At 63.7% G+C, this 53499-nt stretch carries 65 protein-coding genes (2 of these 65 cut by a window edge); 27 read left to right on the top strand and 38 right to left on the bottom strand.

Going from position 1 to position 53499, the window contains the following annotated elements; all coding sequences use genetic code 11:
• Positions 1 to 45 carry the beginning of a YadA-like family protein gene (locus K3179_RS06820; RefSeq protein ID WP_221563347.1) on the bottom strand. 1605 nt of this gene lie to the left of the window's left edge, so only the first 45 of its 1650 coding nucleotides appear in the window; its start codon is at positions 43 to 45; the stop codon falls past the left edge of the window.
• A gap of 269 nt (positions 46 to 314) precedes the next feature.
• Between K3179_RS06820 and K3179_RS06815 the strand changes: the two genes are divergently transcribed.
• On the top strand, positions 315 to 602 hold the full coding sequence (locus K3179_RS06815) for a MarR family winged helix-turn-helix transcriptional regulator (RefSeq protein ID WP_221563345.1): 288 nt from the start codon (positions 315 to 317) through the stop codon (positions 600 to 602).
• 62 nt (positions 603 to 664) lie between these two features.
• Here K3179_RS06815 and K3179_RS06810 read toward each other — a convergent pair whose 3' ends face one another.
• The 4 genes from K3179_RS06810 to K3179_RS06795 all read right to left on the bottom strand — a co-directional run bounded on the left by K3179_RS06810 (position 665) and on the right by K3179_RS06795 (position 4479).
• Entirely contained in the window at positions 665 to 1681 is a 1017-nt protein-coding gene (locus tag K3179_RS06810) for an NAD(P)H-dependent flavin oxidoreductase (protein ID WP_221563343.1), read from the bottom strand.
• 65 nt (positions 1682 to 1746) lie between these two features.
• Positions 1747 to 2919, bottom strand: a complete 1173-nt coding sequence (gene purT, locus K3179_RS06805) for a formate-dependent phosphoribosylglycinamide formyltransferase (RefSeq protein ID WP_221563341.1) — start codon at positions 2917 to 2919, stop codon at positions 1747 to 1749.
• Between the two features lie 7 nt (positions 2920 to 2926).
• Positions 2927 to 3115 (bottom strand): hypothetical protein, encoded by a 189-nt coding sequence (locus K3179_RS06800; protein ID WP_221563339.1) that lies wholly within the window; start codon positions 3113 to 3115, stop codon positions 2927 to 2929.
• An 83-nt stretch (positions 3116 to 3198) separates the two neighbouring features.
• Positions 3199 to 4479: an aspartate kinase gene (locus K3179_RS06795; protein ID WP_425594739.1), complete on the bottom strand. Its 1281-nt coding sequence runs from the start codon at positions 4477 to 4479 to the stop codon at positions 3199 to 3201.
• Between the two features lie 53 nt (positions 4480 to 4532).
• Here K3179_RS06795 and ubiG point away from each other — a divergent pair, with 53 nt between their 5' ends.
• Together ubiG and K3179_RS06785 are read left to right on the top strand one after the other, a co-directional pair.
• Positions 4533 to 5291 carry a bifunctional 2-polyprenyl-6-hydroxyphenol methylase/3-demethylubiquinol 3-O-methyltransferase UbiG gene (gene ubiG / locus K3179_RS06790; RefSeq protein ID WP_221563337.1) on the top strand — a complete coding sequence of 253 codons (759 nt, stop codon included), beginning with the start codon at positions 4533 to 4535 and terminating at the stop codon, positions 5289 to 5291.
• 50 nt (positions 5292 to 5341) lie between these two features.
• Positions 5342 to 5509: a hypothetical protein gene (locus K3179_RS06785; protein ID WP_160595685.1), complete on the top strand. Its 168-nt coding sequence runs from the start codon at positions 5342 to 5344 to the stop codon at positions 5507 to 5509.
• Here K3179_RS06785 and K3179_RS06780 read toward each other — a convergent pair.
• From K3179_RS06780 to K3179_RS06770, 3 genes are all read right to left on the bottom strand, one after another.
• Entirely contained in the window at positions 5503 to 5850 is a 348-nt protein-coding gene (locus K3179_RS06780) for an ArsC family reductase (protein WP_221563335.1), read from the bottom strand. The genes K3179_RS06785 and K3179_RS06780 overlap by 7 nt on opposite strands.
• Before the next feature lie 119 nt (positions 5851 to 5969).
• The gene (ruvC, locus tag K3179_RS06775) at positions 5970 to 6452 is read right to left on the bottom strand and encodes a crossover junction endodeoxyribonuclease RuvC (protein ID WP_221563333.1); all 483 of its coding nucleotides are present in this window, start codon (positions 6450 to 6452) and stop codon (positions 5970 to 5972) included.
• Positions 6453 to 6560: 108 nt separating this feature from the next.
• Positions 6561 to 7307, bottom strand: a complete 747-nt coding sequence (locus K3179_RS06770; RefSeq protein WP_090476550.1) for a YebC/PmpR family DNA-binding transcriptional regulator — start codon at positions 7305 to 7307, stop codon at positions 6561 to 6563.
• Positions 7308 to 7546: 239 nt separating this feature from the next.
• On the opposite strand from K3179_RS06770, the gene K3179_RS06765 reads away from it, so the two are divergent.
• Together K3179_RS06765 and K3179_RS06760 are read left to right on the top strand one after the other, a co-directional pair.
• Complete coding sequence (locus K3179_RS06765) at positions 7547 to 8257, top strand: DUF4136 domain-containing protein (RefSeq protein WP_247712900.1); 711 nt, start codon at positions 7547 to 7549, stop codon at positions 8255 to 8257.
• Positions 8258 to 8388: 131 nt separating this feature from the next.
• Positions 8389 to 8679 carry a hypothetical protein gene (locus tag K3179_RS06760; protein ID WP_221563331.1) on the top strand — a complete coding sequence of 97 codons (291 nt, stop codon included), beginning with the start codon at positions 8389 to 8391 and terminating at the stop codon, positions 8677 to 8679.
• Here K3179_RS06760 and dut read toward each other — a convergent pair.
• Entirely contained in the window at positions 8676 to 9137 is a 462-nt protein-coding gene (gene dut, locus K3179_RS06755; RefSeq protein WP_221563329.1) for a dUTP diphosphatase, read from the bottom strand. The genes K3179_RS06760 and dut overlap by 4 nt on opposite strands.
• A complete protein-coding gene (locus tag K3179_RS06750; protein ID WP_247712962.1) occupies positions 9130 to 10902 on the bottom strand; it encodes a bifunctional phosphopantothenoylcysteine decarboxylase/phosphopantothenate synthase in 1773 nt (590 codons plus the stop codon). The genes dut and K3179_RS06750 overlap by 8 nt, the downstream gene beginning before the upstream one ends.
• A 129-nt stretch (positions 10903 to 11031) precedes the next feature.
• Here K3179_RS06750 and K3179_RS06745 point away from each other — a divergent pair, with 129 nt between their 5' ends.
• A complete protein-coding gene (locus K3179_RS06745; RefSeq protein ID WP_221563325.1) occupies positions 11032 to 11415 on the top strand; it encodes a hypothetical protein in 384 nt (127 codons plus the stop codon).
• Position 11416: 1 nt separating this feature from the next.
• Here the strand turns inward: K3179_RS06745 and ubiB are convergent, their stop codons facing one another.
• Both ubiB and K3179_RS06735 read right to left on the bottom strand, forming a co-directional pair.
• Positions 11417 to 12979 (bottom strand): 2-polyprenylphenol 6-hydroxylase, encoded by a 1563-nt coding sequence (ubiB, locus tag K3179_RS06740; RefSeq protein WP_221563323.1) that lies wholly within the window; start codon positions 12977 to 12979, stop codon positions 11417 to 11419.
• Positions 12980 to 12981: 2 nt separating this feature from the next.
• Entirely contained in the window at positions 12982 to 13713 is a 732-nt protein-coding gene (locus K3179_RS06735) for a class I SAM-dependent methyltransferase (protein ID WP_090476558.1), read from the bottom strand.
• A 198-nt stretch (positions 13714 to 13911) separates the two neighbouring features.
• Here K3179_RS06735 and mutM point away from each other — a divergent pair, with 198 nt between their 5' ends.
• Together mutM and K3179_RS06725 are read left to right on the top strand one after the other, a co-directional pair.
• Positions 13912 to 14727 carry a bifunctional DNA-formamidopyrimidine glycosylase/DNA-(apurinic or apyrimidinic site) lyase gene (gene mutM / locus K3179_RS06730; RefSeq protein WP_221563321.1) on the top strand — a complete coding sequence of 272 codons (816 nt, stop codon included), beginning with the start codon at positions 13912 to 13914 and terminating at the stop codon, positions 14725 to 14727.
• Between the two features lie 19 nt (positions 14728 to 14746).
• Positions 14747 to 15118 carry a hypothetical protein gene (locus tag K3179_RS06725; RefSeq protein ID WP_221563319.1) on the top strand — a complete coding sequence of 124 codons (372 nt, stop codon included), beginning with the start codon at positions 14747 to 14749 and terminating at the stop codon, positions 15116 to 15118.
• Between the two features lie 15 nt (positions 15119 to 15133).
• Here the strand turns inward: K3179_RS06725 and K3179_RS06720 are convergent, their stop codons facing one another.
• The 3 genes from K3179_RS06720 to K3179_RS06710 all read right to left on the bottom strand — a co-directional run bounded on the left by K3179_RS06720 (position 15134) and on the right by K3179_RS06710 (position 16801).
• Entirely contained in the window at positions 15134 to 15805 is a 672-nt protein-coding gene (locus K3179_RS06720; RefSeq protein ID WP_090476564.1) for a glutathione S-transferase family protein, read from the bottom strand.
• Positions 15806 to 15879: 74 nt separating this feature from the next.
• Positions 15880 to 16326, bottom strand: a complete 447-nt coding sequence (locus tag K3179_RS06715) for a hypothetical protein (protein ID WP_221563317.1) — start codon at positions 16324 to 16326, stop codon at positions 15880 to 15882.
• A gap of 70 nt (positions 16327 to 16396) precedes the next feature.
• Positions 16397 to 16801, bottom strand: coding sequence for a hypothetical protein (locus tag K3179_RS06710; protein ID WP_221563315.1), 405 nt, complete (start codon positions 16799 to 16801; stop codon positions 16397 to 16399).
• A 99-nt stretch (positions 16802 to 16900) separates the two neighbouring features.
• Here K3179_RS06710 and K3179_RS06705 point away from each other — a divergent pair, with 99 nt between their 5' ends.
• The 5 genes from K3179_RS06705 to fghA all read left to right on the top strand — a co-directional run bounded on the left by K3179_RS06705 (position 16901) and on the right by fghA (position 20164).
• Entirely contained in the window at positions 16901 to 18007 is a 1107-nt protein-coding gene (locus K3179_RS06705) for an S-(hydroxymethyl)glutathione dehydrogenase/class III alcohol dehydrogenase (protein WP_221563313.1), read from the top strand.
• Positions 18007 to 18363: a cupin domain-containing protein gene (locus K3179_RS06700; RefSeq protein WP_221563311.1), complete on the top strand. Its 357-nt coding sequence runs from the start codon at positions 18007 to 18009 to the stop codon at positions 18361 to 18363. The genes K3179_RS06705 and K3179_RS06700 overlap by 1 nt, the downstream gene beginning before the upstream one ends.
• A gap of 61 nt (positions 18364 to 18424) precedes the next feature.
• Positions 18425 to 18805, top strand: a complete 381-nt coding sequence (locus K3179_RS06695; protein ID WP_090476571.1) for a VOC family protein — start codon at positions 18425 to 18427, stop codon at positions 18803 to 18805.
• A 28-nt stretch (positions 18806 to 18833) separates the two neighbouring features.
• Positions 18834 to 19319, top strand: coding sequence for a prolyl-tRNA synthetase associated domain-containing protein (locus K3179_RS06690; protein WP_247712899.1), 486 nt, complete (start codon positions 18834 to 18836; stop codon positions 19317 to 19319).
• Complete coding sequence (gene fghA, locus K3179_RS06685) at positions 19316 to 20164, top strand: S-formylglutathione hydrolase (protein ID WP_221563307.1); 849 nt, start codon at positions 19316 to 19318, stop codon at positions 20162 to 20164. The genes K3179_RS06690 and fghA overlap by 4 nt, the downstream gene beginning before the upstream one ends.
• 17 nt (positions 20165 to 20181) lie before the next feature.
• On the opposite strand, the gene K3179_RS06680 is transcribed toward fghA, so the two are convergent.
• Both K3179_RS06680 and K3179_RS06675 read right to left on the bottom strand, forming a co-directional pair.
• Positions 20182 to 20553 (bottom strand): SpoIIAA family protein, encoded by a 372-nt coding sequence (locus K3179_RS06680; RefSeq protein ID WP_221563305.1) that lies wholly within the window; start codon positions 20551 to 20553, stop codon positions 20182 to 20184.
• Between the two features lie 75 nt (positions 20554 to 20628).
• Positions 20629 to 21861: a polyhydroxyalkanoate depolymerase gene (locus K3179_RS06675; RefSeq protein ID WP_221563303.1), complete on the bottom strand. Its 1233-nt coding sequence runs from the start codon at positions 21859 to 21861 to the stop codon at positions 20629 to 20631.
• A gap of 201 nt (positions 21862 to 22062) precedes the next feature.
• Here K3179_RS06675 and K3179_RS06670 point away from each other — a divergent pair, with 201 nt between their 5' ends.
• The 5 genes from K3179_RS06670 (at position 22063) to K3179_RS06650 (ending at position 27684) form a co-directional block, all read left to right on the top strand.
• Positions 22063 to 23859 (top strand): ABC transporter transmembrane domain-containing protein, encoded by a 1797-nt coding sequence (locus tag K3179_RS06670; RefSeq protein WP_247712960.1) that lies wholly within the window; start codon positions 22063 to 22065, stop codon positions 23857 to 23859.
• A gap of 137 nt (positions 23860 to 23996) precedes the next feature.
• Positions 23997 to 26111, top strand: coding sequence for a M13 family metallopeptidase (locus K3179_RS06665; RefSeq protein WP_221563290.1), 2115 nt, complete (start codon positions 23997 to 23999; stop codon positions 26109 to 26111).
• Between the two features lie 95 nt (positions 26112 to 26206).
• Positions 26207 to 27001: an undecaprenyl-diphosphate phosphatase gene (locus K3179_RS06660; protein ID WP_221563288.1), complete on the top strand. Its 795-nt coding sequence runs from the start codon at positions 26207 to 26209 to the stop codon at positions 26999 to 27001.
• 96 nt (positions 27002 to 27097) lie between these two features.
• Positions 27098 to 27352 (top strand): GlsB/YeaQ/YmgE family stress response membrane protein, encoded by a 255-nt coding sequence (locus K3179_RS06655; RefSeq protein ID WP_221563286.1) that lies wholly within the window; start codon positions 27098 to 27100, stop codon positions 27350 to 27352.
• Positions 27353 to 27432: 80 nt separating this feature from the next.
• Positions 27433 to 27684: a hypothetical protein gene (locus K3179_RS06650; RefSeq protein ID WP_221563284.1), complete on the top strand. Its 252-nt coding sequence runs from the start codon at positions 27433 to 27435 to the stop codon at positions 27682 to 27684.
• A gap of 69 nt (positions 27685 to 27753) precedes the next feature.
• On the opposite strand, the gene phhA is transcribed toward K3179_RS06650, so the two are convergent.
• Positions 27754 to 28695: a phenylalanine 4-monooxygenase gene (gene phhA, locus K3179_RS06645; protein ID WP_221563282.1), complete on the bottom strand. Its 942-nt coding sequence runs from the start codon at positions 28693 to 28695 to the stop codon at positions 27754 to 27756.
• 56 nt (positions 28696 to 28751) lie between these two features.
• On the opposite strand from phhA, the gene ppk2 reads away from it, so the two are divergent.
• Positions 28752 to 29522 (top strand): polyphosphate kinase 2, encoded by a 771-nt coding sequence (gene ppk2 / locus K3179_RS06640; RefSeq protein WP_345722280.1) that lies wholly within the window; start codon positions 28752 to 28754, stop codon positions 29520 to 29522.
• Here the strand turns inward: ppk2 and K3179_RS06635 are convergent.
• The 6 genes from K3179_RS06635 to K3179_RS06610 form a co-directional block, all read right to left on the bottom strand.
• Complete coding sequence (locus tag K3179_RS06635) at positions 29519 to 30373, bottom strand: HTD2 family dehydratase (protein ID WP_221563280.1); 855 nt, start codon at positions 30371 to 30373, stop codon at positions 29519 to 29521. The two genes, ppk2 and K3179_RS06635, sit on opposite strands and share 4 nt — an antisense overlap.
• A complete protein-coding gene (locus K3179_RS06630; protein WP_221563278.1) occupies positions 30373 to 31605 on the bottom strand; it encodes an acetyl-CoA C-acetyltransferase in 1233 nt (410 codons plus the stop codon). Before K3179_RS06630 ends, K3179_RS06635 begins: the two co-directional genes overlap by 1 nt.
• A gap of 3 nt (positions 31606 to 31608) precedes the next feature.
• Positions 31609 to 32835, bottom strand: coding sequence for a CoA transferase (locus tag K3179_RS06625; protein WP_221563276.1), 1227 nt, complete (start codon positions 32833 to 32835; stop codon positions 31609 to 31611).
• 3 nt (positions 32836 to 32838) lie between these two features.
• On the bottom strand, positions 32839 to 34020 hold the full coding sequence (locus K3179_RS06620) for an acyl-CoA dehydrogenase family protein (protein WP_247712898.1): 1182 nt from the start codon (positions 34018 to 34020) through the stop codon (positions 32839 to 32841).
• A 3-nt stretch (positions 34021 to 34023) separates the two neighbouring features.
• On the bottom strand, positions 34024 to 34224 hold the full coding sequence (locus tag K3179_RS06615; protein ID WP_221563274.1) for a hypothetical protein: 201 nt from the start codon (positions 34222 to 34224) through the stop codon (positions 34024 to 34026).
• Positions 34225 to 34327: 103 nt separating this feature from the next.
• Positions 34328 to 34618, bottom strand: a complete 291-nt coding sequence (locus K3179_RS06610) for a hypothetical protein (protein WP_221563272.1) — start codon at positions 34616 to 34618, stop codon at positions 34328 to 34330.
• Positions 34619 to 34747: 129 nt separating this feature from the next.
• Between K3179_RS06610 and recQ the strand changes: the two genes are divergently transcribed.
• The 7 genes from recQ to asd all read left to right on the top strand — a co-directional run bounded on the left by recQ (position 34748) and on the right by asd (position 40247).
• Positions 34748 to 36532 (top strand): DNA helicase RecQ, encoded by a 1785-nt coding sequence (gene recQ / locus K3179_RS06605; protein ID WP_221563270.1) that lies wholly within the window; start codon positions 34748 to 34750, stop codon positions 36530 to 36532.
• A 92-nt stretch (positions 36533 to 36624) separates the two neighbouring features.
• A complete protein-coding gene (locus K3179_RS06600; protein ID WP_221563268.1) occupies positions 36625 to 37515 on the top strand; it encodes an SPFH domain-containing protein in 891 nt (296 codons plus the stop codon).
• A 25-nt stretch (positions 37516 to 37540) separates the two neighbouring features.
• Positions 37541 to 37744, top strand: a complete 204-nt coding sequence (locus K3179_RS06595) for a type II toxin-antitoxin system antitoxin (protein WP_221563266.1) — start codon at positions 37541 to 37543, stop codon at positions 37742 to 37744.
• Between the two features lies 1 nt (position 37745).
• The gene (locus K3179_RS06590) at positions 37746 to 38003 is read left to right on the top strand and encodes a hypothetical protein (protein WP_221563264.1); all 258 of its coding nucleotides are present in this window, start codon (positions 37746 to 37748) and stop codon (positions 38001 to 38003) included.
• Positions 38004 to 38066: 63 nt separating this feature from the next.
• Complete coding sequence (locus K3179_RS06585; RefSeq protein WP_221563262.1) at positions 38067 to 39050, top strand: right-handed parallel beta-helix repeat-containing protein; 984 nt, start codon at positions 38067 to 38069, stop codon at positions 39048 to 39050.
• 46 nt (positions 39051 to 39096) lie between these two features.
• The gene (locus K3179_RS06580) at positions 39097 to 39360 is read left to right on the top strand and encodes a DksA/TraR family C4-type zinc finger protein (RefSeq protein WP_221563260.1); all 264 of its coding nucleotides are present in this window, start codon (positions 39097 to 39099) and stop codon (positions 39358 to 39360) included.
• A 26-nt stretch (positions 39361 to 39386) separates the two neighbouring features.
• Complete coding sequence (gene asd / locus K3179_RS06575) at positions 39387 to 40247, top strand: archaetidylserine decarboxylase (protein ID WP_221563258.1); 861 nt, start codon at positions 39387 to 39389, stop codon at positions 40245 to 40247.
• On the opposite strand, the gene K3179_RS06570 is transcribed toward asd, so the two are convergent.
• The 8 genes from K3179_RS06570 to pabB form a co-directional block, all read right to left on the bottom strand.
• Positions 40226 to 40726, bottom strand: a complete 501-nt coding sequence (locus K3179_RS06570) for a GNAT family N-acetyltransferase (RefSeq protein WP_221563256.1) — start codon at positions 40724 to 40726, stop codon at positions 40226 to 40228. The two genes, asd and K3179_RS06570, sit on opposite strands and share 22 nt — an antisense overlap.
• Complete coding sequence (gene ribA, locus K3179_RS06565; RefSeq protein ID WP_221565409.1) at positions 40723 to 41832, bottom strand: GTP cyclohydrolase II; 1110 nt, start codon at positions 41830 to 41832, stop codon at positions 40723 to 40725. Before ribA ends, K3179_RS06570 begins: the two co-directional genes overlap by 4 nt.
• The gene (gene xth / locus K3179_RS06560; protein ID WP_221563254.1) at positions 41781 to 42578 is read right to left on the bottom strand and encodes an exodeoxyribonuclease III; all 798 of its coding nucleotides are present in this window, start codon (positions 42576 to 42578) and stop codon (positions 41781 to 41783) included. The genes ribA and xth overlap by 52 nt, the downstream gene beginning before the upstream one ends.
• Before the next feature lie 264 nt (positions 42579 to 42842).
• Positions 42843 to 43505 (bottom strand): LolA family protein, encoded by a 663-nt coding sequence (locus K3179_RS06555; protein ID WP_221563252.1) that lies wholly within the window; start codon positions 43503 to 43505, stop codon positions 42843 to 42845.
• A 77-nt stretch (positions 43506 to 43582) separates the two neighbouring features.
• Positions 43583 to 43750 carry a 50S ribosomal protein L33 gene (rpmG, locus tag K3179_RS06550; RefSeq protein ID WP_100259870.1) on the bottom strand — a complete coding sequence of 56 codons (168 nt, stop codon included), beginning with the start codon at positions 43748 to 43750 and terminating at the stop codon, positions 43583 to 43585.
• Between the two features lie 143 nt (positions 43751 to 43893).
• Positions 43894 to 44298: an alternative ribosome rescue aminoacyl-tRNA hydrolase ArfB gene (gene arfB, locus K3179_RS06545; RefSeq protein ID WP_221563250.1), complete on the bottom strand. Its 405-nt coding sequence runs from the start codon at positions 44296 to 44298 to the stop codon at positions 43894 to 43896.
• Complete coding sequence (locus K3179_RS06540; protein WP_221563248.1) at positions 44298 to 44960, bottom strand: RluA family pseudouridine synthase; 663 nt, start codon at positions 44958 to 44960, stop codon at positions 44298 to 44300. Before K3179_RS06540 ends, arfB begins: the two co-directional genes overlap by 1 nt.
• Positions 44961 to 46769, bottom strand: coding sequence for an aminodeoxychorismate synthase component I (pabB, locus tag K3179_RS06535; protein WP_221563246.1), 1809 nt, complete (start codon positions 46767 to 46769; stop codon positions 44961 to 44963).
• Positions 46770 to 46877: 108 nt separating this feature from the next.
• Here pabB and K3179_RS06530 point away from each other — a divergent pair, with 108 nt between their 5' ends.
• On the top strand, positions 46878 to 48404 hold the full coding sequence (locus K3179_RS06530; RefSeq protein ID WP_221563244.1) for a helicase HerA-like domain-containing protein: 1527 nt from the start codon (positions 46878 to 46880) through the stop codon (positions 48402 to 48404).
• Here the strand turns inward: K3179_RS06530 and K3179_RS06525 are convergent.
• From K3179_RS06525 to K3179_RS06500, 6 genes are all read right to left on the bottom strand, one after another.
• The gene (locus K3179_RS06525) at positions 48401 to 49801 is read right to left on the bottom strand and encodes a sensor histidine kinase (protein ID WP_221563242.1); all 1401 of its coding nucleotides are present in this window, start codon (positions 49799 to 49801) and stop codon (positions 48401 to 48403) included. The genes K3179_RS06530 and K3179_RS06525 overlap by 4 nt on opposite strands.
• Complete coding sequence (locus tag K3179_RS06520) at positions 49801 to 50535, bottom strand: response regulator (RefSeq protein WP_221563240.1); 735 nt, start codon at positions 50533 to 50535, stop codon at positions 49801 to 49803. The genes K3179_RS06525 and K3179_RS06520 overlap by 1 nt, the downstream gene beginning before the upstream one ends.
• Before the next feature lie 46 nt (positions 50536 to 50581).
• The gene (locus K3179_RS06515; protein ID WP_221563238.1) at positions 50582 to 51262 is read right to left on the bottom strand and encodes an EF-hand domain-containing protein; all 681 of its coding nucleotides are present in this window, start codon (positions 51260 to 51262) and stop codon (positions 50582 to 50584) included.
• 180 nt (positions 51263 to 51442) lie between these two features.
• Positions 51443 to 51844, bottom strand: a complete 402-nt coding sequence (locus tag K3179_RS06510; protein WP_221565398.1) for a cupin domain-containing protein — start codon at positions 51842 to 51844, stop codon at positions 51443 to 51445.
• On the bottom strand, positions 51844 to 52239 hold the full coding sequence (locus tag K3179_RS06505; protein ID WP_221563236.1) for a VOC family protein: 396 nt from the start codon (positions 52237 to 52239) through the stop codon (positions 51844 to 51846). Before K3179_RS06505 ends, K3179_RS06510 begins: the two co-directional genes overlap by 1 nt.
• Positions 52240 to 52301: 62 nt before the next feature.
• Positions 52302 to 53499, bottom strand: the 3' portion of a protein-coding gene (locus tag K3179_RS06500) for an aminopeptidase P family protein (RefSeq protein WP_221563234.1). 608 nt of this gene lie beyond the right edge of the window; only the last 1198 of its 1806 coding nucleotides appear in the window; its start codon lies beyond the right edge, outside the window; its stop codon occupies positions 52302 to 52304.

The raw sequence follows: 53499 nt of genomic DNA, 5'->3' as shown, positions 1-53499 counted from the left end.
CAGGCCGGCAACAGCTGCACGACCCGCAATATTCATAGTACGCATAAAGTAACCCCTCAAAAGGTATTTAACATTTATTAAACCAGGCGATCCGAGGACCCAGTTGACGTGGAGCTACGCGATTTGTAGGGGCATTCATATCGCTTTTGAGGTCTTATATTATATATACAAGATACACTTGTAGGCGTTTTATTCATATAATACTTGATGCAAATAATGGTTGGCATTTCGCTTTTCTGCGAATGCTTGGGGGCCATTAACAGATTTTGGTCGATGGTCGGGTGTATTTCCCGCGAATCGGAACGGGCGGGCAAGTGCAGAAACTATTAGAGAATTTTTCGAACGAGTTCGGTCGTTCGGGGGTCGAGGTGTTCACTATTGAGGGCAGGATTATTATCCATCTTCTCAACAACGGCAGTTCGCGCATCAAGGAATTGCTGCACGCCTCGGGTTCTTCTTATCGCGGCTTCTACCTCGCGATCGAACGCCTCAAGGCGAAAGGCCTAGTAACGGCGGACATCGACCCGAACGACAGGCGCGCGCGGCTCATCCGGCTGAACGAAATACCCGAACAGCTGCGGATGATGGAAACCGAATGCTGACCGCGCAGGGCCTCACCTAAGTCAGACCACCAACCGGATTGCCAGCAGGTTCGACCCAGGAGTTAGCGGCGCGAGAGCGCCTCTTCGCTCTGTGCCATGAGCTTTTCGATGATGTCCGCGACAGGCTCTTCCGCCTTGAGCATTCCGACCGACTGGCCCGCCATCAGGCTGCCGTTCTCGACATCGCCATCGATCACCGCACGGCGTAGGGCACCGGCCCAATAGTGTTCGATCTGGAGCTGCGCTTCTTCCATCGCGATTTCTTCGCGATCGAGGGTACCGGCGACTTCGCGCTGCTTGGCAGTGAATTCTTCCGTGCCCTTGTTCTTCAGTGCCCGCACCGGGATGACCGGCAGGCGCGCGTCGACCTGCACGCTTGCAACGGCGTCGCGCGCATTGGCGCGGAAGAAGGCCTTCTTGAAATCGGGATGGGCAATGCTTTCGCTGGCGCAGGCGAAGCGGGTGCCAAGTTGTACCCCTGCGGCGCCCATTTCGAGATAGCCTGCAATCGCCTGGCCGCGTCCGATGCCGCCTGCCACGAAGATGATGTGGTCCTCGGCCAGTTCGGGCAGCATTTCCTGCGCCAGCACGCTGGTCGATACCGGGCCGATATGGCCACCGGCTTCCATGCCCTCGATCACGAGTGCGTCCGCGCCCGAGCGCAGGAGCTTCTTCGCCAGGGCAAGCGTGGGGGCGAAGCAGATCACCTTGGCGGGATTGGTGCCGCCCTTGATGGCTTCCACGCTGCCCTTGGGCGGAATGCCACCGGCCAGCACAACATGGCTGACCCCTGCCTTGTCGCATACTTCGATGAGGTCGAAGAGCTGCGGATGCATGGTGATGAGGTTCACGCCGAACGGCTTGTCGGTCAGCTTTTGCGTCTCGGCAATCTCGGTTTCGAGCAATTCCGGCGTCATCGCGCCGCATGCAATAACGCCGAAGCCACCGGCGTTTGAAATGGCGGAAACGAGGTTTCGCTCCGACACCCAGCTCATCGCTCCGCACAGGATGGCGGTTTCGGATCCGAGGAAGTCGGCGCCGCGCTGCATCAGGCGGTCGGTCTTGGGATAGCTGCTCATGGCAAAAGCGCTTACGGCGCAAGCGCCCTTACGGCAAGCGGAGGTCCGCGCCTTTACGCAATGTTCTAACCGGCGGTGTCGCCGTAATGGATCCGCACCTTGGCCGCCGCATCGCGAGCCTTCCGCCGCGCTTCATCGGTATCGCCTGCCGTCGCCAGCGCCACGCCCATCCGGCGAAAGGGTCGACTGGTCGGCTTCGAGAAGATGCGCAGGTCCGTGCCGGGCTGGGAAAGGGCTTCTGCAAGGCCGCTATACGAAAGCGCATCGCTGTTCTGGCTCGCCAGAATGACCGCGCTGGCGGAGGGGCGCGCGCGCAATTGATCGGGCACCGGCAGACCAAGGATGGCGCGTGCGTGGAGGTCGAATTCGGTGAGGTTCTGGCTGACCAGCGTTACCATCCCCGTGTCATGCGGGCGGGGACTGAGTTCCGAGAAGATCACCTCCTCGCCCTTGACGAAGAACTCTACGCCGAACAGGCCGTGTCCACCCAGTTCATCGACCACGGTTCGCGCCATGTCCTGGGCTTTAGCGATCGCCACATCGCTCATAGGCGTAGGTTGCCAGCTCTCCTGGTAATCCCCGCGCTCTTGCCGGTGGCCGATCGGCGGGCAGAAGCTGACGCCACCTTTGTGCCGGATGGTCAGGAGAGTGATCTCGTAGTCGAAGTCGACGAACTGCTCGACGATCACGCGACTGCGGTCGCCGCGCATATTGGCGCAAGCGTAATCCCAGGCCGGCTCGAGCCCGTCGTCGTCGCGGACCGTGCTCTGGCCCTTGCCGGACGATGACATCACCGGCTTGATGACGCAGGGAAAGCCCGTGTGCTTTGCCGCCGCGCGCACCTCGTCGAGGTTCTTCGCATAGCGGTATTTCGAGGTCACGAGACCGAGATCGTGCGCCGCCAGGTCGCGGATCGCATCGCGGTTCATGGTCAGCTGCGCCGCCCTGGCGGAAGGCACGACGTTGAAACCCTCTTCCTCCAGTTCTGCAAGGACCGAAGTGCGAATGGCTTCGATCTCCGGAACGATGTAATCCGGCCGGTGCCTTTCGGCCGCGTCTCGCAGCTTCTCGCCATCGAGCATCGAGAAGACCTCGCGCGCATCGGCAAGCTGCATTGCGGGTGCATCGTCATAGGCATCGCAGGCCACGACATAAGCCCCGAGGCGCTTCGCGGAGATGACGAATTCGCGGCCCAGTTCGCCGGAGCCGAGAAGGAGGATCTTTGCTGTATGGCTCATTTCACGCTCACCTGTTGCGGCGCCCTCCCCCACCGGGCCAGCGCGAATTACGGCGCAGTTGGTAATGGAAGACGAGCGCAGTGACAAAGGCCGCGACGAACATGAGAATTGCGGCCACGCCGATCTCTTCCATCACCTCCCGATTGCTCGCTTCCGCATACTCCCCGCCTCGAAACCGGAGCAGGACGGCAATCACTCCCGCTCCGCAAAAGACCGCATAGGCCCGCCAAGTGCTTCGGACGATGGCACTCCACCCGTCAGCTACCTTGCGAATCCTATTCACGCAGCCTCGTCGTCCGCGTCGAGGCCATAGGCGGTATGCAGGACGCGAACGGCGAGTTCGGTCTCGTCTTCGTCGATCAGCACGCTGACCTTGATCTCCGAAGTCGTGATCGCCTGGATGTTGATCCCGCGATCCGCGAGCGCCTTGAACATGGTGCTGGCAACGCCTGCGTGGCTTTTCATGCCGACACCCACGACGCTGATCTTGGCGATCTTGCTGTCGGTGATGAGGCGATTGAACCCGATGTCGTCGCGCTTGTCTTCCAGCAGCGCCTGAGCCCTTGCAAGGTCGGCCTGCGGGACGGTGAAGGTAACGTCGGTCTCGCCCTTGTCGCGGCCCACGTTCTGGATGATCATGTCGACATTGATCGCCGCCTTTGCCAGCGGGTCGAAGATATGCGCCACGGCACCCGGCTTGTCGGGCACTCGGGTGAGGATGATCTTGGCCTCGTTCTTGTCATGCGCGATGCCGGTTACGTGCTGGCGTTCCATTTCGCCCTTCTCCACCAAGATATTCATTTCCTCTTCCGACACGATCATCGTGCCGGGGAGTTCGTCTGCCGGAATGGCGTCGTCGCCTACGAAGCTGGAGAGGACCTGCACGCGCACGCCCTCTTTCATCGCGAGGCCGACGCTGCGGGTCTGGAGGACCTTTGCCCCCACGCTCGCCAGCTCGAGCATTTCTTCATAGGTCACGGCCTTGAGCTTGCGGGCCTTGGCCACGATCCTGGGATCGGTCGTGTAGACGCCGTCGACATCGGTGTAGATATCGCACCGGTCCGCGTTCACCGCAGCGGCGATTGCGACCGCGCTGGTGTCCGACCCGCCGCGGCCCATGGTCGTGATACGGCCGTCCTCCGAAACCCCCTGGAAACCCGGGATGACGGCAATCTGTCCTGTCTCCATCGCCGAGGTGAGAGCTTCGGCATCGATGGCTTCAACCCTTGCCTTCGCATGCGCTTCGACGGTGCGGACCGGAAGCTGCCAGCCGAGCCAGCTGCGCGCGTCGCAGCCGAGCGATTGCAGGGTGAGAGCGAGTAGTCCGCTCGTCACTTGCTCGCCGCTCGCCACGACGACGTCGTATTCGGCCGGGTCGTAGAGCGGGTTCGCTTCGCGGCAGAAATTGACCAGGCGATCGGTCTCGCCTGCCATCGCACTGACCACCACGGCGACCTGGTTGCCACCGGCAGCCTGTTTGCGCACGAGGTTGGCGACGCGCCTGATGCGCTCCGTCCCCGCCATCGAGGTGCCGCCGAATTTCATCACGATACGGGCCAAGCGGATGTCTCTCCGTGCTGGAATGCGTGGGCTATGGCTGCTAGCCACCCCTTATGAGTGATGCAACAACCGACACGCCAAGCAATACTTCAGGCGGCCAAACGATCCGGCCCGAAGAGGCCGCACATTTCGGCAGACTGGCGCGGGACTGGTGGGACCCGAAGGGTTCGTCCGCCATGCTGCACAAGCTCAATCCGGTGCGCCTCCAGTTCCTGCGCGATGCGATCGACGTGCACTGGGCCGGAGATGTCCGCAATGCGCGTCCGCTAGCGGGCAAGAGCGCGCTCGACGTCGGCTGCGGCGCAGGCCTGCTGTGCGAGCCGCTGGCGCGCATGGGCGCGCAGGTTACGGGCGTAGATGCAGCGCCCGAAAACGTGGCTGCGGCCAGCGTTCATGCCGAGGGCGTTGGCCTCGATATAAGGTACATGGCGGGCGAGATCGGATCACTCGACATCGGGAAGTTCGACCTCGTCACCGCGATGGAGGTGATCGAGCATGTGGCCGACAAGGCGGCTTTCGTGCGCGAGCTGGCAGCGCGCCTTGCCGATGACGGCCTCATGGTCCTGTCGACCCCCAACCGCACGCCGCAATCGCGCCTGCTTATGATCGGCGCGGCGGAGGGCCTCGGCATGATCCCCAAGGGCACCCACCACTGGGACGACTTCATCACGCCCGAGGAGCTCGGCGACCTGCTGTCCGAGGCAGGTCTTTCCATGGGCGAGCCGCGCGGTATCGGCTATTCCCCGATGAAAGGCCTCCACCTTTCCGGCGATACGGCGCTCAATTACATCGTGACCGCGCGCAAGGCCTGAGGGTCAGCATTAACCTGATCTTTAGGATAGGCGGGTAGCCTGTCGCGACCATGATCAAGAAACTTCTCCTCGGCGGTGCGATCGTGCTTGGCCTGATTTACGGTTCGGGCAGCAACCTCGGCGCGGTCAAGCGCCAGATCACCGGCACGGCGAACGACAATGCGCGCTCTGTGACGCAGAACGACAATGGCGGCTGGAGTAATTCCAGCGGCTATTGAAGCGCTGCCGCCCAGTCTTCTTCCCTGAAGCCGACCAATATGCCGCCCGCGTGTTCGGCGACGGGCCGTTTGATCATGCTCGGGTGCTCGGCCATCAGCGCGATCGCCTTTTCGCGGTCGATATCGGCCTTCGCTTCATCGTCCAGCTTGCGAAAGGTGGTGCCGCGCTTGTTGAGCAGCACCTCCCAGCCCACCGCGTCCGACCATGAGGCGAGCTTTGCCGGGTCGGCGCCTTCCTTCTTGTAGTCGTGAAAGCTGTAATCGATCGACTGCGCGTCGAGCCACTTTCGGGCTTTCTTGACGGTGTCGCAATTGGGGATGCCGTAAAGCTGGATGGTCACGATGCCTGTCCTACAGAGTGGAACACATGGAACACGGTCCGGGCGGAAAATCCGCCGGAGGCCGCAAAGCGCCCGTTTCGGGCGGATATGAGGGGTTCAGGCACGCTCATGCCAAGGGCCTAGCGCGAGGGCGTCGTGTAGGAAAGGTGCGCATCGGCAATCGCGACCGCCAGCGCATCGGCGGCATCCGCGCCGGCCAGTTTCGCCCCCGGCAACAGCACTTTCAGCATGGCCTGGACCTGCGTCTTGTCGGCCCCGCCGGTCCCGACGACCGCCTTCTTGACCAGCCGCGCGGCATGCTCGTTCACCTCAAGCCCCGCCCCGCCGCAGGCCGCCAGCACGGCCCCGCGTGCCTGCGCGAGCTTGAGGGTCGATTGCGCATTCTTGTTCGCGAAAACTTCTTCCACAGCGGCGCGATCGGGCGCGTATTCCGCAATGACGGCTTCGACCGAGGTGTGCAGCAGCGACAGCCGCCGCACCATCGGCGCCTTGGCATCGGTCGGGATCTGGCCGTTCGCGATATGCGTGATCCGGCTGCCGTCGACGCGGATCACGCCCCAACCCGTGCAGGACAGCGAGGGGTCTAGGCCGAGGATCAGCACGCCGTCACAACCCGATCATCCAGCCGAGCCGCCAGGCAATCGCCAGCAGGAATGCGCTGCCCAATATGATCGCGAGGATCCATTCGCGCAGCTTCACCGGACGACCGATCAGGCGTCCAGCTTGGCCATGACCTCGTCGGAGATTTCGTAATTGCCCCAGACGGTCTGGACATCGTCGTCATCGTCCAGCGTATCGATCAGCTTGAGCAGGGTCGATGCACCCTTCTCGTCCATTTCGACCGTGATGTTCGGCTTCCATGCAAGCTTCACGTTTTCCGCCTCGCCCAGCGACTTCTCGAGATCGCCCGCGACCTGGTGGAGATCGTCGGCGGCGGTCCAGATGGTGTGACCGTCGGCTGTGCTTTCGATGTCTTCCGCACCCGCTTCCATCGCGGCTTCGAGGACCTTGTCCTCGTCACCCGCGCTGGCGGGATATTCGATCAGTCCGAGCCGTTCGAAGCCGTGCTGGACGCTGCCCTCGGTGCCGAGGTTGCCGCCGTTCTTGCTGAAAGCGGTGCGCACGGCGGTGGCGGTGCGGTTGCGGTTGTCGGTCAGTGCCTCGACGATGATCGCGCTGCCGCCCGGGCCATAGCCTTCGTAACGGACTTCTTCGTAGTTCTCGCCGTCGGTGGCCGATGCCTTGTCGATCGCGCGCTGGATATTGTCCTTCGGCATCGACTGGCTCTTGGCAGCGTTCACCGCCAGGCGCAGGCGCGGGTTCATGTCCGGATCGGGCATGCCCATCTTGGCGGCCACGGTGATTTCGCGGCTCAGCTTGGAAAACAGGTTGGAGCGCTTCTTGTCCTGCGCGCCCTTGCGGTGCATGATGTTCTTGAATTTGGAATGGCCAGCCATGGCTCGTCTCTGCCTTACGCAAATTGGGATTTGTCGCGGCGACCCTTAGCCGCGTTGAGGGCCGTGCGACAACCCTCCAGCGCGATGCAACATAAGTGAATCCGGCCATTCAAAGCCGGTTCATGGCGTTTGGTATAGAAGTTGCTCTATTCACTGGCAGATTGTCTTGGGGAAAGGCGGGCTGCCCCATGATTCCCGTTTGGTGTATACGATGCACCAACGCGTGAAAGGACCAAGCTATGACTACCCGTAAACAGGGATTGGGGCGTAAGCTGAAGCTGGCCTCCGTACCGATGATCTTGGCAGGCCTGGCAGCCTGCGCCGCGCCTGCCTTCAAGGCCGACGTGACCCGTTTCGAAACCAGGATGCCCGCCCCGACCGGCGAAAGCTACTTCGTGGTTGCAGACGATCCGGCCCTTGCCGGCGGCCTGGAATTCTCGATGTATGCCGACCAGGTCGAAGCGCAGATGGAGCGCCTGGGCTATGCGCAGGCAGCATCGGCTGAAGACGCGACCCTGCTGGTACGCTTCGATTACGGCGTCGACAACGGCCGCGAGCGGGTGCGCTCGACCGGCTTCCACGATCCGTTCTATTCGCCGTGGTACGGCTATCGCGGACACCTGGGCTATGTCCGTCCGCGCTATTACCGCACCCGCGACGGGCGCATCTTCCGCACGAGCTATTACGGCAGCAGCTGGGGCTACGGCTTCAACGACCCGTGGTTCGGCGGCCCGGAAGTGCGCAGCTACACGGTCTATACCAGCGGTATCGACATGAAAATCGATCGCGCGGCGACGGGTGAGCGGCTGTTCGAAGGCAAGGCGCAGGCCCTGTCGACTTCGAACCGACTGCAGTACCTCGTGCCGAACCTGGTCGAAGCCATGTTCACGGACTTCCCCGGCAATTCGGGTGAGACCGTGCGCATCTCGGTCAAGCCGGAAGACCGGTAAGTGCTAGATCGCATGGAAGCGATATATAGATGAACCGGAAAGGGCGGCTCGGCGACGGGCCGCCCTTTTTCGTGAGTTTTCAGGAATGAGCGCGGACATACTATAAAGCGCCGCGATATGAGGGAGTTGAGATGATGAGGGCACTTGCCGCACCGGCAGCGAACCGTATTCGCGCGATCTACTGGACCCTGGCCGCACTGGTCCTGGTGCTTCCCGCCATCGCGATGAACGTCACTGCCGACGTCGCCTGGGGTCCGGGCGATTTCGCGCTTATGGGCGGATTGCTGGGCATGGTCGGGATCGGTATCGAAATGGCCTTGCGGGCAAGGCTGGATGCACGGGCACGCCTGCTGGCCATTGCCGCGATGATCTCGCTTTTCCTGCTGGTCTGGGCCGAACTGGCCGTGGGTCTGTTCGACTAGGCGAGCTTCGCGTGGCCGCCGGTCGAGCCGAACCCGCCTTCGCCGCGGGTCGTTTCGTCGAGTTCGTCGACCTCTTGCCATGCAGTTTGCGTGACGGGCGCCAGCACCAGCTGGGCGATCCGGTCGCCGCGTTCGATGGCGAAGGTCTCGTCGCCGTGGTTGATCAAGAGGACCTTCAATTCGCCGCGATAATCGCTGTCGATCGTGCCCGGCGTATTCGGCACGGTGATGCCGTGCTTGAAGGCGAGGCCCGAACGCGGACGAACCTGTATTTCATAGCCATCGGGAATGGCGACGGCAAAGCCGGTTGCGACAGCATGGCGCTGGCCCGGCTTCAGGCTGACCGCTTCGGCTGAAAGGACATCCATGCCTGCGGCACCATCGGTGGCATAGCGCGGGAGATCGAGGCCGTGGCCATGGGGCAGGCGTTTCAGCCTTACACCGACCGGATCAGTCATGTTCGTCTTCATCCCGCTGTTCGACCAACGCTTCGGCAGCGCGGCGCACCAGTTCGCGGGCCACGTCGTCCTTGGGCATTTCGGGCAGGCTTTCGACCCCCTTGGGGGTGACGATATGCACCTGGTTGATGTCGCCGCCCATCACGCTTTCGCCGACGGCACCGGCAACATCATTGGCGATGATCCAGTCGGCGCCCTTGCGCTTGCGCTTGGTCTTGGCGTTTTCGACAACGTTTTCGGTCTCGGCGGCGAAGCCGATGAGGAGGTGCGGTCGCTTGCGCCCAGCCGCCACTGCGGCGAGGATGTCGGGGTTTTCGGCCAGGATGAGCGCGGGCGGCGCGCTGCCGCGCTTCTTCATCTTTTCGCCGGCAACATGCTTGCTCTTCCAGTCGGAGACCGCGGCCACCATGAATGCAGCATCGGCGGGCAGTGCGTTACGCACTTCCTCGGCCATGTCCTCTGCGGTCTCGACATCGATGCGGTCCACGCCATGCGGAGTGGGCAGGTGCACCGGCCCGGAAATCAGCGTGACGCGCGCACCGGCGGCAGCGGCCATTGCGGCAATCGCGAAGCCCTGCTTCCCGCTCGACCGGTTGGCGATATAGCGCACCGGATCGATCGGCTCGCGCGTCGGGCCGGCAGTGACCAGCACGTGCTTGCCATAGAGCGGGCGGTGTTCGGGATCGGGATCGAATTCGGGCTGCCCGGCGAGCGGCGAATCCTCGAAGGCGACTTCCTGCGTCTGCACATCTTCTTCGACCGGCTGAGGCTTGGCGCGTTCGTCCTTGCGCGCGACGGTATGGTTGAGCGCTTCGGGATCGATCGGCGGTGCGGCTGCAGCCCCGCCCTTCTTGGCAAGCAGCGGCCCTGCGGCGTCGGGATCGAACTCGGTATTTTCGACCAGCGCCTCGGCATCGAGCATGTCGGGCTCAGGGAGGTCCTCGAGCTCTTCGTACTCCTCCTCGATCTCTTCGTGCGAGCGTTTCGCAGTCGAGCGCGGGATGATCATCGACAGCAAGCCGCCAAGGCCGCCGCCGCTCTTTTCGATCTCTTCCTCGTCCTCCGGCTCGAGAGCCTCGATATCGGGCGCTTCGACCTCGGCGTCGGCCTTTTCCAACGGAGCTGCGAGCTGCGGGGCGGGCGCGGCCAGTTCGGGCAGGTCGATATCGATTTCGAGTTCTTGGGCTATCTTCGACAGGATCGCGACCGGTTCGGGCAAGCGTCCGGGGCCGAATTCGCCGCAGGCCATCGGGCCTTCGTCGGGATCCATGACCTTCACGCCTGCCTGGCGCAGCCAGTCGGCATTGCGCTGGGTCGCGGAATGCTCCCACATCTTCACATTCATCGCCGGGACCGTCAGCACCGGCTTGTCCGTGGCGAGGATCAGCGTGGTCGCCAGGTCATCCGCGATACCTGCCGCCATCTTGGCGAGGAGATCCGCCGTTGCCGGGCACACGACCACGAGGTCCGCATCGCGGCTGAGCTGGATATGCCCCATCTCGACCTCGTCCTTGAGGTCGAAGAGCGAGGTATAGACTTTCTTGCCCGACAGGGCCGCCAGCGCCATAGGCGTGACGAACTGCTGGCCGCCCTCTGTGAGGACGCAGGTCACCTCGCCCCCGGCCTTGCGGATCAGGCGCACGAGCTCGCACGATTTATAGGCAGCGATACCGCCGCCGATGACGAGCAGGATCTTCGGTCCGCTCACTTCGCGGTCCCGCTCGAATTCGTCACTGGCGCTGTCCGCGCCGATCGGCTGGTGCATTCCCATTGCGTCATCGTTGCGCTTGCTAGCGCCCCCTGTCCGTCATTGCCAGCACGCAAAACGCGCGCGATTGCCCAAATACCCTTGCCACCCTATGGTTTAAAAAAAGGAAACGGAGGGGTTTCGCATATGAATTTCGTTCTTGCCGCGCTGATTGCGCTGGGCGCCCTGCTCGATCTGGTCCTCGGAGTGAGCTTTTTCGTCGACCCTGCCTTGGCAGGGGCAGACTTTGGCCTGACCGCCAGCGGAGCGATGGGACTTTCCGCCATGCGCGGCGATTTCACCGCCTTCTTCCTGGTCGCGGCCTTCTTCATGGCCTGGGGCGCGTGGAAGCGCCGCGGCGACGTGTTGCTGCCCGCGCTGCTGCTGTTCGCGATCGCCTTTACCGGACGGCTGGTGAACCTGTTCGCGGTCGGGACCTACGAAGGCTGGTGGATGCCGATGCTGGTAGAGGCGGCGCACGTCTTCGTGCTGACCTTCGCCATGCTGCGCTGGCGCGGGCGGATCGCCTGACCTAGCCGATCCAGCCCTGGGTCGCGGCGGCCCAACCGGCAAGGCCCGCGCCTGCTGCAACAAGCAGATAGCCGAGGACGCTGCGCCTCTCCTGCTTGCGGGCACGGCGTTCCCACACGAGCTCCACTTCCGGTAGCGGCGGCGGTTCGGGCGCGCCGCCCTTGGGCGGGAAGCGGTCTTCGATCCGGCGCACGAGATCGGGGATGCGCAGCAGCGTTTCGGTATCGGTCCGGATACGGTCGGCAATTGCGGCCTCAGGCCCCAGCTCGTCGCGGATCCAGCTGCGTACATAGGGCGCGGACGTGTCCCACATGTTGATCTGCGGATTGAGCTGCGTGGCGATGCCTTCGACCATCACCATGGTCTTTTGCAGCAGCAGCAGGTGCGGCTGCGTCTGCATGTCGAAATCGCGGGTAATGGCGAAGAGCCCGTCCAGCATCTGCCCGACCGACAGCTCGCTCACCGGCTTGCCGCGCATGGGTTCGCCCACCGCCCTCAGCGCCGTCGCGAACTCGTCGACATTGTGATAGCTCGGCACATATTGCGCCTCGAAATGGATTTCGGCGACGCGTTTGTAATTGCCCGTCGTCAGACCGTAGAGGATTTCCGCCAGCCACATGCGCGCCTGCCGGTCGATCCGGCCCATGATGCCGAAATCGATGGCGGCAATGGTCCCGTCCGCTTTCACGAACAGATTTCCCTGGTGCATGTCGGCATGGAAGAAACCGGCGGCAATCGCCTGCTTCAGGAAGGCGAGGACGAGGCGGTTCGCCAGTTCCGCAGTATCGTGACCCGCCGCGCGGATAGCCTCGGTGTTGCTGATCTTGATGCCGTCGATCCAGTCGACGGTCATCACGCGGCCATTGGTGCGGTCCCAGTCGATGCCGGGCACTTCATAGCCTTCGGTCCCGACCATATGCTCGGCCAGTTCCGATGCGCTGGCCGCCTCGCGCCGCAGGTCGAGCTCGCGATTGGTCCAGCGCTTGAAATTGGCGATGACGAGCCGCGGGCGCAGGCGCGCAGCCTCGCCGCCCATCGCTTCGACATGGGCGGCGGCCCATTCGTAGGTGTCGATGTCCTTGGCGAATTGCTCGCGCACACCGGGGCGCAGGACCTTCACGGCAACCGGCCTGCCCTCGGTGGTCACCGCACGGTGGACCTGCGCGATGGACGCCGCACCCACGGGCACCGGGTCGAATTCGGAATAGAGGCTTTCGAGCGGCTGTTCGAAGCTCGCCTCGATGCTAGCCTTGATCTTCTCGAAACCGACGGGCGGCAAATCGTCCTGCAGCTTCAATAAATTGCGCGCGGCATCCTCGCCTACGAGGTCGGGCCGTGTCGCCAGCGTCTGTCCCAGCTTGATGGCCGCCGGGCCGATATCGCGGAAGGCGCCGGCATAATCGGGTTCCTTCGGCTGCACCGTCCCGAGCCGGGCGATGCGGGCCAGCCGCTTCACCGGTGGGGGCGTGTTCGGATCGCGCTCGATCCCGCGCAAAGCGCCGTGCTTCGCCAGCGTCCGGCCCCATTTGAGGAGCCGCCAGATATGCGTAGCTGGGCGTGCCACCCTTAAACCTTCCACCCCGAATGGATGTTGACCGCACCGCCGAGGATCTTTTCGACCCGCGTATTCTCGAAGCCCGCTGCGCGGATCATCGCCTCGAATTCGGGCGGCTTGGGGAAGCGGCGGATCGATTCGGCGAGGTAGCGATAGCTGTCCTCGTCATTGGCGATCGCCTTGCCGATCTTGGGCATGAGCTGGTGCGAATAGAGGTCGTAGACTTCCTTGAAGCCCGGCCAGTCGGTCTGGCTGAATTCCATGCAGTAGAAGCGACCCCCGTACTTCAGCACGCGGTGCGCCTCGCGCAGCGCCTTGTCGATAAAGGTGACGTTCCGGATGCCGAACACGATGGTGTAGGCATCGAAAGTGCGGCTGCTGAAGGCCAGCTCCTCGGCGTTCTGACGGCTCCAGACGAGGCCGTCGATGCCGCGATCCATTGCGCGTTCGATGCCGACGTCGAGCATGTCCTGGTTGATGTCCGACACGGTGACGCTGGCCCCCTTGGCGGCCATGCGGAAAGCGATGTCGCCCGTGCCGCCCGCCATGTCGAGGATCTGTTCACCCGGCTGCGGTTTGACCCGGCGCACGAAGCGGTCCTTCCACAGCCGGTGCATCCCGCCGCTCATCGCGTCGTTCATGATGTCGTACTTGGCGGCGACGCTGGAAAACACTTCGCCCACGCGGCCGGTTTTCTCGTTCGCGTCGATGTCTTCGTAGCCGAAGGAAACTGTGTCGTTCATGGCGAGGTGCCTTAGGGGTTGTTTTTGATGGCGTCTATCCGCTCCCTGCGGTCGCTGCGCCCGGCTCCGGCCCTCTCCCCCACCCGGCCACCCACGGCACGATACTGTTTGGGTGGCCGGGTGGGGGAGAGGGCTGGCACCGCATCCGGCGATCTGCCATCTGCAAACATCGATACGTCTCCAATCGCCGGAAAGAAAATGCCTGAGCTTCCCGAAGTCGAAACAACGGTGCGCGGTCTTGCGCGGTTCCTCGAGGGCGAGACGATCACGCTGGTCCAGGTCAACCGCCCGGATATGCGCCGCCCCTTCCCGCCCGATCTGGTTCAGGCATTGACGGGGGCGAGCGTGACGCATCTCTCGCGCCGGGCGAAGTACGGGCTGGTCCATACCAGCCGCGATCATGCGATGGTATTCCACCTCGGCATGAGCGGGCGCTGGCGGATCGATCCGGAGGAAGACGACAAGCACGACCATCTCGTCATCGAGACGGCGAGCCACCGCTTCGCGCTCAACGATCCGCGCCGCTTCGGTTCGGTCGATTTGATGACGAGCGGCGAACTGGTGACGTGGAAGCCCTTCGCCGCGCTCGGGCCGGAGCCGCTGGGCGACGATCTCACACCCGAGCACCTGCGCGAGGTGACGCGCGGGCGCAAACAGGCGATCAAGCTATTGCTCCTCGACCAGACCATCGTCGCGGGCCTTGGCAATATCTATGTTTGCGAGGCGCTGTGGCATGCGGGCATCCATCCGCGGAAGGCGGGCGGCAAGGTGACCATGCCGCAGCTGCGCCGCCTCGTCCCTGCGATCAAGGACGTGCTGGAGCGGTCCATCCGCGACGGCGGCAGCACATTGCGCGATTTCGCCCAGCCCGACGGAAACCTCGGCTATTTCGCCACCCGCTTCCACGTCTACGGCCGCGAGGGCGAACCCTGCCACCACGAAGACGGCGGCACGATCCGCCGCATCGTGCAGGGCGGGCGCAGCACATGGTTCTGCCCGGTGTGTCAGAGGTGAAAGCGATGGGGATGAAACAATGAGAAGAATACGCCTCACATGGTTCGCGGCGGGAGCGGCAGCGACATTGCTGGTTACCTTGATTGCCGCTCAGATTCCATCTCCCGATGAACCAAAAGCCAAGATCGCTTTCATCGAGTTGACTGAACCAGTTGTCGAAGCCGAAGAGCTCAAAGACGAGCATTCAATCGCTAATGCAACTGGCCAGATTGCTCGCGACTGCGGTGCAAAGTTCTTTCAAACGACTTTTCTGGTGAACGACCACCCGGCTACGATGGAACTTCCTATCACCGTTGAAAACTCACACGCTGCTGAGTGTGTAATGCGAGAAGCTAGTCAACGCGGGATCGCGATACGGATCGTCTTCCGGCAACTCGAAGAAATCGAGTGACCGTTCAATCAAAGCTCACAAATCTAGCGCAGCATATTCCCGCGGCGGGGGCAGGCCTTCCATCTTTTCGCTCAGCAGCGGGCGGAAGCTCGGGCGGCTTTTCATGACCATGTACCAGTCGCGCGCCTGGTCGTGGCCTTTCCATTCGATCCCGCCGAGGTAATCGACCACCGATAGCTGCGCCGCGCAGGCGAGGTCGGCAAGGCTGAGCGTCGGCCCGGCGAGCCAGCTGCGCGTGTCGACCAGCCAGTCGATATAGTCGAGGTGGCCGTGGAGCAGACGTCCCATCTCGCGCAGCACCCGTCCGTCGGGCGACTGGCGCAGGATCAGCCGCTTCTTCATCTTTTCGTGAAGGGCAGGTGCGGTGACATCGCCATAGAGGCTTTCGTCGAACAGGCGCGTCAGGCGGCGGATTTCGGCGCGCTGCATGGCATTGCCCGAAATCATCGGGTTGCGGTCCACCGTCTCTTCGAAGAATTCGCAGATCGCCTGGCTGTCGCACAGCGTGACCTTGCGCGCCGGGTCATGCAGGACCGGGGTGCGTCCGGCCGGATTGAGCTGCCACAGGCTGTCGCGCCCTTCCCACGGGTTTTCGCGCACGAGTTCGTACGCAACCGACTTTTCGCCCATCAGCAGGCGCAGCTTGCGGCTGAAGGGGCACAGGGGGAATTGGTGGAGCTGCCACATGGCCCTTGCCTATGCGGCAGGCGCGTCCACGCGTCCACTGGCGCGCGCGATTTTGGCGAAAATTTCCTGTGAAGTCAGTCGCGCTGCGGCAGCGTGTCCGAAAAGCGTTCGGCCATGGCGCGCAGCTGCGGCAGCATGACTTCCATCGTTTCGGCAAGCGTGCCTGCGGCTTCCATGGCGCGCGGCAGGTTCTTCTCGATCTCTTCCGGCACGCGGCTAGCTTCCGGCGCGATCGAGCGCAGCGTCGCGCCATCCTCGACCAACTTAGCTTCCTCGCCCGCAATCTCGGCAACCGCATCGGTCAGCGGGGCGATCGGCAGGTCGAGCAGGACCTCGCTCATCGCGCGTAGCATCATGGCAAGTTCGCGCTGGCGTTCGGGGTCGGACAAAGAGTCCACCATTTCGGTCAGCCCGGCGCCGTCACGTTCGTCGAAGGCAGCCTCATCGGCATCCTGCGCCAGTGCGGGCACGGGCGCTGCGAATGCGGCAAGGGTGGCTGCGGCAAGCAGGTGACGACGCATGGGACTTCCTTCGGTTGTTCCGGGAAGCATGGACATGGCAGATTCGCGCTGAAAGCTTGCTGAACGGGCTTTAGAAGCCAGAGGCCTGCATCATCAGCAGGCAGGCGGGCATGACCGCATCGAGCTGGCCGTCCTGCGCCAGCTTTTCGGCCTCTTTCCTGCCGCGAAGCGCGATGCCTTCGCGCGCGATGCCCGTGTCGTCCATCAGCTTGGCCATGGTCCGCACGAAGTACTCGCGGCCGCGCTCGTTCTCCAGCAGGTCCGGCCAGTCCTTGCCATCCGCATTGCCCGCGCGCTGAGCCTCGGTCGCAATGGCCACGGCAACCCCGCAGCGCAGCGCCGTCTGCTGTTCGATCGGCAGGTCCACCAGTTCCATGGTGATGACCGGAGCGGGCGTGTCCGCCTGTGCGCTGTCCTGTGCGATTAGGGGGGCAGCGAGCATCGCAGCGGCGATAGCGGGGAGAATGATCTTCATGGCCGCCCTCCTATCGCGCCGCGCCTGAACCGCAAGCAACTTGGCTTGCGAGGCCAGCGCTGCGCCCCTACCCGTCGCATCAAAGAGGAGAATCGCATCATGAAAACCCGCGCCGCCGTTGCCTTCGAAGCCAAGAAACCGCTCGAGATCGTCGAACTCGATCTCGAAGGCCCCAAGGCGGGTGAAGTGCTGGTCGAGATCATGGCGACCGGCATCTGCCACACCGATGCCTATACGCTCGACGGTCTGGACAGCGAGGGGCTTTTCCCCTCTGTCCTCGGGCACGAAGGTTGCGGCGTGGTGCGCGAAGTAGGCGCTGGCGTGACCAGCGTGACAGCAGGCGACCACGTGATCCCGCTCTACACGCCCGAATGCCGCCAGTGTAAGATGTGCCTGTCGGGCAAGACCAATTTGTGCAGCGCGATCCGCGAAACGCAGGGCAAGGGCCTGATGCCCGACGGGACCACGCGCTTCTCGTACAACGGCAAGCCGATCTACCACTACATGGGCTGTTCGACCTTCTCGAACTTCACCGTGCTGCCCGAAATCGCGGTCGCCAAGATCCGCGAAGACGCGCCCTTCGACACCACCTGCTATGTCGGCTGCGGAGTGACCACCGGCGTCGGTGCGGTGACCAATACCGCCAAGGTCCAGCCGGGCGACAATGTCGTGGTCTTCGGCCTCGGCGGGATCGGCCTCAACGTGATCCAGGGCGCAAAGCTCGCCGGTGCAGACCGGATCGTGGGCGTCGATATCAACCCTTCGAAAGAAGAGTGGGGCCGCAAGTTCGGCATGACCGATTTCGTCAACCCGAAGGATGTCGGCAACGTGGTCGAAACGCTGGTCAACATGCTCGACGGCGGCGCCGATTACAGCTTCGACTGCACCGGCAACACCGCGGTCATGCGCGATGCGCTGGAATGCTGCCACAAGGGCTGGGGCACCAGCATCATCATCGGCGTTGCCGAAGCCGGCAAGACCATCGAGACGCGTCCCTTCCAGCTGGTCACGGGCCGTAACTGGCGCGGCACGGCGTTCGGCGGGGCCAAGGGCCGCACCGACGTGCCCAAGATCGTCGACTGGTACATGAACGGCAAGATCGAGATCGACCCGATGATTACCCACCGCCTCAGCCTGGAAGAGATCAACAAGGGCTTCGACCTGATGCATGCAGGCGAAAGCATCCGCGCGGTCGTGGTCTATTGATGCCCACCAAGGTCAATCTGGACGAGAAATTCGCCCAGTTTTCCGACCACTGGGCACCGCGCATCGTCGGGCGGTACAACGATAACGAGATCCGCTTGGTGAAGGTGGAGGGCGAGTTCATCTGGCACTGCCACGAGGACACGGACGAGCTCTTCCTTATCCTCGACGGCACGCTCGACATGGAGTTCCGCGATCGCACCGAAGTGCTGGAAGCAGGCGAGATGATCATCGTCCCGCGCGGGGTCGAACACCGCCCCTGCGCGCGCCACGGCGAGGTGCGCCTCCTGCTGATCGATCCCAAGGACACGCCTAATACCGGCGACCAGAAGACCGCCACGCTCGCCATCGACATCTGATCGCTTGCGCAGGCCGCAGGCGCGCTTAAGGTAGCGAATCGAAACCTAAGGAGAGAGTTCAATGTTCAGCCACGTCATGCTGGGTGCCGACGATATCGAGGCATCGAAGAAGTTCTACGACGCCTGCTTCAAGGCGCTCGGTGGCCGCGAAGGCACCGTCGATCCCAAGGGCCGCGTCATCTACATGCACAATGGCGGCATTTTCCTCATCACCAAGCCGATCGACGGCCAGCCGGCGAGCTGCGGCAATGGCTCGACCATCGGCTTTGCGGCCGACAGCGAAGCGATGGCCGATGCGTGGCACGAAGCGGGCGCGGCAAATGGCGGCACCCCGATCGAAGATCCGCCGGGCCTGCGCGAAGGTGCGGGCATGAAGCTCTACCTCGCCTACCTGCGCGATCCGGCAGGCAACAAGGTCTGCGCGATGTATCGTCCGGGCTGACGCCTTGACGCCAATCAATGAAAAGGGATTGCGAGCCGACATAGACGCGCTCGCGATCCCTTTTTCACATCACGAGCATGAGGCCGTATTCACCGTCGAGGAAAGCCGCGACATCAAGGCCAGCATTCCCGGCGAGCATACCAAGAACCTCTTCCTGAAAGATGCCAAGGGCGCCTTCTGGCTGGTGACCGTCCCTGCAGAAGCGCGGGTGAACCTGAAGGCCCTGCCCGATGCCATCGGCTGCAAGCGCGTGAGCTTCGGCAAGCCGGACGACATGGAGCGCCTGATCGGCATTGCGCCGGGCTCCGTCACGCCATTGGCCATGATCCATGCAGCCCCCGGCAGCGTGACCTGCGTCCTTGAAGCGGGCCTGGCGCGCGCGGAACGGGTAAACGTCCACCCGCTTCGCAATACCGCGACAATCGGGCTTTCCGGCGCGCATATCTTGCAGCTGCTGGAACATTGGGGCCATGCGCCCGTCGTCGCAGAAATCCCGGTTCAGGAGACCGCATGAAGCTCGATTACCTTTCGCAGAACAAGGCCTTTGGTGGCGACCAGTTCGTCTGTTCGCACCAGTCGGAAGCGACCGGCACTGAAATGACCTTTTCGGTCTATGTCCCCCCGCACGAAGCGGGCGCGAAGCTGCCGGTGCTGTGGTACCTGTCGGGCCTCACCTGCACACATGCCAATGTGACCGAAAAGGGCGAATATCGCGCCGCCTGTGCAGAGCATGGCGTGATCTTCGTCGCTCCGGACACCAGCCCGCGCGGCGAGAACGTGCCCGACGCGGCGGACGAATACGACTTCGGCAAGGGTGCCGGCTTCTATGTCGATGCGACGCAGGCCCCGTGGAGCGAGCATTTCCGCATGCGCAGCTATATCGAGATCGAGCTGCCCTCCGTCGTCGCGAGCGAATTTCCCGTCGACCTGTCGCGACAGTCGATCACGGGCCATTCGATGGGCGGACACGGCGCGCTGACCATCGGCCTGCGCGATCCGGCCCGCTTCCGCTCGATCAGTGCCTTCTCGCCGATCGTCGCGCCTTCGCGCGTGCCGTGGGGCGAGAAAGCCCTCTCGCGCTATCTGGGTGATGACCGCGATAGCTGGCGCGCCTATGACGCCGTGGCCCTGATCGAGGACGGCGCACGCCACGACCACATCCTTGTCGACCAGGGCACTGCCGATCAGTTCCTCGAAGAACAGCTCAAGACCGGCGCTTTGACGATGGCCTGCGCCAAGGCAGGCATGAGCCCCGAGATCCGGATGCAGGAGGGCTACGACCACTCCTATTACTTCATCTCGACCTTCATGGCCGAGCACGTGGCCTGGCATGCGGAGCGTCTACGCGGGGCAGGCTGACCGCACACCCGCGCCGATCAGTCCGCGAGACCGAGCCATTCTTCGGCCACGTCCTGCTGGTCGAGACCGAAGCTCTTGATCTCGATACCCGGGAACAGCGCGCCTTCGATCTCGGCCGCTTTCCTGAGCCAGTCGGAATCGCTCAGCACTGCGCATTTGTCGAACGCGCCAAGCAAGCCGAAAAGCTTGGGGAGGCGGGTAAATTCGACCGCAATCGCGCTGAGCGTCGGCAATTCGAAATTAATAATGCGGTACAGCATCTTGCCGTCCTTCACCCCGTCCGATTTCGCAATCAGATCGTCGAGCGCGGTGCGCATGATGTCGGCATCGATCTTGCCGTCGAGCGTGATATCCACCCGATCGGCCGAGGGCTTGGTGATGGTGAGCATGGGCTACCTCCTCGTGCTGGCGCGGCATGAAGCTGCCGCAGAGGCACTATAGCACACCCGCGTCCGGCCCGGACCCTACCCGTGCGCGGCGATGAATTCCTCGACCACCGGGGCGATCTTGCCGCGCCATTTGCTACCATTGAAGATGCCGTAGTGCCCGGCCCCTTCGGCCATGTAGTAGCGCTTCTTCGACGCATCCAGATTGGGCGTAAGCTCCAGCGCGGCGCGGGTCTGGCCGAGGCCCGAGATATCGTCGCGCTCGCCCTCGATGGCGAGGAGAGCGGTCCCGGTGATATCGCCGAGGTCGATACGCTTGCCGCGGTGCATGAAGGTGCCGTTCGGGATGGCGTGCGTCTGGAACACCTCTTCTACCGTCTGCAGGTAGAATTCGGCGGTCATGTCGCACACGCTGCGATATTCGTCGTAGAAATCCTTGGTCGCCTGCGCACTCGCCTCGTCGCCCACGGTGAGGTGTTTGAACATCTCGTAATGGCTCATCATGTGATTGCCGAGGTTCATGCTCATGAAGCCGGCAAGCTGCATGAAGCCGGGATAGACGCGCCGCCCGCCACCGCGATACTGCATCGGCACGGTGGCGATGACATTGTGCTGGAACCACTCGATCGGGCGCTCCATCGCGAGGTCGTTGACGCTGGTCGGCGAACAGCGCGTGTCGATCGGGCCGCCCATCATGGTGAGCGTCTTGGGCGCACAATCATGGCCGTCGCGGTTCATGATCGCGGTTGCGGCGAAGACCGGGACCGAAGGCTGGCACACGGCCATTGCGTGGGCACCGGGACCGATGTGTTCGAGGAATTCGATCACGTAATCCATGTAATCGTCGAGGTCGAAATGCCCTTCGTGCAAGGGCACATTGCGCGCATCCGCCCAATCGGTGACGAACACAGTGTAATTTTCCAGCATCCGTTCGACGGTGCCGCGCAGGAGCGTTGCATAGTGCCCGCTCATCGGGGCGACGATCAGGAGGCGCGGCGCATCTTCGGCAAGGCCTTCGCGGCGGAAGCGCTTAAGGTCGCCGAACGGCCGGTTCACCACGGTCGCTTCGACGACTGGCCAGTGCCTGCCTTCCGCCTCGACGCTTTCGATGCCCCAGGCGGGCTTGCCATAGGTGGCGGTGGCATGGGCGAAGACTTCGAGCGCGCTGGCAGCCATCGGGCCCAGACCCAGATATCCGCCCATGTAATTTTGCGGCAGGGCCGGGTTGGACAGCATTTCCGCCCCGATAGAGGCCCAGGCGCTGGCGCTCGATAGCCAGCTGCGCTGGAGTTCATAGGCTTGGTAAAGCATTCGCGTCCCCTGCTGCCCGCGCTGTTATGGTCTTGCTGCGGGCCCTTGATCCAAACCGGCAGTCTGACGAGTGATTCGTCGTTGTGCAATGCACAAATGGGGTAAAAGTGCCCGAAACGTGCCTCCCCTGTGGATTTTGCGGCCCGCGCTGCCTAGGTGGAGCGAATGGACGAGACGGGCGACATTGCAGAAGCCGAAGCCATGCCGAAGCGCGGCATGTTCCGCCGCCGGCGCAAGGACGGGGAAACCCGCTCGCTGGGCGCGCTGGCCATGGTCTGGCAGTCCGCCAAGGCCTATCCCCTGCAGCTGACGCTGGCCTCGATCGCGCTGCTCGCGACGGCCCTTATCACCTCGCTTGCCCTGCCGAGCGCGCTCAAGCTGATTATTGATCGCGGTTTCGGCGGTGACGGCACGGGCGATATCGGCCGCTGGTTCCGCTACTTGCTCGCCCTCGTCGCGACGCTGGGCATCTTCACCGCCCTGCGCTTCTATTTCGTCAGCTGGCTGGGCGAACGCGTGGTCGCCGACATCCGGCGCAAGGTGCATGAAAACCTGTTGCGCCTGTCCCCCTCCTTCTTCGAGGAGAACAGCCCCAAGGAAATTTCCAGCCGGATGACGTCCGACACCGCGATCATCGAACAGGTGGTGGGCACGACCATTTCCATGGCACTGCGCAATGCCATCATGGCCGTGGCCGCGGCAGGCTACTTGTTCTGGCTGGCGCCGCAGCTGGCGGTCTACATCTTCATCGGGATCCCGGTGGTCATCCTGCCGATCGCGATTTTCGGCGCACGCCTGCGCAATATCAGCCGGTCGAGCCAGGACCGCATTGCCGATGTCGGCGCCATGGTCACCGAAGTGCTCTCCGCGATGAAGGTCGTGCAGGCGTTCGGCCAGCAGGATCGCGAAGGCGGCCGTTTCGCCGACGCCGTGGAGCGCACTTTCGAGACCGCCCGCAAGCGCGTGCTGCTGCGCGCCCTGATGACCGCCACCGCCATCACGCTGATCTTCGGCTCCATCGTGCTGCTCCTGTGGCGCGGGGCCGTGCTGGTGGAGGCAGGGGAACTGACCGGCGGCACGATCATGGCCTTTGTCTTTGCAGGCATGATCGTTGGCGGCAGCGTCGGCGCGCTGGCCGAAGTGGTCGGCGACCTGCTGCGCGCAGCCGGTGCCGCCCAACGCCTCAGCGAACTCCTGGCCGAAAAGCCGGGCATCGCAGCACCCGCGCGCCCCGAAGCGCTGCCCGAACCCGCGCGCGGCAGCCTGTCCTTCCGCAACGTAACCTTCCGCTATCCGACACGCCTCGAAGCGCCCGCCATCACAGACTTCAGCCTAGAGGTCGAGCCGGGCGAGACAGTCGCCATCGTCGGCCCTTCCGGCGCCGGCAAGTCGACCATTTTCCAGCTGGCCGAGCGTTTCTACGACCCGCAGGCGGGCACGGTCAGGCTCGACGGCATTCCCCTCACCAGCGCCGATCCCGCGGCCATACGTCGCCGGATCGCTTTCGTCCCGCAGGAAGGTGTCCTCTTCTCCGCCAGTGCCCGCGACAATTTGCGCTACGGCAATTGGGAGGCCAGCGAGGAGGAAATCTGGGCCGCCGCACGTGCGGCCAACGCTACCGAATTCCTCGAGAAACTGCCCGAAGGTCTCGATACCTATCTGGGTGAGAACGGGACCCAGCTTTCAGGTGGCCAGCGGCAGCGTATCGCGATTGCCCGCGCCCTGCTGCGCGATGCGCCGATCCTGCTGCTGGACGAAGCGACCAGCGCGCTCGACGCAGAGAGCGAACGCCTGGTGCAGGATGCGCTCGAACGCCTCATGGAAAACCGCACGACACTGGTGATCGCGCACCGTCTTGCCACCGTGCGAGCGGCCGACCGGATCGTCGTGATGGACGAAGGGCGCATCGCCGAACAAGGCACCCACGCGCAGCTGTCCGAAAACGGCGGGCTCTATGCGCGGCTCGCGTCGCTCCAGTTCGGCCTCGAGAGCGCCTGATACCGGCGATTCTTCGACCAAAGCGATGGCTGGACCGACGAGCGGCGACCGAGCCTCGCCCGCTTTCGCTAGCTAGCATGCACTCGAATCCGCGCGCGGGGGGCGCGTTTACAAGATTTCCTTCGGAGACTTCGCACATGACCAAGAACTTCCTTGCCGCAGGGGCGTCTGCCATCGCCCTGATCCTCGGCGCGCCTGCAATGGCCGAAGAAGCGGCCAGCCCGACGATGGACTTCGGCACCTGGGGTGTCGGGACCGACCTCATCGACGAGAGCGTCGATCCGGGCGACGATTTCAACGCCTACGTCAACGGCAAGTGGATTGCCGAGAACGAAATCCCTGCCGACCGCCAGCGCTTCGGTGCGTTCGACATGCTGCGCGAAGGCTCGATCCATGACGTGCAGACGCTGGTGAACGACCTCGTCGCCTCCAATCCCCAGCCCGGCACTGCGGCTCGCCGTATCGTCGATGCCTACAGCGCCTATCTCGACGTCGAGGCCATCGATGCGAGCGGACTGGCGCCTGCGCGTCCCTATCTCGACACCATCTTCGCGGCTGAGGACCTCGCCTCGCTGGTCTCGCTGTTCGGCGATCCGCGCTATCCCGGTCTCGTCACCGCCGGCGTCACGATCGACGCCCGCAACCCCACCGACCATGCCGTGGGCATCGGGTTCGACGGCATGGGCCTTCCCGATCGCGACTATTACCTCGTCGATTCCGAAAGCAATCTGAAGGTTCGCGAAGCCTATATGGATTACCTTGCGACCATGCTGGGCGCGGCGGGCTATGCCGATCCTGCAGCGGCTGCGCAGGCAGTGTACGCATTCGAACGCAAGGTCGCGGAACTGGAATGGGCCCGCCAGGTGCTGCGCATGCCCAAGCTTACCTATAACGAGCTCACCCCCGAAGACCTGACGGAAATGGCCGGCGATTTCCCGATCGCTGCCCTGCTCGAAGCATCGCAGCTTGGCGGCCAGGGACGCTATCTCGCGCGCCAGCTCCCGCCGACTGCGGAAGAAATCGAGGAGCTGGAACTGACGCAGGAACAGCTCGACATGATCGGGGGCGGCCTGCCGGCGATGATGCAACTGCTGACGGAAACCCCGCTGGCGACGCTCAAGGCCTATATGGCAACCCGCTTCCTCCAGAATAACGCGGCGGTCCTTTCGAGCGAGCTCGATGATGCGAACTTCGCCTTCTACGGCAAGACGATCAACGGCCAGGAACAGCAGCAGGAACGCTGGAAGCGCGCCATCAATGCGGCCGAAGGCGCTCTGGGCGAACAGCTCGGCGCCCTTTACGTCGCACGCTACTTCCCGCCCGAGAGCAAGGCGCGCATGGACGAGCTCGTCGCGAACCTGTCCCGCTCCATGAGCCTGGCGCTCGACGCGAACGAGTGGATGACGCCGGAAACCATCGCCGAAGCGCGCACCAAGCTGGAAGGCTTCGTACCGATGATCGGCTACCCTGCCGAGTTCGAAACATACGATGGCCTCCAGATCGACCCGACCGACCCGCTCGGCAATCTGATGAATGCACGGGTTTGGGAAACCGAGGACGCTCGCGCGCGGCTCGGCACCAAGGTCGACCCGACCGAGTGGGGCATGTTCCCCCAGACGGTGAACGCCTATTATTCGCCGCTCACCAACCGGATCGTTTTCCCGGCTGCTATCCTGCAACCGCCCTTCTTCAATGCCGAAGCCGACGAGGCCGTGAACTATGGCGGGATCGGTGCCGTGATCGGTCATGAAATCGGCCACGGCTATGACGACCAGGGCAGCCAGTTCGATGCCACCGGGACCCTGCGCAACTGGTGGCAGGATTCCGACCGCAAGGGCTTCGAGGAATACACCAAGCGCATGGCCGGCTTCATCGAGGCCTACTGCCCGGTCGACAGCGCGGAAGGGCCGGTGTGCCTGCGCGGCAACCAGTCGATGGGCGAAACTCTGGGCGACGTCGTCGGCCTGCAGATGGCCTACCGCGCCTATCGTCTCTCGCTCAATGGCGAAGAAGCGCCGGTGATCGACGGGCTGACCGGAGACCAGCGTTTCTTCCTCGGCTTCGCGCAGATCTGGCGCGGCATGGAACGCGAGGAGAGCCTGCGCAACCGCGTGATGACCGCCAACCACCCGCCGGGCGAATTCCGCCTCAACAACGCGGTGCGCCATCTCGATGCCTGGTACGATGCGTTCGATGTATCGCCCCAAGACGATCTCTACCTGCCGCCGGAGGAGCGTATCAAAATCTGGTAAGCGGATCGCAATCCGAACAGATCCAACCCCGTCGGCCCCGTGCCGGCGGGGTTTTTGTTTGACTTGTCCCAACCTTGTGCCAATTCCACCGCGACATGACCTTCCTCCAAGAATTGCTGATCGCACTGGTCCAGGGAATCACCGAATTCCTGCCAATTTCCTCCTCGGGCCATCTGATCCTCATCCCCAAGCTGACCGATTTTCCCGACCAGGGGCCGCTGATCGACGTCGCCGTCCACGTGGGTTCGCTGCTCGCGATCATCCTTTATTTCCGCAAGGACGTGATGGGCCTTGCGCGGGGCGGTTTCGCCAGCGTGGGTCTCGCCAAGGACGATGCCCAGCGTCGCCTGTTCTGGTTCGTCGTCATCGGGACCATTCCTGCGGTCGCGCTCGGCCTGTTCCTCAAGATGGGCGACTATCTTGAAGGCTTCCGGTCGACCCAGCTGGTCGCCACCAATCTGATCGTCTTCGGGATCTTGCTCGGCCTTGCGGACCGCTTCGGCAAGGAAACCAAGGCATATGAGGACATGACCCTGCGCGATGCCATCCTCGTCGGTATCGCCCAGGCGATGGCCCTGATTCCGGGCACGAGCCGTTCCGGCGCGACGATGACCGCGGCCCGTGCGCTCGGATACCAGCGCGTGGAATCGGCGCGCTTTTCCTTCCTGCTCGCCATTCCGGCCGTTGCGGGTGCAGGCCTGCTTGCTGCCTTCGATCTGGCTGAAGCCACAGCGCAGATGCAGCAAGACGCTGTCGTCGCCGGTATCCTCACGTTCTTCACTGCGCTCGCAACCATGGTTTTCCTGATGAATTTCCTCAAGAAAGCCTCGATGATGGTCTTCGTGATCTATCGGGTTGCCCTTGGCGCAGCCCTTCTCGCCTTCCTCTGATAGCGACACCGGCCCTGCCACCGTTCCGTCATATTTGTGGAACCAATGGCCGCAAGCGGCTTTTTATTGGGCACGAGTAGACCGCAAGGACTGACTATGGGTTTGATCATTCTGATCGTTACCGGCGCCCTCATGGGATGGCTTGGATCGATCGCACTCAAGATCGAAGATGGCCGCGCCATTCTTCGCAACGTGCTGGCCGGCATCGCCGGTTCGCTCGTTGTGGGAATTGCGACGTCCGGCGGTGTCTTCCTCGGAGCGATCCGGGCAGGCACGCTGCTGTGGGCCATTCTCGGTGCGATAGTGGTGGTCGGGCTCTACAATGTCGTGCGGCAGCGGGTCCTGCACTGAACAGCGCATTTCCGACTATCGTTTGACGAAATCCGGATGGCTCAATCCTGATGCCAGCCGCTTACAAAGGGGAAACCACAATGAAGTTCACCAAAGTAGCCCTCGTCGCTTCTGCAGCAGCCATGAGCCTCGGCCTCGCAGCATGCGACAGCGCCGCAGAAAACGAAGCTGAAGCCAACATCGAAGAGATGGAAGACGCTCGCGACGCGCAGGTCAATGAAATGGAAGCCGCCGGCGAAATCACCGACGAGCAGGCCGACGCCATGGACGACCAGACTGATGCCATGGAAGAGTCGATGGAAGAACAGGCTGACGAAATCGACGAGATGTAATCTCGAAGCTTTCCAAGCTTTTCAAAACGAAGCGGCCCCGGAGCGATCCGGGGCCGTTTTCGTTTGCGATCAGACCGGCTTCGCGCCCGATCCGCGCCCGCCGCGCAAGGTGTATTCGAGCGTACCGCGGTTCACCACGTAGTCGACGTCGATCACGGCAGTATTGGCATAGGTGAAGCCCGGCCCGAGGCTGTTGTAGAGCTTGTCGAAATCCCTTTCGACCGTCTGGCGATAGAGATCCTCGAAGCTGGAAATGACGAAATAGGTCGGCTGCAGGTCGCTGATCACGTAATCGGTGCGCATGACCCTATCGACATTGAGCATGATGCGATTGGGGCTTTCCGCCTCTACCGAATAAACCACCTCCGTCGGGCCCGACAGTATGCCGGCCCCATAGGCGCGGATGTCGCCGGGCTGCTCCTCGATCAGGCCGAATTCGACCGTATACCAGTAGAGCGAACCGAGCGCCTTCAGCCGGTTGTAGCGCATCGCCTTCCAGCCGGCGCGACCATATTCCTGCATGTAATCGGCATAGACGGGATCGGTCAGCATGGGCACGTGACCGAACACGTCGTGGAAGACGTCGGGCTCCTGGATGTAGTCGAAGGTCTCGCGCGTGCGGATGAAATTGCCGGCCGGGAAGCGGCGATTGGCGAGATGCCAGAAGAAGACGTGATCGGGGATCAGCATGGGCACCGGCACCACGCTCCACCCCGTCAGCTTGTCGAGTTCTTCCGAAAGCTTGCCGAACTCAGGCACGCCGCCGCGCCCGAGGTTCAGCTTTTCGGTGCCTTGCATGAAAGCGGTCGCTGCACGGCCCGGGAGCACATCCATCTGGCGCGCGAACAGGTCGTTCCAGATCGCGTCGTCTTCGCTGTCGTATTCGGTCTGCTTCGGCTCCAGCCAGTCGTCGCCAACATGCTCCGGCTTTTTCAGCGGGGCCGTGAAGACGTCGTCCGGCAGGTCCGGAAGCTGCGAAAAGTCGTGTTCGGGTTTTGCAAGTGTAGCCATATCGTTGCCATTGATACTAGCATACGCAGCCGGACACAAACCGATCGGAGCAGGGTGTGAAGAAGAGCGAATACGAGGACGCGATCGAACCCATGCAGGAAGAGCTTGTCGGCATGGCGCGCTGGGCGATGGCAACCGGTCAGCGGATCGTCGTCCTGTTCGAAGGACGCGATACCGCCGGCAAGGGCGGCGCGATCAAGGCCGTGCGCGAACGCCTCAATCCGCGCCAGTGCCGCATCGTCGCCCTCTCCAAGCCCAGCGAGGAAGAGCGCAGCCAATGGTATTTCCAGCGCTACGCCAAGCACCTCCCTTCCGCTGGCGAAATCGTCCTGTTCGATCGCAGCTGGTATAACCGCGCGGGGGTGGAGCGGGTCATGGGCTTTGCCGACGATGGCCAGATCGATGATTTCCTGCGCCAGGCCCCGGCGTTCGAGAAGCTGCTGGTCGATGACGGAATACTGCTGTTCAAATACTGGCTCGGCACCGACCAGGAAAAACAGGAAGACCGCCTGCGCGAACGGCTGGAAGACCCGCTGAAGCGCTGGAAACTCTCGCCGATCGATCTCGCCGCGCGCGGGAAATACGACGACTACACGCGCGCCCGCGAGGACATGCTGGCAGCGACCCACACCGAATGGGCGCCGTGGACGCTGGTCGATTTCAACGACCAGAAGCGCGGCCGGTTGACGCTGGTCCGCAATCTGCTGGATCGCCTGCCCGATACGCGGGTGGAACCGCCGTCGATCGACTTTCCCGATCTGGGTCACGATCCGGTAGAGGAGACCTACGGATCGCTCAAACCCATTGCTGATTATCCGGTCGACTAGGCCAGGGTCGCGCCTGCCTTCACCGCCTGTCGCCCATCTCCGGCGAAGGCTCCCATTTCGATCCCTTCGTCGCCTTCGCGCAATGCGAGGTGCAGCGGCTCACCCGCTATTGCCGGGCTCGTCCCCCGGAAGGTGAAGCTGGCAAGTCGGTTCTCGCCGTATTTTTCGGCGGCGAGCTGTAGCAGCAGGCTGGCACTGAGAGGACCGTGGACGACCAGACCGCGATAGCGCTCGATATCGCGCGCATAGGGAGCGTCGTAGTGGATGCGGTGGGTGTTGAAAGTCAGTGCCGAAAACCGGAACAATAGGCGCTCGTCGGGAACGAATTCGCGGTGCGTGTCCCATTGCGAGGGGTCGAAACTGCCCTCGCCAGCAGGCGGCGGAGCCAGGGGCGCGTCTGTGGCGAGTGCTTCGAGGTAGACGACGCTCTGCCGCTCGCTGACCGCCAGCTTGCCATCGGCGCTGGTCTCGTGATCGATCTCGACGAAAACCATCTCGCCCCTGCTGCCCGACTTGGGCGTTATCGAAGCAATGCGGCTGGAGCGCTCGATCGTGGCTCCGACGGAGATGGGGGCGTGGAACTGCATCGCGCTCGACGCCCACATGCGGCGCGGAAGCGGAATGGGCGGCAGGAAGCTGGCCTCGCTCTGATCGCGCGTCGGATGGCCGTCTTCTCCCAATTGCGAAGTCCGCGCCTCGGGCGTGCAGAGGCACAGGTGAATGCCCTGCGGCATCTGCGCGTTCGTCGGCGCATCGCGATCGAACGTCGCGCACCAGCGCGCGGCAAGCCCCGGATCGAGCCGGTCCGCGCTACGCTGTTCGCGCCCGACCCATGCCTGCCAGTCGCTCATCAGGCAGCGCGCTCGAACACGGCGGCCATGCCCTGTCCGCCGCCGATGCACATGGTCTCCAGCCCATACTTCACCTCGCGGCGCTGCATCTCATGCGCCATGTCGGCCAGGATGCGGATGCCGGTCGCGCCGATTGGGTGGCCGAGCGAGATGCCCGAGCCGTTGACGTTGACGATGTCGCGGCGGGCGTCGTCCTCGGCAAAGCCCCAGCCCTTCAGGACGGCGAGCGCCTGCGGGGCGAAGGCTTCATTGAGTTCGATAAGGCCGATATCGTCCCAGCCGAGGCCGTTGCGCGCGAAAAGCCGCTCGACCGCCGGAACCGGACCGATACCCATGCGGCTGGGATCGCAGCCCGCCGCGCTCCACGAATGGAACCACAGGATCGGCTCGAGGCCGAGCTCCTCGACCTTGTCTTCGGCGACGACGAGGCAGGCCGCTGCGGCATCGTTCTGCTGGCTGGCATTGCCTGCCGTCACGATGGCTTGCGGATCACGCTTCAGGTCGATCGCGCGCAGCTTGCCGAGGCTCTCCATGTCGGCATCGGCGCGGAAGCCTTCGTCCTTGGCGAAGACGACCGGATCGCCTCGGCGTTGCGGGATCTCGACCGGCACCAGCTGATCGTCGAACTTGCCCTCTTCCCACGCCTTTGCCGCGTTCTGGTGGCTGCGGACCGCGAAAGCGTCGGAGGCCTCGCGGCTGATATCGTAATCCTTGGCGAGGTTTTCGGCCGTCTCGATCATGCCGGTGATGACGCCGAAACGCTCGATCGGCTGGCTCATCAACCGGCCGCGGGTGAGGCGGTCCCACAGGACCATGTCGCCCAGCCGCGCGCCGTGGCGGGCCTTGGTCGTGTAGTGTTCGACATTGGACATGCTCTCGACGCCGCCAGCCAGCACGCAATCGGCCATGCCGGTCTGCACCATCATGGCGGCCGTAGCGACGGCCTGAAGTCCCGACCCGCAGCGCCGGTCGAGCTGCATGCCGGGCACTTCGATGGGATAGCCCGCGGCAAGCCAGCTCCAGCGCCCGATGGCAGGCGCCTCGCCGCTGCCGTATCCCTGGCTGAAAACCACGTCGTCGACGCGCATGGGATCGACACCGGAACGCTCGACCAGCGCCTTGATGATGACCGCACCCAGGGCGCCCGCCTCGAGCGGTGCGAGGCTGCCGAGGAACTTCCCGACGGGAGTGCGCAAGGGCTTGCAGATGGCAACGCGGCGAAGCTGGGTCATGATTTAGTCCTTATCGGAAAGGCGGGCGATATCGCGATCGACCAGCACGCCGATGGCGCCCGAAGACAGGCCGAGACGTTCCGCGAGCACTTCTTCGGTATGCTGGCCGAGGTAGGGTGCAGGTGCAGGCTCTCCCGCATCGCGTCCCGGGATATTGGCGAAGCTGCGGGTGGCGGGATATTCGAAGCCGGAGGGGTTGCCGGACGTCCGCGTGAAGAGTGGATTGTCATCGACCAGCACCGGATCGTTAGCCGCTTCATGCATGGTGCGATAGCGCTCGAAGGTGCAGCCTTCTGCCGCCATCCGGCGTTCCAGCTCGGGCCAGTCCATCGTCCCGGCGCGCGACTGGAAGAGGTCGAACAAGGCATGGCGATGCTTGAAGCGCGGGTCGTCGCCATCGGCGAAGCGTACGCCGCATTCCTTCTCCAGCGCGGCGATTTCGTCTTCCACGCCGAACGCCTTCACCAGCCCCGCCCACTGCTTCGCGGTGAGCGCGGCGACCATGAAGCGCGTGTTGTCGAGACTGCGGAAATCGCGCCCGAATGCCCCCCAGATCGCGTTACCGAGCCGTTCGCGGTCGGCCCCGCGATAGAGCATCTCGGCCATGGCACCGCTATTGGCGACCGTGCCGATCGCGACATCGCCCAAGGGCACGCGCAATTGGCTGCCCGCACCGGTGTGATCGCGGTGGCGGATCGCGGCGATGAGCGCGAAAGCGCAATAGGCCCCGGTGATGAAATCCCACGCGGGCAGTACCTGGTTGACCGGCGGCGCGGTTGCCTCGTCCCAGTCCTCGGGCCCGCACATCAGCGGATAGCCGCTGGCCGCATTGACGGTGAAGTCCATCGCCTGGCGCCCGTCATGCCAGCCCATGATGCGCACGCTGACAAGGTCGGGGCAGCTGGCCGCCACTGCCTCATGCGAGAGGAAGCTTTTCTCTGGCAAATTGGTGATGAGGTTGCCGGTCTTCGCCGAAAGCTCCACCAGCAACTCGCGCCCTTCCCCGCTGCGCAGGTCGAGTGCGACCGATTTCTTCGCGCGGTTGAGGTTCTCCCAGCTTAGCGAGCGCCCCTCTTTCGTGAGCATGTAGCGGTCATAATCGAGCCCGCCTTCCTTGTGGTCGACGCGGATCACCTCCGCCCCCATCTGCGCGCAATATAACCCTGCGGTAGGGGAGGCGACGAAGCTGGACGCCTCGATAATGCTCAGGTCGTTGAGTAGGCCGTACACGCCTCAAACGCTCTGCGCATATTCGCGCAGCATCCGCTTGGCGATCTGCAGCTGGAGGATTTGCGTGGTCCCTTCGTAGATGCGGTAGATGCGTGCATCGCGGAAGAAGCGTTCTGCATCGTATTCGGCGAGATAGCCCGCGCCGCCATAGATCTGCACCACGCGGTCGACCACGCGGCCGCACATTTCGGATGCGAAGACCTTGAAGGCGGCGGCATGTTTCACGGTGTCCTCGCCGCGGTCCACGCGCGCGGTGACGTCCGCCATCATCGCTTCGGCGGCGTAAATCTCGGTCCAGCTTTCGGCCAGCATCTGCTGGATCAGCTGGAAATTGGCGATGGGTTCGCCGAACGCCTGTCGCTCGTTGGCATATTTGATCGCGCTGTCGAGCGCACGGCGCGCATAGCCCGCGCTCGCCGCCCCGACGGAAATCCGGCCATTGTCGAGGCTCATCATGGCAAAACGGAAACCCTGTCCGGTTTCCCCGCCGAGCAGGGCATCGCCCGGCACATGCACGTCGTCGAGCATGACGTCGGAGATGTGGCTGCCCGCCTGGCCCATCTTCTTGTCGGGGCTGGAGGTCGACATGCCCGGCGTGTCCATCGGCACGATGAACGCCGAAACATGGGCGTTCTTGGGCAGCGCGTCCTTTTCCGTGCGCGCCATGATCAGCGCTACGTCGGCGTGCGGCGCATTGGTGATGTAACGCTTGGTCCCGTTGAGGATCCAGCCGTTGCCGTCCGGATCGGGCTTGGCGAAGGTCTGCATCGCGGCGCTGTCACTGCCGCTGCCCGGCTCGGTCAGGCCGAAGCAGGCAATCTCTCCGGCGGCGATGCGCGGCCACCATTCGGCCTGCTGTTCGGGCGTGCCGCCGTTCTTGATCGCGGAATTGAACATGCCGACATTGATCGAGAAGATGGAGCGATAGGCCGGTGCGGCATAGGCCATGGTCTGCATGACCTTGGCGTATTGCGTGATGTTGAGGCCCGCCCCGCCGAAGTCTTCCGGCACTGTCAGTCCGAACAGGCCCATGTCCTTCATCTCGGCCAGGATATCGTCGGGCACCTTGTCCTGTTCGATGACGTCCTTTTCAGCCGGGATCAGCCGTTCGCGGACATAGCGTTCGAGCTGGTCCAGGAACTGGTCGAAAGTCTCGGCATCCATTCCGGGATTGGGTGTCGACATTGGCTATTCCTCTCCTGCCTCGGCATCAATTTGCGGAACCTCTTCGGGTCCGGTTTCGAGACGCGCGTCGTCCAGCATGCTGGCAGCATCTTCGAGCGCCTGCGCTTCGTCCGCAGTCACTTCGGCAGGCGCGGCGGGGGGCTCTTCGCTACATCCGGCGAGGGCGAGTGCGGCAAAGCCCGCAAGTGTTTCGAGTCGTCTCATCGAAGACAGACTAATCCCGCGCATCGGCGGGGCAAAATCCGCTACGGCAAGCGATGGGACGGACACGCTACTCGCGCCCGTCCCCCGTTCGCCAGGCTAGCGATTACTGGTTTTCTTCGGCCATCGCATCGAGCGCGGCTTCGGCCGTGGCAGCGGCGTTGTCGCCGGCAGCTTCGATCGAGGCGCTCTCGGCAGCTTCTGCAGCCGAATTGTCGACTTCCGCCGGTTCGTTCGCGGCAGTATCTTCCACCGGCTCTTCGGTCACCGGCTCGAGCGCTTCGTCGGCAGCAACTTCGACCGTGTCGGCCTCGGCTTCGGTCGACGCGTCGTCGGCACTGCCGCAGGCGGCCAGCGCCAGCGAAGCGGTTGCAGCGGCAAGGATACGGAACTTCATGTGTCTCTCCTGATAAAAGCGCCGATCGGCGCTGTCGGATGGGTCGTTAATATGCACCGGCCCCAAGGTCCAAGGGGAAAATGCAGCCAGGCCGCTTGCGCCATCCGCGCGAGGCGGCGAGAGGGTTGCATGCCCCCGCTCGATGGAGACAATCTGGACCGCGCCCGCGAGGCCTTGCGTTCGACTTTCGGCTTCGACGGATTCCGCGGCCGGCAGGAAGATGTCGTAGAGCGTGTCCTGGGCGGCAAGTCCACGCTTGCGGTCATGCCAACCGGTGCGGGAAAGTCGCTGACCTACCAGCTTCCGGCGGTCATGATGCGGGGCACCTGCATCGTCATCAGCCCGCTTATTGCCCTGATGCACGACCAGTTACGCAGCGCGCGGGCCAATGGCATTCGTGCGGCAACGCTGACGAGTGCCGATGCCGACTGGCGCGAAACGCAGGATGCTTTCCGGGCGGGACAACTGGACCTGCTCTACGTCGCGCCCGAACGCGCCAGCCAGCCGGGCTTCCGCGACATGCTGGGCGCTGCCCCGCTGGCCCTTTTCGCAGTCGACGAGGCGCATTGCGTGTCGGAATGGGGGCACGACTTCCGTCCCGATTACCGCCAGCTGCGCCCGTTGATGGATGCCTTTCCCGATGTGCCTCGCCTCGCGCTGACGGCCACCGCCGACCGGCAAACGCGCGCCGACGTGATGGCGCAACTGGGCGTACCGGAAGACGGGCTGGTGCTGGCAGGCTTCGACCGCCCGAACATCCGCTATGCGATCACCCCGCGCGACAATCCCGTGCGGCAGATTACCGACCTCATGGCCCGCCAGCCCGGCCCCGGCATCGTGTACGCCCAGACCCGCCGCAAGGTAGAAGAGCTGGCCGAGAAGCTCGCTGCTGCAACCGGCCGGTCGGTGCGCCCCTATCACGCGGGCCTCCCGGCAGAGACGCGGGCAGCGAACCAGGCCGCCTTCGTCGAAAGCGAGGACATGGTGATCGTCGCCACGATCGCTTTCGGCATGGGGATCGACAAGCCGGACGTGCGCTTCGTCGCCCATGTCGGCGTGCCGAAGTCGATCGAGGGCTATTACCAGGAAACCGGCCGTGCCGGGCGTGACGGCGACCCGAGCCTTGCGACGATGTTCTGGGGTGCGGCCGATTTCGCCACGGCTCGCCAGCGCCTGATGGAGTTGCCCGAAGCGCGCCGCAGCGCCGAACGCGCGCGGCTCGATGCGCTTGCCGGACTGGTGGAGACACCGGGTTGTCGCCGCGCGGTCCTGCTGCGCCATTTCGGGGAGAACCCGGACGAGACTTGCGGCAATTGCGACAATTGCCTCGATCCGCCCGATGTCACGGACACCACCGAACTCGCGCGCAAACTGCTCTCGGCGGTCTACCGCACCGGCCAGAGCTTCGGCATGGGACACCTGCAGAAAGTGCTTGTCGGTGCCGAGGACGAGCGCGTGCGCCAGCGCGGACACGACCGGTTGAGCGTGTTCGGTATCGTCGAGGGCGAGGACGTCCGCCTCCTGCAACCGCTCGGCCGCGCGCTCCAGGCGCGAGGCGATCTCGTGCCGACCGAACATGGCGGCCTCTCGCTGGGCGGCGCGGCGCGCGAGATCATCAAGGGCGAGCGCAAGGTCGAGATCATCGTCCCGCCCAAGCGCAGCCGCAGGCGGCGTGGCGAAGCGGCAGCCAATCCGGTCGGCGATCCCTTGTTCGAGGCATTGCGCGACCTGCGGCGCGATCTCGCCAAGGAGGCGGGCGTCCCGCCCTATGTCGTGTTCCACGATTCGACCCTACGCGAAATGGCTGCAACGCGGCCCTCTACCCTGCCCGAACTGGGCCGAATCGGAGGTGTCGGAGCGCGCAAGCTCGACGCTTATGGCGAGCGCTTCTTGGCGGAGATCGCCCGCCACTGACCGGATGTTCTTGACCGCCACCGCGTCCTGATATATTTATGATATCATATTTATATAACAGGAGGCAGGTTATGTCGGTGGAATTGTCCGGAATGAAAACCAGCCGCGAAAGCGCGGCGACAAGCTACAATGGCTATTTCATGTTGCTGGTACTGGTCGGCCTTATCGCCGTGCTGGCACTTGTCCTGCCCGGCCTTGCACCGGAAGACGGCGCGGCATCGGGAGCGAAAATCCTCTTCCTGGTGGCGCTGTCCACTTCGGTTATCGGCGTCGTCATCGTGGGCCTCGGCTTCTTCATGATCCAGCCCAACCAGGCGGCGGTCATCACCCTGTTCGGCGAATACAAGGGCAGCGAGCGTACCGAGGGGCTGCGCTGGGTGTGGCCGTGGATGGGCAAGAACAAGATTTCGGCCCGTGCGCACAACATCCATTCCGAGCGCGTGAAGATCAACGATTTGCGGGGCAATCCGATCGAGATCGCCTGCAACGTGGTCTGGCGCGTGCGCGACACGGCACAGGCGAGCTTCGATGTCGACGACTACAAGGAATTCGTGAATATCCAGATCGAGGCGGGCCTGCGCACCGTCGGATCGCGCCATCCCTATGACGATTTCGAAGGTGAGGAAGTGACGCTTCGCGGCGGCGGCGACGTGGTCAACCGCGAACTGCTGGAAGAACTCAACGACCGTCTCAAAGTCGCGGGCATCGTTGTCGACGAGGCAGGTCTCACGCATCTCGCCTATGCGAGCGAGATCGCCAGCGCCATGCTCAAGCGCCAGCAGGCGGACGCCATTATCGCCGCGCGCACCAAGATCGTGCTCGGCGCCGTCGGAATGGTCGAGGACGCGCTGACCAAGCTGAGCGAAGACAATATCGTCGAGCTCGACGACGAGCGGCGCGCGGCCATGGTGTCGAACCTGATGGTCGTGCTGTGCGGCGAAAAGGACGCGCACCCGGTCGTGAACGCCGGCTCGCTGTACTGATTGCAAGGACGAGCGGAGAGGCCTGATGGCCAAACCACCAGCCAAGAAAGCCTTCGCCCTGCGTCTCGACCCGGCAGTCCATGCCGCGGTCGAGCGCCTGGCGGCGGACGAATTGCGCAGCGCCAATGCGCAGATCGAAATGTTGTTGCGCGAGGCTCTGAAAAAGCGCGGGATCGATGTCGCGATCAGCAAGCAGCCCAAGCGCGGGCGCCCGAAGAAGGATGACTGACATGAAGGACGATAATCCCTGGTTCGCGCCCAAGCGCTTCGGTTATGGCGCAGGAATGCCCATCGCCTGGCAGGGTTGGGCGCTGCTGGGCGTGTATACGCTTGTCATGCTCGCCCCGGCACCTGTGCTGGAGTGGGATCCGGTTATCGGGCTCGGGTTTGCGATCGTTGTCTGGCTGCTCGCCACCCTCGCCGTGGTCTTCATCGCGAAGCACAAAACGCGTGGCGGGTGGCGCTGGCGCCATGGCGAGGAGGATTGACATCCGCACCCGCCCGATCATCCTGTTTGCGTGATGTTAACCATTAAGTCCTACGCAATTACGATGGTTTCGCCCCTCGCCTCTGCTGCCGGACGCCTGCCACGCTGGATCGTGGCCGGGGTCGCGACGCTGGCAGTCGGCGCCATCCCGCTCGCTGCGCTGATGGCCCAGCCGGTCGCGGGCAGCTTTACAGTGCAGGAAACGGGCCGCAGCTATGCGCTGCTGCAGGACGCGGTCGCAGCGATCGGGGACGGCTCGGGGACTATCGTGGTGGCACCCGGCGTCTACGACCAGTGCGCGGTCCAGAAAGCGGGCCGGATCGAATATCGTGCGGCTGAGCCTGGCACTGCGATCTTCGACGGTGGAATTTGCGAAGGCAAGGCGGCCTTGGTCCTGCGCGGCGAAAGCGCGGCGGTTCGGGGCCTCACCTTCACCAACATGCATGTGCGCGAATACAACGGCGCCGGCATCCGCCTCGAAAACGGCGAACTTGCCATCGTGCAGAGCTGGTTTCGTGACAGCGACCAGGGCCTCCTGACCGTGAACGGCAAGTCGAACCGGATCACTATCGACAAATCCACCTTCACCCGGCTCGGGACCTGCGAAGGACGCGGCGGGTGCGCCCACTCCATCTACGTGGGCGATTACGGCGAGCTGGAAGTGACCCGCAGCCGTTTCGAACAGGGCCGCGGCGGGCATTACGTCAAATCGCGCGCCAGCCGGAACCGCATCGCCAACAACAGTTTCGACGATACCGGCGGGCGCGGCACGAATTACATGATCGATCTGCCCGAAGGCGGTTCGGGCATGATCAGCGGCAACTGGTTCGTGCAGGGCAAGGACAAGGAGAACTGGTCCGCTCTGATCGCGATTGGCGCGGCAGGCGGGAAATACTCGTCCGACGGGCTGGTCATCCGCGACAATGACGCACGCCTTGCGCCTGGCATTACTCGCAAACCCGCCTTCATTGCCGACTGGACCGGGGACGCGCTCGCCATCGGCGAGAACAGCCTCGGCGCCAATATCAAGCCTTTCGAAAGCCGCTGAGGAACACCCTCGCCTCCCGCATCGTTGATGGGGAAAGGAGCGAGACATGGCAGGCGGATGGGCGCGGGATGGCGCCGTTCAGGACCAGATTGACGACACGGTAAGCGACGCGGTCAGCGCCGCCCGCGCACGTATGCCGCGCGGCGACAGCGCGAAATACTGCGATGAATGCGGCGAACCGATCCCTAAAAAGCGCCGCGACGCCCTGCCTGGCGTACGCACCTGCGTGGCCTGCCAGTCAGCGCGCGATGCCACCTCCCGCCAGACCGGCATCAATCGCCGTGGCAGCAAGGACAGCCAGTTGCGCTAGGGCGCAATTCGGTTCACGGCCCGCGCATGACATCACCCTTCATCTGGCTCCAGCACATGCTGCCGCATCATGCCGTATCGCGCATGGCAGGCACACTTGCATCGAGCGAGTCACGACCGGTCAAGAACCTGCTGATCCGCCGCTTCATCGATGCCTATGACGTCGACATGAGTGAAGCGGCGCGCAGTATCGACGAATACCGCAGCTTCAACGACTTCTTCACCCGCGAACTCAAGCCCGGCGCGAGACCCCTTGCCGATGCGGAGGAATATATCCTTTGCCCGGCGGACGGTGCGATCAGCCAGATCGGCAGGATCGAAGGCGGTAAGATATTCCAGGCCAAGGGTCGGCATTTCACGGCCAGCCAGCTGCTCGGCGGGGACGAGGACGCCGCACGCCGGTTCGAGGGCGGCAGCTTCGCCACGGTATACCTGAGCCCGCGCGACTATCACCGGGTCCATATGCCCGCAGCAGGCCGGCTCACCAGCGCGACCTATGTACCGGGAGACCTCTTTTCGGTGAACCAGGTCACGGCGGAGAATGTCGACGGCCTGTTCGCGCGTAACGAGCGCCTCGCCTGCCTGTTCGATGGCCCCGACGGCTGCTTTGCGAGCGTCATGGTCGGTGCGATGATCGTGGCGGGGATCGAGACGGTGTGGTCGGGATTGGAAGAAACCCATTCGCCCAAGCTCAAGCGAACCGATTTTTCCGGTGGCGCACACCGTTTTGCCGCGGGCGACGAAATGGGCCGGTTCATTCTCGGGTCGACCGTCGTACTGCTGTTCGAACCGGGCCGGGTCGAATGGCTCGGGCAGTTCAAGGCAGGCGACAGTGTCCGGATGGGCGAAGCGCTTGGTCGGCGGCTTCAGCCGAACGCGGGGGCGTAGCTCACGACACCTGTCGGCGCGTCGCCGGTAAGGACCAGCCGCTGGAAATATTCGGGCGGGGGTCCAGGGTATTCAAGGCGCGGATCATGCTCGAAACCGAAGCGCGAATAATAGGCCGGATTGCCCAGTAGCATGATGCCGGCGGCCCCAATTTCCCGCATATCCGCAAGGGCTCGCTGCATCAGGCGCGAGCCGATCCCTTTGTGTTGCAAGGCAGGCAGGACGGAAATTGGCCCAAGGCCATACCAATTGCCGGCATTCCCATCGATGGTGACCGGCGATACCGCGACATGTCCGACGATGCGTTCGGAATCCTCCGCCACCAGCGATAGCGTCAAGTCGCCATCCTTTCGAAGCCGGTCGACGATTGCAACTTCCGAACCGTCGCTGTGCTTTTGACCCCTGAAGGCGGCCTCGGTTACGACGGCGATAGCTGCGTGATCGGGCGGCCTTTCGGGCCTGATCGCCACGGCACTCACGGTAGCAGGTGCCCGGCGCGGTCCCGCTTGGTCGCAAGATAGCGGGCGTTGTGCGGATTGTCCGGCAGGGCGTGCGGCACGCGTTCGTCGATTTTGACGCCATGCGCGGCCAGCGCATCGACCTTGGCCGGGTTGTTGGTCATCAGGCGGATGCTGCGCACACCGAGGAGGTCGAGCATTCTTGCCGCGGTGGGAAAGTCGCGCGCTTCGTCCGGCAGGCCCAGCCGCGTGTTCGCATCGACCGTGTCGAAGCCCTGGTCCTGCAGGCGGTAGGCGCGCAGCTTGTTGATCAGGCCGATGCCGCGTCCTTCCTGCCTCATGTAAAGAAGCACACCCCAGCCGCCATCTTTCGCCTCATGCGCCATTGCGTGAAGGGCCGCGTCGAGCTGCGGCCCGCAATCGCATTTGAGGCTCCCGAGCACGTCACCGGTCAGGCATTCAGAGTGGAGGCGCACCAGCGGCGGCTTGTCCGACCGTTCCTTGCCGATGACCAGCGCCACGTGCTCGCGCGTATCGTCGGGATGGCGGAAAGCCACGATCCGCGCATCGGGCGCAGCATCCACCGGCAGGGCCGCGCGAGAAGCGATGCGCAGGGTGTTGGCTTGCGAAAAAGCGTCCAGGTCCGACGCTTCGAGGTGCACGGCCTCTCCCGCACCTGCCGGGTCGACGAGAAAAGCGGGCAATATCCCGGCGATCCGCGCCAGTTCGAGCGCTGCAGCGGCCTGCTCTTCCCACTCCAGTGCGAGCGCCTTGAACGGCCCCTTCATCGGCTTGGTCAGGTCGAGCGCGGGATCGGCAATTGCCAAGGCTGCTGGCAAGTCGAAAGTCTCCGCCCCGCGGAGCAGGACCGGCTGGCGCGGCGCAGCCGCCTCGCGCTGGTTCGCCAGCTTCAAGGTCGCTGCGCGGGTGGCGGAAATCAGCATCTCGCCCGCCGTCACTTCACCGAACGCGGTCTCGACTGGCTGCAGCAGCGGCGCACCGGCGATTGCCAGCGGCCAGCCATGCCTCAGCGCATCGACGGCCTGTGCCGCCCGGCGGGAAGGCGATGGCTCGCTCAGAGAGAAAACTCCGTCACCAGCGGCACATGGTCGGACGGCTTCTCCCAGTCGCGCGCATATTCATGGACCGAGTGGCCGGTCGCCTGTTTCGCAAGTTCCGGGCTGGCCCACATGTGGTCGAGCCGGCGACCGCGATCGTTGGCCTTCCAGTCCTTCGCCCGGTAGCTCCACCAGCTGTAATAGCGTTCGGGCGCAGGTATGTGTTCGCGGCCGATATCGGCCCAGCCATGGGCGTCCATGAACCGCTGCAGAGCGTCGACCTCGACCGGAGTATGGCTGACAACCTTGAGCAGTTGCTTGTGGTTCCACACATCGCTTTCGAGCGGCGCGATATTGAAATCGCCCACGATCATCGTCGGCCGGTCGATCTTGTCCGCCCAGCGCGTCATGCGCTCCAGAAAATCGAGCTTCTGGCCGAATTTGGCATTCTTCTCGCGATCGGGTTCGTCACCGCCAGCGGGGACATAGACGTTCTCGACGATCATGCCTTGGTGGGCCGGATCGGTCAGTTCCACGCCGACGTGGCGCGCCTCGCCATTGTCCTGCCAGTCATGCTTCGAAAAATCGCGGAAGGGGATTTTCCCGACCGTCGCCACGCCATGGTAGCCCTTCTGCCCGTGGATCGCGAAATGCTCGTAACCGAGTTCGCGGAACGCCTCGAAGGGGAACTGGTGCTCCTGGCACTTGATCTCCTGCAGGCACAGGATGTCGGGACCCTGCTCCTCGAGGAAGCGGGCGACGATCGGCATACGCAGGCGGACGGAATTGATATTCCAGGATGCAACAGAAACCATGGCCGCCGAGATAGGGTGGCGAGACGCGGCGGTCCACCCTGTCGCACACAACAAAAAACCCTCGAGCCGGGGGCAAATGGCTCGAGGGTTCCTTGTGAGCGTTCGTCACGCTTGGAACGAAGCGGTTTGAGGGGTGGCAATCAACAGGGGGGAAATTGCCGTCCGCCGCTTCGTAGACTTATAAATAGGACCGATCGTCTTGCTGCTCAATGAACATCGAGCCGCCGGAAGTCGTATAAGACGAACGCTTCGTCGCCAGTCCGTTTATCCCGGACGACGGGACGTTTTGCGCGGGTCCTTGAAGGTGAACGCGCTGTCGGCAACCGACACGCCATAACGGTGGTTGCGCAGGCGCACGGTGGTGCGGTGATTCTGTGCATCGAGCGCGACCCAATGGGTCAGCCTGAGGCCGCCGGGAGCGCTACCGTCACGCGCGAAGATGAGAGTGATCGCACCGAATTCGGGACGCTTGGGATCGCGAACCTCGATGCTGACGACATCGCTGTGTCCGGTCGGGACCAGCTTGCCGTAGCGCTTAACATCGCGGCTGGGATCGAGCAGGGCGCCGAGAGGCGAATTCTTGATCGGCCAGCGCTGGACCTGGCTGACCTCATAATCGACCATATACATCGATTTGCCGTTTGAGACGACGAGCAGGGGAACGCCCTTTTCGTACTCGAAACGGATCTTGCCAGGCCGCTTCAGCGTCATGACGCCCGAAACGGACTGCCCGTTGCGGTCGGTCTGGACGAAGTTGGCCTTCATGGTGGAGATGCCGCGCAATGCGTCGACCGCGCGGTCGAGATCGCCTGCCGCCGCTTCCACCGGGGCGGGGGCTGCCAGAAAGCTTGCCGGAATCGCAGTGGCCACCGCAAACGCGATGGCCGAGGCGAAGGGTCGATTCTTGAAAAGGGTCAAGGTGTTCATGCTCCACGATTTAGCGTCGGAGCATTGAACTGTCACTGAACTGCGTGCGTTCCCGCGGTTCAGCTTGCCGGATCAAATTACTTGATCTTGGCTTCCTTGAACTCGACGTGCTTGCGCACGACCGGATCGTACTTCTTGAAGGTGAACTTCTCGGTGTGATTCCGGGGGTTCTTCTTGGTCACGTAGTAGAAGCCCGTGTCGGCGGTCGAGACGAGCTTGATCTTGACGGTTGCGGGCTTCGCCATGGCGTGTTCCTAAAGATCTCGTTGCAAGGGCCGTCCCGCGAGGGAAACCGGCCGAAAAAATAAGGGCGGCGCAGGTCGCACCGCCGTCCGGCGCGCCCTTTGTGTGATTCCCGGTGAAAAGTCAAGCATTGGCGCGCACTGCGTCAGAGCTGGACCTTGCCCCGGTTGGCCTTCACCTCGCCCCGCGCCTTCTTGGCCTTGAGGCGTTTCACCTTGCCGACCCGGTTGACGCGGCTTTTCTTGCGCTTCTTGGGCGGGGTCAGGGCTTCCGTCAAGATCGCCGCCAGCCGGGCGCGAGCCGCTTCGCGGTTGCGTTCCTGCGTGCGATGTTCGTTCGCGGTGAGGACGATCTCGCCGTCCTGCGTCAGCTTGCTGCCCGCAATATCCTTCAGCCGGTTGAACGCATCGGGCGGCATGCCGAGCTGGAACACATCGACCCGCAGCTGAACTGCGGTCGCCACCTTGTTGACATTCTGCCCGCCGGGTCCGGAGGAGGCGATGAACTTCTCCTCCGCAATCGCATTCGCCTTGTCGACGATGCGGCCCATTATTCCGCGTCGTCGGCGAAACCGAGGGCTGCGAAATCGCGCGGCATCGGCGCAGTTGCCTCGATCGTCGGTTTCTTCTCGCGTGGGACGACGAGACCGGCCGCGTGCAGCATGGTGCGCGGCGCGCCCTTGCCCGAACCGTAGACCGGATCGCCGAGCAGCGGCATGCCTAGCCCCGCCTCGCAATGGATGCGAATCTGGTGCGTACGCCCGGTTTCGGGCCTGAACTCGACCAGCGCATGGCCGCCGCTCTCGCCAATGACCTTCCAATGCGTGACGGACGGCTTGCCCTTCTTGGCCGCGATCATCCGCCAGCCCTTTTCGGCGCTGCTGATCTTCGACAGCGACAGTTCGATCGTGCCCTCCGTTTCCGACGGGACGCCCGTCAGGATACCGAGATAACGCTTTTCGACCACGCGGTCTTCGAAGGCCTTGGAGAAGCGTTTCAGCGACTTGGGATTGCGGGCCAGGAGCAGGCAGCCGCTGGTATCGGTATCGAGCCGGTGTACAGGCGAGGGATCGCGCTGGAAGCCCAGACGCAGCTGCTCGAAATGATCCTCCAGGCACCGCCCGCCCTTCTTCGGCCGGTCGACCGGCAGGCCGGCAGGCTTGTTGATGACGAGCGCTTCGCCGTCTTCGAACAGGATCGGGATATCGGTCATTCAGTCCTTCAGTTCCGCACGCACCATCTGGCGCAGCGCATTGCCGAGGAAGAAACCGTCCTCGAGATCGGAAATCGTAAGCTCCGCTTCCTTCGCACTGCCCTCTGCAAGCAGGCTCTGGCGCAGCACGCCGGGAAGGAGGCCAAGTTTGGCAGGCGGTGTCAGGAGGACACCGTCGCGCTCGACGAAGATATTGGTGATGCAGCCTTCGGTGACAAGGCCGTCCTCGCGAACCAGCAGGCACTCCTGCGCGCCATGGTGCCGGGCGACGGCTTGTGCGTCCTCGTAGAAACTGCGGTCGGTGGTCTTGTGGCGCAGCCGCCAGTCGCCCGGATCGACTGGCAAGGGCATGACGATGCACTTCGCCGGTTCCGGCCAGGGCGCGGGCATCTCCTGCACTTCAAGCGCGAGAGCTCCCGAGCGCGATGCCAGCAGGCGAATCCGGCTGGGTTTCTCGACCACGAAGCACAGCGCGTGCAACTGGTTGCGCGCCTCGTGCCGGTCGAAGGAGAAGCCGAGCACGCCCGCGCTCTCCTTCATGCGCAGGAGATGCTCTTCGAGATAGGCGATCCCCTCGTCGGGCGAAAAACGCATCGTCTCGATAAGATCGAACTGGGCTGCGCGGTGATCGGGCGACGAAGCGCGAGCGAATGCGCCCTTGAGGATCGCCTCGCGCCACTCCGTCCGGGCTTCGCTGTCGGCCACGATTGCCCCGCCGACACCCAGCACGGCCTTGCCGCGCCCGTTCTCTATCTCGGTCAGTCGCAGCGTGCGGATCGCCACGTTGAAGGCCGCGTCACCATCGGCACCGATCCGTCCGATCGCTCCGCAATAGGGGCCGCGGGGATCGCGCTCGACCTCGTCGATCAGCTCCATCGCGCGGATTTTCGGGGCGCCGGTGATCGATCCGCACGGGAAGAGTGCCTTCACGAGGTCGATTGCGCCAGCATCCGCCTTGAGCCGGGCGCGGACCACGCTCACCATCTGGTGGACGGTGGGATAGCTTTCGATCGCGAAGGGTTCGTCGACCCGCACGCTTCCCGCCTCGGCCACGCGGCTGAGATCGTTGCGCATCAGGTCCACGATCATCAGGTTTTCGGCCTTGTCCTTGACCGATTGCGCCAGTTCATCTGCGAGCGCCGCATCCTGCTGCGGGTCCGCCGCGCGAGGGCGCGTGCCTTTCATCGGCTTGGCCTTAGCTTCGCGGTCCTTGAGCGACACGAATAGCTCGGGACTCAGGCTGAGTAGCCAGTGCGAGCCGTCGAAAATCACCCCGCCATAACCCGCCTGTGCGGCAGGCCTCAGCGCAGCATAAAGCCCCAGCGGATCGCCGGTGAAATTTCCCGAGAGCTGGAAAGTGAGATTCGCCTGGTAGATGTCGCCTGCGCGGATCGCTTCCTGCAGGCGCTCGAATGCCTCGGCATAACCACCCGGCGACAATTGCGGCTCCAGCGGACCGACGCCTCCCGCACCGGCAGAGCGTTCGCGCAGCCAGTCCGGCATATCCTCGGCCGCGATCCGGGTCGGCTCATCGAACAGGCCTAGCCACACCAGCGGACCGGACGCCCCCGTCTTCGCTGCGGCGCGATGTTGAAGGCGGCCTTCAAGCGCGAGCCCTGCCTCGTAGGCGATAAAGCCGGCCAGTTCGCCGCCTTCGCGCCGCGCCTGCTCCGCAGCCTCCAGCGTCGCTGCCACGTCTCCGGGCCGCGAGGCGACGAAGACCGCGCGCGGCCGTTCGAACAGCAACGCGTCCGCCGCACCATCGCTGCGTGCATCGTCGAGTAGAACGAAAGGGTCGCGCCGCGCCATATGCCCTGCCTTTACCGCAGCGGCAGGCTATGTCGAGGGATAGCTTGACCCTGCCGCCTCCACTGCGCCAAACCGCGAGCGAGACATGTTAAGAGGGATACGGGCCGGATGAACGATATTTTCCTTGGATTGGGCGGCAATGGAGAAAAGCAGTATCTCAGGCTTGCGCAGGCCAATCGCCATGGATTGATCGCCGGTGCCACCGGGACCGGTAAGACGGTCACTCTCCAGGGCCTTGCAGAAAGCTTCTCCGCACGCGGCGTCCCTGTATTCGTGGCCGATGTGAAGGGTGACCTTTCAGGCATTTCCATGGCCGGCTCCCCCCAGTTCAAGCATGCCGACAAGCTGGAAGGCCGCGCGAAGGACCTGGGCATGGACGACTATGCCTATGCCGATAATGCGGCGGTGTTCTGGGATCTCTATGGCGAAAAGGGCTTCCCCATCCGCACGACGATTTCGGAAATGGGCCCACTGCTGCTGGCGCGCCTGCTGGACCTCAACGAAACGCAGGAAGGCGTGCTCAATATCGTCTTCCGCTATGCCGACGAGAACAACCTTCTGCTGCTCGACCTTGGCGACCTGCAGGCAATGCTGACTTTCGCCTATGACAACGCCAAAGACCTGTCCGGCAAATACGGCAATGTTTCCAAGGCCAGCGTCGGCGCGATCCAGCGCCAGCTGCTGAGTTTTGAAAGCCAAGGCGCGGACGAATTCTTCGGCGAGCCCGCGCTGGAGATCGACGACTTCCTCGCTACTGATGAAAAAGGCCGGGGTGTGATCAACGTGCTGGCCGCCGACAAGCTGATGCGCAGCCCGAAGCTCTACGCAACCTTCCTGCTCTGGCTGCTGGCCGAACTGTTCGAAACGCTTCCCGAGGTCGGCGATCCGGACAAGCCGAAGCTGGTGTTCTTCTTCGACGAGGCACACCTGCTCTTCGACGATGCGCCCGAAGCACTGGAAGAAAAGGTTGAGCAGGTCGTGCGTCTCATCCGGTCGAAGGGCGTGGGCGTCTATTTCGTGACGCAGAACCCTATCGACATCCCGGAAAAGATCGCCGGCCAGCTGGGCAACCGCGTCCAGCATGCACTGCGCGCCTTCACCCCGCGCGACCAGCGCGCGATCAAGGCCGCCGCAGAGACATTCCGGATCAATCCGGACCTCGACGTCGAGCAAGCGATCACTGAACTCAAGGTAGGCGAGGCGCTGGTTTCCACGCTGGACGAGGACGGCGCACCATCGGTCGTGCAGCGCACGCTGATCAAGCCGCCCCACTCGCGCCTCGGCCCGGTGACAGAAAAAGAGCGCAAGATCGTGAACTCGGTCAGCGAGCTGGACGGGAAATACGACGAAGCCGTCGATCGCGAGAGCGCGGAAGAAGTGCTCGCGGCAAAGACACTCGACGCGGCCGAAACCGCCAAGGAGGTCGAGGAAAGGGGCGAGGAGGAGGTGCGCAAGCGCGAACGCAAGACGCCGTCGATGTGGACCAAGGCGGGCAAGGCTGCGGCGACCGCTGCGGCAGGCTCGCTCTCCTCGGTGGCCGTTGCCGCAGTCCTCGGCAAGAAGTCGCGCGCCGATCCGGTACGCACAGGCCTCAATGCCTTCGTGCGCAATATCGTCGGCGGGCTGATGCGCTAGAGCGGCAGACGCAACTCGGCACGCAGGCCGCCCTGCTGCCGGTTTTCCAGCACCAGCGAACCGCCATGCTGCTCTGCAACGGCGCGCGTGATGGTCAGGCCGAGACCGGCGCCGCCTGTGGCGCGATTGCGGCTTGCCTCGCCGCGAGTGAAAGGTTCGAGCATTTCCGCGATGCGCTCCTCGGGAATGCCGGGTCCGTCATCCACGACGCGGATCACCGCTTCATTGCCTTCGCGCAACAGTGCGATCTCTGCCGTCCCGCCATAGCGCAGGGCGTTGGAGATGAGGTTGCGCACGCCCCGTTTCAGCCAGGTGAGGTGCACAGGCGCGGGCACCCGCTGTCCTTCGAGCAGCGCGACCGGCTGGTTCATATCCTCGAATTCCTCGACCACCGACACCAGCAAGGCATAGAGATCGGTACGCTCCGCAGGGCGATCGGCGCGGCCGATGCGTGCCAACAGGAGGATCTCGTCGAGCGTTTGCGTTATCTCTTCGATCGAATCCGCCATCTTCGCCCGCAGGCCGTCGTCGCGGATCGCCTCGATCCGAACCCTCAGCGCGGCCAGCGGCGTCTTCAGGTCATGGCCGATGGCGCCCAGCATGACGTCCTTTTCATCCAGCATGGCAGCGATGCGCGCTTCCATCGCATTATGCGCCGCGATCAGGCTGCGAATATCGTCGGGCCCGCTCGGCTCAATCGGGGTAATGCTGCCCGGATTGGACGAAAACCGTTCGGTCTGGCGCGTCAGCCTCGCCAAGGGCCGGGTGATCCGGCGCAGCAGGACGAACAGGACCGTCATGACCAGGATGAAGATCACCAGCGTTTGGGCCGCAGTAACGAGGAAAACCCTCCGGTCGTCGCGCGGAAACGGTACTCGGGCGACGTGCCATGCGCCGCCTTCTTCCCACTGGACTGCAGCGACGAATACCTTCCGGTAACCTCGGACCATTTTGCGCGATGCCGGGGTCCAGTCGCGAACCCGCTGCATCACCACTGGATCGTCGTCGGTGGCGCGAATGGTCGCAAGCACGGCATGCGGTTCGCGAACGAAACCCGTCAGGCGCGCTGCAATGGCCGTCGCCAGAGCCTCGTCCGAAGTCTCGCCCGGCAAGAGGGGAAAGGCTTCTGTCACCTCGCCCCGCATCCAGCGGCCACCCAGTTCGCGCCGGTCTGCCCGGAAACGTCGGCGATCCCCTTCGAGCACCGCTTCGCCGCGAGCCTGGCGAAACACCGGCGCACCCCACAAGGAAAGCTGGGCGGCGCTGATCAGCGCTTCTTCGCGCCGCTCTTCGGCGATGCGATAGAGAAGTCCGGTCGTCACCAGTTGCGCCAGCAGGAGCGCGCCGGCGACCGCCAGCAATGTCTGGCCCAGCAGGCTCCTGGGAAGAAACCGCATCAGGCTTTGTCCGGCGCCTTGCGCGTGACATCCGCGCCGAACCGGTAGCCGCCGCCCCTCACCGTCTGTATGAAACGCGGGTTGCGGCTGTCGGCCTCGATCTTGCGGCGCAGGCGGCTGACCTGGTTGTCCACCGCGCGGTCGAACAATTGCGCCTCGCGCCCCTGGACCATGTCCAGCAGCCGGTCCCGGTCGAGCACCTGGCGCGGGTGGTCGCAGAATGCACGCAGCATCCGGAATTCCGCGGTCGAGATCGGCACCAGGGTGCCCTCGGGATCGGTCAGCCGGCGCTTGAGCGGGTCGAGTGTCCAGCCGTCGAAGACATAAGCGAGATCGTCTGCAGGCTCTGCGCCAGTGCGCTCTGCCCGGCGAAGGACGGAGCGTATCCGCGCCACCAGTTCGCGCGGTTCGAAGGGCTTGGTGACGTAGTCGTCCGCCCCGATTTCAAGGCCGATAATTCGGTCCATCGCCTCGCCCTTGGCGGTCAGCAGAATGACGGGAAGCTGGCGACTTTCGACGAGGTGCCGGCAGAGCGACAGGCCGTCTTCTCCCGGCATCATGATGTCGAGCAGGACAAGGTCGGGCCGATCGCTCTCCAGCCGCGAGCGCGCCCGCGCTGCACTTTCGGCCTCCAGCACGACGAACCCCTGGCCGGAGAGATATTCCGCCAGGGGTTCGCGCAGGCTGGCTTCGTCGTCGACCAGCAGCAGGGTGATGGGCGCAGCATCGTTCATGCGGGACCTATGCACTCGCTTTGCGGTGAACGAAACAGAAAGCCGGTTACTGGCTGCGACGCTCTGCGCGCCGTTCCTGCCGTGCCTGCTTCATCGCTTCGCGTTCCGCAGCCGAGATTTCGCCATTGCCGTCGGCATCGGCCCGGGCGAAGCGCGCATCGACCGCCGCCTGGAATTCAGCGCGGGAGATCGACTTGTCGCCATCGGTGTCGGCGCGCTGCAGCATGGCCATGGGGCCGCCACGCTTGCCGCCGCGACGGGCCTTGCGAGCTTCGCCGCCGCGTTCACCGCGCATTTCCTTCATGGCCTGGAGTTCGGCCTGCGAGAGGCCGCCCGAATTGTCGGTGTCGAGCTGGGCGAAACGTTGTTCCATCCGCGCTGCACGAGGTTCGCCTCGTTCGCCGCGGCGTGCTTCGCGCTGCTCCTTGCGCGCATCGTGCATCGCCTTCATTTCGGCCTGCGACAACTCGCCATCGCCATTGGCGTCGGCCTTGGCAAACATGGCCTCGCGCCTCTCGGCACGGTCTTCGGCGTTGATCACACCGTCGCCATTGGCGTCCATCCGCGCAAACATCTCGTTCGCATGGGCGGTGTGTTCGGCGCTAGTCACGATGCCGTTGCCGTCCGCATCGGGGTTCGTCTTGCCCATGTGCTGGTGCGCGATCGCGGCAGTCCCGGTCAGCGCGAGCGCTGCTGCGGACAAGGTCAAGGTGATCTTCTTCATCATGTGTTCTCCTGAATTTGGAGAACTGCGGCGCGCCTGGGTTGGGGGGAGGGATTGAGGGGACAGCGCCGCAGTTCGTGTCACCGTTATAGGGCCGTCTTGTCGCAGCAATGTGCCGGATCGCAGGAGAATTGTATCGGAATGTAACGCGCCGGTCAGGCCGTTCACCCGGGTGTCAGCAATTCACCGGGGACGATGCTGCGTGCCCTCGCCGGCAGTGATGAAGATTGCGGTCGCGTGGGATTCCACGTCGGCGATATGCCACACGCCCGCCGGATTGATCGCATACTCCCCCGCTTCCAGAGTGACGCTTTCGCGGCGCCTATCGGGAAATTCCTGCGTCAGCACCATGCTTCCTGCCGTGCAAATGACAACTTCCTCGCCATGCGGGTGCATTTCCCAGCTGCCCCAGTCTTCGGAGAAGCTGTGCTGGCTGACCAGCCTTCCTTCGCGCCCGTCACTGCCGTGACGCTTCCCGTATCCTTCGTACCATTCCATCACGCCTTCGAAGGGAGGCTGGGGAACGGCGGTCGCCCCCAGCCCGAGGTGCAGGAAACTGTCCGCAAGGCGGCGCTTGCCCTGCATCACTCGACCTTGTCCATGAGGTAGGCGTTGAGCTTGTTGCCGTCGGGATCGCGGAAATAGGCGGCGTAGAAGAGCATGCCGTTCTCGTCCGGCTCGCCCCTCGGTCCAGGCTCTCCCTCGTCGCTGCCGCCATTGGCGAGCGCGATGTCGTACAGCCGCTTCACCTGCTCGCGGTCCTTGGCTTCGAGCGCGACCATCGTGCCATTGCCGACCGTCGCCTTTTCGCCATCGAACGGCATGGTCGCCGCGATACCCGCGCCGCCATCCCACTTGCCCCAGGCGATGAAGGTTTCGAATTCCATCATCCGCCCCACGCCCATTTCGGCCGCGATGGCATCGTAGAATTTGGCCGCCCTCGTAAGGTCGTTGGTGCCCATCGTAACGTAACCGATCATGCAAACTCTCCTATCTGGAAACGACTCGCGACCGGTGGAACATTACGTGAACATAACTTCTCCTACAAGGGTGCGCATTCGCGTTCGAGCCAGGCGAGGTCCTCGCCCTCCAGCTGCGGAGCGAGGATCTCGCGGGTCTTGGCGTGATATTCGTTCCACCAGGCGATCTCGCGTTCGCTGAGCAGGCTCTTGTCGACCAGCTTGCGGTCGAGCGGGACGTGGGTCAGCGTCTCGAAGCCGAGGTACTTGCCTTCCGATCCATCGATACCGGCATCGACCACGAGGACGAGGTTCTCGATCCGGATGCCGTATTCGCCCGGCTTGTAATAGCCAGGCTCATTGGAAAGGATCATGCCTTCGCGAAGCGGAGTTTCGGTCCCGGGGAAGGCGCCCCCGGGCTTCGAAATGCGCTGCGGCCCTTCGTGGACCGACAGATAGCTGCCGACGCCGTGACCGGTGCCGTGGCCATAATCCACACCCGCCTGCCACAGGTGCATACGCGCCAGCGCGTCGAGAGCGCCGCCACTCGTCGCATCGGGGAATTTCGCAAGGTCCAGTTCGATGTGGCCCTTCAGCACGCGCGTGTTGCGGTCGATCATTTCGGCCGTGGGTTCGCCCGGGCCAACCCAGACCGTGCGGGTAATGTCGGTGGTGCCGTCGGGATACTGACCGCCGGAATCGCACAGGTAGATGCTGGACGGAGGGATCGGGATATTGCTGTCCTCGTCGACCTTGTAGTGCGGCAGGGCGGCATGGCCCGCAGCCGCGCTGATCGTGTCGAAGCTGGTATCCTTGAGATCCGGATTGAGGCCGCGGAATTCGCGCAGCTTGGCCGCTGCCGTCAGTTCGTCAATCTCGCCCGAGGGGGCGTTCTCCTCGATCCAGCGCAGGTATTTCACCACGGCAGCCCCGTCGCGCGCCTGCGCATCGCGGTGGCCCTGCTGTTCGGCCTCGTTCTTGATTGCCTTGGGCAGCACGGCCGGGTCGTCGTCGCGCACGACCTTCGCCCCGCCCGCTTCAAGCGCGTGGAAGATGCCTGCCACCGCGTGCCGCGGATCGACGGCCACGGTCTTGCCCTGCAGCTTTGCCAGCGCAGGCTCGAATTCGGAGCGGTCGTTGATGCGCACCGCATTGCCGAGATGCTGGGTAAGTTCGGGCGTAACCTTCTCGGGCGCGATGAAGAGGTCGGCGGTGCCGTCCGCATGGGCGACGACATAGGACAGGGCGACAGGCGTGTTGTCGACATCCTTGCCGCGCATG

The sequence above is a fragment of the Qipengyuania intermedia genome, assembly GCF_019711615.1.
Lineage (GTDB): Bacteria > Pseudomonadota > Alphaproteobacteria > Sphingomonadales > Sphingomonadaceae > Qipengyuania > Qipengyuania intermedia.
The sequence above is the reverse complement of the archived record's forward strand: the minus strand, read 5'-3'. Positions and strand labels throughout refer to the sequence as shown.

What these genes read in the sequence shown, in the direction of transcription:
- K3179_RS06735 (WP_090476558.1), bottom strand. Translation starts at nt 13,713, where the DNA reads ATGAACGACACAGTTTCCTTCGGCTACGAAGACATCGACGCGAACGAG.
- K3179_RS06630 (WP_221563278.1), bottom strand. Translation starts at nt 31,605, where the DNA reads ATGACCCAGCTTCGCCGCGTTGCCATCTGCAAGCCCTTGCGCACTCCC.
- fghA (WP_221563307.1), top strand. Translation starts at nt 19,316, where the DNA reads ATGAAGCTCGATTACCTTTCGCAGAACAAGGCCTTTGGTGGCGACCAG.
- xth (WP_221563254.1), bottom strand. Translation starts at nt 42,578, where the DNA reads ATGGTTTCTGTTGCATCCTGGAATATCAATTCCGTCCGCCTGCGTATG.
- K3179_RS06675 (WP_221563303.1), bottom strand. Translation starts at nt 21,861, where the DNA reads ATGCTTTACCAAGCCTATGAACTCCAGCGCAGCTGGCTATCGAGCGCC.
- K3179_RS06725 (WP_221563319.1), top strand. Translation starts at nt 14,747, where the DNA reads ATGAGAAGAATACGCCTCACATGGTTCGCGGCGGGAGCGGCAGCGACA.
- K3179_RS06530 (WP_221563244.1), top strand. Translation starts at nt 46,878, where the DNA reads ATGAACGATATTTTCCTTGGATTGGGCGGCAATGGAGAAAAGCAGTAT.
- purT (WP_221563341.1), bottom strand. Translation starts at nt 2,919, where the DNA reads ATGAGCCATACAGCAAAGATCCTCCTTCTCGGCTCCGGCGAACTGGGC.
- K3179_RS06715 (WP_221563317.1), bottom strand. Translation starts at nt 16,326, where the DNA reads ATGCGTCGTCACCTGCTTGCCGCAGCCACCCTTGCCGCATTCGCAGCG.
- K3179_RS06650 (WP_221563284.1), top strand. Translation starts at nt 27,433, where the DNA reads ATGAAGTTCACCAAAGTAGCCCTCGTCGCTTCTGCAGCAGCCATGAGC.
- K3179_RS06525 (WP_221563242.1), bottom strand. Translation starts at nt 49,801, where the DNA reads ATGCGGTTTCTTCCCAGGAGCCTGCTGGGCCAGACATTGCTGGCGGTC.
- pabB (WP_221563246.1), bottom strand. Translation starts at nt 46,769, where the DNA reads ATGGCGCGGCGCGACCCTTTCGTTCTACTCGACGATGCACGCAGCGAT.
- K3179_RS06580 (WP_221563260.1), top strand. Translation starts at nt 39,097, where the DNA reads ATGGCAGGCGGATGGGCGCGGGATGGCGCCGTTCAGGACCAGATTGAC.
- K3179_RS06750 (WP_247712962.1), bottom strand. Translation starts at nt 10,902, where the DNA reads ATGCACCAGCCGATCGGCGCGGACAGCGCCAGTGACGAATTCGAGCGG.
- K3179_RS06540 (WP_221563248.1), bottom strand. Translation starts at nt 44,960, where the DNA reads ATGACCGATATCCCGATCCTGTTCGAAGACGGCGAAGCGCTCGTCATC.
- dut (WP_221563329.1), bottom strand. Translation starts at nt 9,137, where the DNA reads ATGACTGATCCGGTCGGTGTAAGGCTGAAACGCCTGCCCCATGGCCAC.
- ubiG (WP_221563337.1), top strand. Translation starts at nt 4,533, where the DNA reads ATGAGTGATGCAACAACCGACACGCCAAGCAATACTTCAGGCGGCCAA.
- K3179_RS06620 (WP_247712898.1), bottom strand. Translation starts at nt 34,020, where the DNA reads ATGTCGACACCCAATCCCGGAATGGATGCCGAGACTTTCGACCAGTTC.
- K3179_RS06600 (WP_221563268.1), top strand. Translation starts at nt 36,625, where the DNA reads ATGAAAACCAGCCGCGAAAGCGCGGCGACAAGCTACAATGGCTATTTC.
- K3179_RS06700 (WP_221563311.1), top strand. Translation starts at nt 18,007, where the DNA reads ATGCCCACCAAGGTCAATCTGGACGAGAAATTCGCCCAGTTTTCCGAC.
- K3179_RS06555 (WP_221563252.1), bottom strand. Translation starts at nt 43,505, where the DNA reads ATGAACACCTTGACCCTTTTCAAGAATCGACCCTTCGCCTCGGCCATC.
- K3179_RS06590 (WP_221563264.1), top strand. Translation starts at nt 37,746, where the DNA reads ATGAAGGACGATAATCCCTGGTTCGCGCCCAAGCGCTTCGGTTATGGC.
- rpmG (WP_100259870.1), bottom strand. Translation starts at nt 43,750, where the DNA reads ATGGCGAAGCCCGCAACCGTCAAGATCAAGCTCGTCTCGACCGCCGAC.
- asd (WP_221563258.1), top strand. Translation starts at nt 39,387, where the DNA reads ATGACATCACCCTTCATCTGGCTCCAGCACATGCTGCCGCATCATGCC.
- K3179_RS06695 (WP_090476571.1), top strand. Translation starts at nt 18,425, where the DNA reads ATGTTCAGCCACGTCATGCTGGGTGCCGACGATATCGAGGCATCGAAG.
- K3179_RS06655 (WP_221563286.1), top strand. Translation starts at nt 27,098, where the DNA reads ATGGGTTTGATCATTCTGATCGTTACCGGCGCCCTCATGGGATGGCTT.
- K3179_RS06635 (WP_221563280.1), bottom strand. Translation starts at nt 30,373, where the DNA reads ATGAGCGACTGGCAGGCATGGGTCGGGCGCGAACAGCGTAGCGCGGAC.
- K3179_RS06785 (WP_160595685.1), top strand. Translation starts at nt 5,342, where the DNA reads ATGATCAAGAAACTTCTCCTCGGCGGTGCGATCGTGCTTGGCCTGATT.
- recQ (WP_221563270.1), top strand. Translation starts at nt 34,748, where the DNA reads ATGCCCCCGCTCGATGGAGACAATCTGGACCGCGCCCGCGAGGCCTTG.
- K3179_RS06660 (WP_221563288.1), top strand. Translation starts at nt 26,207, where the DNA reads ATGACCTTCCTCCAAGAATTGCTGATCGCACTGGTCCAGGGAATCACC.
- K3179_RS06760 (WP_221563331.1), top strand. Translation starts at nt 8,389, where the DNA reads ATGATGAGGGCACTTGCCGCACCGGCAGCGAACCGTATTCGCGCGATC.
- K3179_RS06595 (WP_221563266.1), top strand. Translation starts at nt 37,541, where the DNA reads ATGGCCAAACCACCAGCCAAGAAAGCCTTCGCCCTGCGTCTCGACCCG.
- K3179_RS06770 (WP_090476550.1), bottom strand. Translation starts at nt 7,307, where the DNA reads ATGGCTGGCCATTCCAAATTCAAGAACATCATGCACCGCAAGGGCGCG.
- K3179_RS06810 (WP_221563343.1), bottom strand. Translation starts at nt 1,681, where the DNA reads ATGAGCAGCTATCCCAAGACCGACCGCCTGATGCAGCGCGGCGCCGAC.
- arfB (WP_221563250.1), bottom strand. Translation starts at nt 44,298, where the DNA reads ATGGGCCGCATCGTCGACAAGGCGAATGCGATTGCGGAGGAGAAGTTC.
- K3179_RS06515 (WP_221563238.1), bottom strand. Translation starts at nt 51,262, where the DNA reads ATGATGAAGAAGATCACCTTGACCTTGTCCGCAGCAGCGCTCGCGCTG.
- K3179_RS06680 (WP_221563305.1), bottom strand. Translation starts at nt 20,553, where the DNA reads ATGCTCACCATCACCAAGCCCTCGGCCGATCGGGTGGATATCACGCTC.
- mutM (WP_221563321.1), top strand. Translation starts at nt 13,912, where the DNA reads ATGCCTGAGCTTCCCGAAGTCGAAACAACGGTGCGCGGTCTTGCGCGG.
- K3179_RS06765 (WP_247712900.1), top strand. Translation starts at nt 7,547, where the DNA reads ATGACTACCCGTAAACAGGGATTGGGGCGTAAGCTGAAGCTGGCCTCC.
- K3179_RS06670 (WP_247712960.1), top strand. Translation starts at nt 22,063, where the DNA reads ATGCCGAAGCGCGGCATGTTCCGCCGCCGGCGCAAGGACGGGGAAACC.
- K3179_RS06745 (WP_221563325.1), top strand. Translation starts at nt 11,032, where the DNA reads ATGAATTTCGTTCTTGCCGCGCTGATTGCGCTGGGCGCCCTGCTCGAT.
- K3179_RS06705 (WP_221563313.1), top strand. Translation starts at nt 16,901, where the DNA reads ATGAAAACCCGCGCCGCCGTTGCCTTCGAAGCCAAGAAACCGCTCGAG.
- K3179_RS06585 (WP_221563262.1), top strand. Translation starts at nt 38,067, where the DNA reads ATGGTTTCGCCCCTCGCCTCTGCTGCCGGACGCCTGCCACGCTGGATC.
- K3179_RS06615 (WP_221563274.1), bottom strand. Translation starts at nt 34,224, where the DNA reads ATGAGACGACTCGAAACACTTGCGGGCTTTGCCGCACTCGCCCTCGCC.
- K3179_RS06505 (WP_221563236.1), bottom strand. Translation starts at nt 52,239, where the DNA reads ATGATCGGTTACGTTACGATGGGCACCAACGACCTTACGAGGGCGGCC.
- K3179_RS06720 (WP_090476564.1), bottom strand. Translation starts at nt 15,805, where the DNA reads ATGTGGCAGCTCCACCAATTCCCCCTGTGCCCCTTCAGCCGCAAGCTG.
- K3179_RS06710 (WP_221563315.1), bottom strand. Translation starts at nt 16,801, where the DNA reads ATGAAGATCATTCTCCCCGCTATCGCCGCTGCGATGCTCGCTGCCCCC.
- K3179_RS06610 (WP_221563272.1), bottom strand. Translation starts at nt 34,618, where the DNA reads ATGAAGTTCCGTATCCTTGCCGCTGCAACCGCTTCGCTGGCGCTGGCC.
- K3179_RS06665 (WP_221563290.1), top strand. Translation starts at nt 23,997, where the DNA reads ATGACCAAGAACTTCCTTGCCGCAGGGGCGTCTGCCATCGCCCTGATC.
- K3179_RS06510 (WP_221565398.1), bottom strand. Translation starts at nt 51,844, where the DNA reads ATGCAGGGCAAGCGCCGCCTTGCGGACAGTTTCCTGCACCTCGGGCTG.
- K3179_RS06520 (WP_221563240.1), bottom strand. Translation starts at nt 50,535, where the DNA reads ATGAACGATGCTGCGCCCATCACCCTGCTGCTGGTCGACGACGAAGCC.
- phhA (WP_221563282.1), bottom strand. Translation starts at nt 28,695, where the DNA reads ATGGCTACACTTGCAAAACCCGAACACGACTTTTCGCAGCTTCCGGAC.